Source organism: Vibrio sp. M60_M70, from assembly GCF_037162085.1.
Lineage (GTDB): Bacteria > Pseudomonadota > Gammaproteobacteria > Enterobacterales > Vibrionaceae > Vibrio > Vibrio diabolicus.
Map to the genome: position 1 here is coordinate 807,402 of NZ_JARLUL010000002.1, position 57,671 is coordinate 865,072.

A 57,671-nucleotide genomic window follows, 5' to 3' on the forward strand; every position below is an offset into this window, starting at 1 on the left:
CTGACTTGCACTTCGTGCAGCGCATGATGGCTGAACACGGTATGTGGTATTACTTTGACCATAGCGATTCAAATCATACGATGGTCATTGTCGACAGTAATGACGCGATTGCACCTTTGATAAGCTCACCACTAAATGCTTCATACATTGGGCCGATTGTTTATCATGCCGATGGTGGCGGTGTTGCCGATCGCGAACATATCTCTGCTCTCGAGTTAGTTAACCGCGTTAGAACGGGACAGGTTACGTACACAGATTACAACTACGAACACCCTAAAATTCCACAAGAGATGACACAGGCTGGTGAGCTAGACCAAGATCTCAAGCAGTTTGATTATCCTGGACGATACGTTGACCCACTGATGGGTCAGGTGAGAACCACGGAATGGATGTCGGAACACATTGTCGATAATCAACAAGTGGAAGCAACCAGTGACGTAATGCGCTTAGCATCTGGTTACAGCTTTAACGTCAGTGACCATCCGCGCTCCGAGATCAACCGCGATTACCTCATGTTGTCTGTAATGCACACAGGGCAAGATCCGCAAGTGCATGAAGATGAAGCGAGTGGTATGCCAACCACTTACTACAACCAGTTCTCATGTATTCCACGTGATGTGGTATTTAAAGCGCCTAAACTAGCGGCACCAGTAGTGGATGGCCCGCAAACGGCGGTTGTTGTAGGACCAGAAGGTGAAGAGATTTACACCGACAAGCTTGGTCGAGTGAAAGTACAGTTCCATTGGGATCGCTATGGCGATAACGATGAACACTCAAGTTGCTGGATCCGCGTAAGTCAATCCATGGCGGCGCCAACTTGGGGCGCTGTGTACTTGCCGCGTATTGGCCATGAAGTCGTAGTGACTTTCCTTGAGGGGGATCCAGATCGTCCGTTAGTTACGGGCGCAGTTTACAACGGTTTACATTTTCCTCCGTACTCTTTACCTGAAAACAAAACTCGCACCACGTTCCGCACGCAAACGCACAAAGGAACAGGTTACAACGAGTTGAGTTTTGAAGACGAAGCGAACCAAGAAGAAGTCTATATTCACGCTCAAAAAGACATGTCGACCAAGGTGCTCAACAACCGTTACCGTGATATCGGTCAAGATGAATTCTTGAAGGTTGCACGTCACCAAACGAATGAAGTTCATGGTGACCATAAAGAAACCATTCATGGGCATAAAACGACACAAGTAAACAGTACGTTTATCGAGACAGTCGAGCAAGACGTTACCGTCACATACAACGCGAATGAAGCTCAGTATGTGAAAAACAATTCTGACTTAGAAATTGGTGATAACCGTACGACTAAGATCGGTAAAAATGATGATTTAGATATTGGTGAAAACAGTAACCTTACTATCGGTGCATCTAAGAGTTCAGACATTGGTGCGGATGATAACCAGACGGTTGGTGGCAACTTAACGGTATCAGTGAAAGGTAACACCGCTTATAAAGCCGATGGTGCGACGCAAATTATCAGTGGCGACAAGATTGTATTGAAAACGGGTGGTTCCTCTTTAGTGATGAACAGTGATGGTTCAATAAAGTTATCAGGCTCGGCTATAACGATCGAAGGCAGTGACAAAGTCGTCGTGAAAGGTGGCAACGTAGTGGTTAACTAACAATGGAAAAACAACCTCTTACAACAGAAGTAATATCAGAGCAGCAAGCCGAATCAACGGCTTGCTTTTCGCGTTTTGGAATAATAGTGGCTATCAATGAGTCTACGGGCAGTGTGCGAGTTGATTTTGATGGTAACCCATTTAAGCAGCCACTCACTGCGAGACTAGGACGTGGCTTTCGTCGTTCTGAACTGCAAATGGCTATCGATAATCGATTAAGTTGTCGAATTGAGTTTTTGAACGACGACTTAAGCTTGCCTCTTGTGACGGACATTTTTTTCTCCATTCTGGATGACTCTGATGAGTTTGTATTGCGAGCGAAGAAGATGGTTATCGAGACAGAACAAGAGTTGGTAGTCAAAAGTGGTGAGACAGAAACTCGCTATAGCGGGCGCGATGGACGAATTACCACTAAAGCGAAGTACGTCACTTCTCAAGCAGAAAAAGCACAAAAAATTCAAGGCGGAACGATAGCAATTAACTAATTACCTCGCGTTAGCTAATTACTTTGTATTAACTAATTGCAATCGCGTTATGGCACGCTAATAACGGATAACTAGATGCGACAAAGAATTGGTGTCGAGCACCTAAAGGCACCCATAACCAATCAAGAAGTCGAAGGCGCGTTAGCAAAAGCTGAGCGTGCTGTGAACGACCTTTCCCAATTGCCAGTAACGTGGCTGGATTTCTGTAATGAAAAGCTGTCCATTGCTTCTGAAAGTATCGGGTTTTTAATCAGGCAGCGAGTTCAAATTCACAAAAGGGGTTATCCAAGCCGTGAGTTGGAGTATCTCAAACTGATTGAACGTCAAACTGAAGAGCTCAAGCAGGTGTACTTGTCGTTTTATCGATTAGCGCCGGGCTTACTCCATCAATTAAGAAGCAAAGAGCCAGAAATCTATATCTGGCTCATGTTACAAGGAGAGCTAGGTTCAGATATTGATAACCTTTTGTGTGGACTGAGTTTGCTAGAAGATATTGACGCTAAAACTGCAATGGTCGTTGCCGTGCAATCTCCGGTTGAATCTATGGATAGCACGCTTTCGGAGCTTATTGAGGGTAATGCGACATCCAGTGCGTTTTACTTTGAATGCTTACGTGTACGTCAAACACTAAGCGTCTCTCTCATCAAGCGCTGGAACAAAGCCAGCATCATTAGCTCTCATGTTGCTTTGCCACTACTCGCTTTACAAGACGTGAAAGAGGGGATTGATTGGCTTAATGACAATGCAGGCAGCGAACAATATCTATTTGAACGCTTGATTACCAAACGTGACAGAGGCACTTGGTTCCGTCAGAGCTTTGGCATCGAACCAAGTGGATTACCATCAGCGCAAGTGCTCACTTATGCCAAGTTGCTTGAGTTAAAAGAGTTTGAGGCGTTTGATATCTCTTCTCCATTAGCACCTGTTGATTTTGCTCTGAGTGGTGATTGGAAGTTGATGCCCCCAATCATCGAGCACTTGGAAAGCGTAGAGGAAGCGGAGGGTGAAATTTGGCTTCAAGCCTTGTATGTCGTCTACGGAAAACTTCTTCCTCTGACTCCGCAAGATGTTGGTGTCGAGTATGAATGGGAAGATATCGTCGATCTTCTCAATGAGTGGGTGGAAGATGAAAAATATATCCAAAATCTACCAAGCCGCTTGGGTTACGCATTGAGCTTCGAGTCTACGTTAGCTGCGATGCAAGATGCTAACGTTGATGTGCTGTTCCGCGATTGGCTATGGCGTCAACTCTGTATTCAATCCAGAGCCTACGTGCCTTGGGATATGGCAATGCCGATTCATCAACAAGACTGGAACTTTAACAATTTAAAGGCCGCACCTTCTGCGAGCGAACGATTCAACTTAAGGAATAGCAATGCAGTTATGGGATATTGAGGCGCACCCTGAGCTATCACTTAAAGGTCGTTTTCAACGTGACGAAAACGGCGATGAAGTCTGGGTTGTGGTCGCCAAACGCACATGGCAATTCGATGGTGTGGTTTGGCACGAATTAGGTGAAAGTGAAATCTTCGATGATCCCCAATATTTGGGCGAAGAAGGCTTCTCTGCGATGAAAGTTGACCATGAGTTCGCGTATACTAAAGACAACACAGATGTACTTGTTTACGGCAAAGCGCGCAGCTACGCGAAAAAGCCAGTGACATACCAAGAGTGTCGTGTGCTGATTGATGGTCATATCGATAAGAGTCTCGCTATTCACGGGGAACGCGTATGGGTTGAGCATGCTGGCAGTATCACGCTGAGTAACCCAGTCCCATTTATTGAAAAAGACATTGATTACACTTGCGCGATTGGTGGTGATTTACGCAACCGAATTGGCGGTGGTATTGCCGATTCCAACAAAGAGTTGCTTGAGCAGAAAGTGCCCTCGGTTTTTTATCCTCGAGAGGACTGGAGTGCCACCGCGAAAAAACTACGTGTTGCGGGTTTCGGGCCCGTGCCTCCTTTCTTTGAGTCGCGCCAGAAGCTGGCCGGCACGTTCGATGACGATTGGATTGAGAACCGCAAGCCAATGTTGCCACTCGATTTTGATAAGCGTTTCTTCCAAAGCGCGCCTATTGATCAACAGTGCAAAGGCTTCCTTCGTGGAGGAGAGCGTTTGATGATGAGTGGCTTTTGTCATGATGACACGCTTTCATTCCGCATTCCTAAAGAGAAATATCGAGCAACTGCCGTTTTTAATAACGATAGCTATCAAGTTGATATGGCGATGTACACCTTATTCGTTGATGCTGAAAAAGAAAACTATATCAATCAGTTACACCGCCGCGTTTCCTTGTCAGGGGAAAGAACACTTGCTGGTGTCTACATCTATCGCTAAGTTGGAAGAGGTAAGCGAGCATGCATAATTCAACAGGCCGTTACGTGCTAGGTATGGAAGTGATGACGCCAACCGGTATGAATTTAGATATTGCCAGTGCAGTTTCGTATGCTGATTTAGGAAGATTCGACCAATGTGTAGGGGATGATGGTATCGAGCGTTTTACTTACGCAAAAATCGAATACACCAAAGAAATTGAGCAGTTTGAGAAAACGTGTGAGTTAATAACCCACTTGCTTGATTCATTGTTAGCGCAGTTACCACGTTCATTGAGACCAATACCTTTGCTTATAGCGGTGCCTGCGTCTGTTTCACTAGTAAAGGTGCAAGAATGGCTTGGTGAAAGTCACTACGCTGACTTTCTCTCTGTGGTGAATGCAGTCCATGCCAGTGGGCCTAGTTTCGTTCTCCAGGCCATGAAATCATTGGATAAATATGATGCCATGATGTGTATCAGTGTCGATTCCTTGGTGAATTCGATGCAAACACTCATCGACGATGCGATGGTAATGAGTACGAATAATCCATGGGGCGTTATTCCGAGCGAGGGTGGGGCAGGTTTAATTCTTTGTCGCAGAAATACCATAGAGGCATTGAAACTTAAGCCTCAAGCGCAGCTTGGCTACATTGATACGGAATTAAACACTTCAGACCGAAGAGGCATGTTTCGACTTGTTCAACGTGCGAGTAAAAAGCTCGATTCATTTGGTGAAGTGTATTCCGATATGACGAACCTTCGCATGCACTCGGAAGATTACGGCTTTGCTCTGGGGGCTAAAGCAGAACGATTCACGAACCCAGAACAACCGCAGCTTATCAATGAGTTGTGGGGCACGATGGGCAGTTGCTCTTCTCTAGCCTTAATCGCCTTTGCGGTCAGAGATCACCATTTTAGGCAACCAACCACGTTGTTAATGTTTGACTTTCATGGTGACAAGGGGATTCTCCAGTTGCTGCAATGTTAGTAGGCACTCATCGAACAAATGGCAATGAAAATACACTCATATTATTAGGTTTACGTTTGTATCATGAAAAAGCGTATAACTGATGCAGTGAAAGCGTAAGTAAAAAACTCTAATAAGTTAGTAATAATAACTAAAATAATAGGCTTACTGTTTGTTTTAAATACTAGCCTTGATACAAGTATGTTCAAGAAAATATTATTCAACTCTAATAATATTTATTCTATGAAAGAGTACTAAGTGTCTAATAATCAGAGTACAGCCAAAGGATATATCGATCAGTTGGTTGTGAAAGCTATTGAGAAAAAGAAACTGAATGAGCAAAGGCTAGCAGAAAAAAATAAGCCAAAGCTTGAGTACGTGCTTTTTTCACAATTTGATGTATTAGACAAGCTTCCCTCTAAAAATGGTAAAACAACCGTTTATCATCTCGCAAAAAAAGGGCAGCCAGAAAAGCAGATCTGTTGCAAAGTTATCAATGATGACTCGCCAGAATTTGCGAGCAAAATGTTGGTTAACGAAGCGAGTCGATTAGAGCTTTCCCAACATCCGAGCGTGGCTAACTTCATAAAAATCGGCAACGAATTCGAACGCCCATATTTGATGTACGAGTGGATCCAAGGTGAATCACTCGCAGAAAAGATGGAGCGCCACTCTTCTAAAGGTTTCCGCCACGACCATATCGCTTGGTTGGTATATCAACTCGCTGGTGCCTTAGAGTTTATGCACACAAGAGGCATCTGCCATCTTGATATTAAGCCATCCAACGTACTATTGAGTGAAGGCGATTACGTTAAACTCATCGATTTCGGTGCTGCTCGTTATATTGGAGAAACGGAACCTTACGCAGAAGCAAGCTTGAACTACGCTTCACCTCTTTATATCGAAACTGGCATCGCGGAACCGCAAGATGATGTTTACTCCCTTGCTTTGCTCGCTGGACATTTATTTTTGGGTTCAATATTTGGTGATACTTGGAATAAACAATTAAAAGACCGAAAGCGTCCTGCATTGATCCCGGCTCATATTTGGAAGTTGTTGAAACAAGTCATCAATAAACCAAGAGGGCATGGCTATACCGCTATTTCTTTCGCCCAGCAGTTAGCACGAATCGATACTCAATCGATTAACTCAAATTCTAACGCACCAATTTTTAGTAGCTTGCGTAATGCGGATCTTCTGCTTACACACTGTAAGTCGAATGATAAAACAGCGTACGGACGCTTCAAACTATTGGAGGCGAGTTTAGTGTTGAGTGTGGTGGCAATGACAGGAAGTTATTTGTATCAGCAAAATTCGGATGCATTGGATGCTATTTTTGCCAAAGAAACGACACCTTTAAGTCACACAATCACGCCCACAGATACTGCTTCTTTTTTGGCTGAGCCGCCATGGGATATCAAAGAAGTATTAGCAAAAACTGAGCAGAGCGTTGATACGACTGAAGCCTACCGAGAAGCGTATCGAGTTCAGCAACTAAGCCTTTCGGGTTTATATAATGAAAAACAGACTCAGTTGAAGTCTTATCAAGCTTTAGCTGATGGACTACCACAGACATTAGTGGATTTACGCAAGGAGCTTGTCACGTTGCGAGAGGAACTCGTTCGTGATGGTGCATTGTTTCCCTATGCGGACGAAACACTGACTAAAGTGATGTCGGGTTTGAATGTCGCCTCTGTTGATTCCATGAAAGTATCTGCCATTGCTGGCAGTCGTGATAAGCAGATTGCTCACTTAATTTTAGATGGTGAAGCTAAGCTCGCAGAAGAAGAAATGAAAGAGGCGTGGTTATTAAACCAGTCACAGGCATATTTCTATAGCCAAATCTTACCAAAGAGAGTGATGGAAAATATTAATGATTCCATTGATAAACATGCAGAAGCGCACTTTTATACCAAAGCGATTGAAGAAGCTGAATTAGCCAAAGACTACTTTGGTAATACGCCAGAACTAGAAAAAAAATAACAGACTTAATCATCGCAAGAAGCGAATTTATTTTGTTTAGTACGGTGATGGAGCAATCCATTTTCGACAAACAGAAATTGCATGAGTCCCTTGCTGATTTAGAACGAAATGCGCCAAGAAAATTTACAGAAATCACAAAAATTCTAGATAGCATGGCGTCGGATGCGATTAATCAGAGTCATCAGTTTTCTAAGCCTGCAAATGGTGCCATTGCCGTAGCTCGTGCATTGAGAGACTACTTGACTGAAGGAGATGCGAATTTTGTCCAACATTGATACTGATCACCTTCTTAAACCGATTTCTGATGAATCTCCTGCGGGTAACGATGCTCGTTACGAGTTTTGCTATGAAATGATGGAAGCCGAGGTAAAAAAGTTCGGCTCTCTATTTGGCGAAACAGTCGACTGGAATGTAGTAAAAACCAATGCGATGGAAGTGCTCGAGCATCATAGTAAAGATTTAAAAGCACTTTGCTATTTAGTACGAGCGCTTGCCGAGGAATCTGGGCTCAAAGGTTTTGAGCAAGGTCTGAAACTGATTAATGAGGCGTTAGCTTGCTTCGGTAGTGATCTTTACCCGTCACGGAAACGCGGTAGAGACGGAGCGGTGGAGTGGTTGAATCATCAATTTAAATTGATGAGCACTAAGCTTGCGGACAGTGCGCAATCTTGGGAATTAGTTTCAGGCTGTATTTCGGCGATTGAAGAAGTGCAGCGTCAGTACGACGATGTTTACCAAGACTCCGAAGCTGACTTCTTTGAGATTCGCACGCAGCTCAATGTTTTATCTCAACAAGCAGCTGCCGATGACCAGAGCGATGACTCAGTCGCTACCATCGAACAAGCGGCACCAGCTACGCAGCCTGCCGCGGTAGAAACGCCAGCACAGAACGATGTTCAAACCGCTTCAGCGAAGACGGTTCCGCCGGCCCCTAAACCTGCGCCAGTTAAGAAAGCCGTAGCAAAAGAAGTCGATGTCGATACAGATTTCTCATCGCCTACGGCTTCAAAACGCACGTTAAAAAAAGTCGCGGAAGTCATGCTTCATGCGAATCCAAGTGATCCGCTGGCTTACCGAATTTATCGTCATCTGACTTGGGATGACATTGATGGTCTACCTGACCACCAAAACGATCAAACGCCATTGAGCTTGGCGGTATCGTCCGATCAACAAGCGGAATACCGCGACAAAGCCAATCAGGAAAGTGACATCGACACGATTAAACGTTTGGAGCGCACGCTAACTGACGCGCCATTTTGGCTCACAGGCCACCATTTCGTGTATTTGATGCTTACTAACTTAGGTTTTGATGACGCAGCACTTGCCGTGAAACAAGAAGTAAAGCGGTTTGTTGAGTCACTGGAGGGCATCGAACGCCTCTCTTTTAAGAATTCTATACCATTTGCAGATGAAGCAACATTGAGTTGGTTGTCTACTCAAGATGCTACTTCATCGGCAGCACAAAATGTCGTACAGACGGTTGTGATCGCTGAAGAAGATTCATTGCTGGTGGAGGATATCACTCTAGAAAATCTAGGGGAATATGCCGCAGAACTCGCCTGCAAACTTGAGCTGGATGGCTCAGGGCGTGGACAGTTCATGCTGTATTTACAATTGATAGCAGCTTACCAGTCTGTTGGATTATACCCGTTGTGTTTGCCGTATCTTGAGAAGGGGTGGGAAGTACAAAATGCGTTTAATCTCGCGAGCTGGGAACCCCACTTATCGTCGCAGTTAGAAGACCTGATTCGAAAAACACTCCATCAGTTATTCAGAAGTAAGGATCTTTTACCTGAGAAGTATGAAGAGTGGAAAGCAATTTATGACTAATTAAAGAGTTAGATAAGGAACGAATTATGTCACGTGACGGCTCGGTGGCTCCTAAAGAGCGAATTAATATCCGTTATGTTCCAGCAACTGGCGATACGCAAGAAGACGTAGAACTGCCGCTAAGCATGATGGTAGTTGGCGACTTTACTGCACGTGCAGATGAGACGCCAATTGAAGAACGCACTCCAATCAATATCGATAAAGACAACTTTAACGAAGTGCTAGAAGGCATGTCTCCAAACGTTAAAGTGAACGTTGAAAACCGTCTTTCTGATGAAGAAGGCGGCCAAATCGGTGTTGATCTAACGTTCCAAAACATGAAGGACTTCTCTCCAGAAGCGATCGCGAAAAGTGTACCTGAATTAAACAGCCTACTTGAGCTTCGCGAAGCCTTGGTGGCGCTGAAAGGCCCTCTAGGTAATGTTCCTGCGTTCCGCAAGAAGATCGCATCAGTACTTCAAGATGAAGACGCGAGAAAGAAACTGTTGGATGAACTAAGCATTGGTAACGACCAAGAAGCGAAAGAAGAGTAAGGGATATCATGTCTGCAGAAGCACAAGCGCCAGAACAAGAAGCAGCCTTAGTTGAATCAGGCTCACTTCTGGATAGCATTCTTAACGAAACTCGTTTAAAGCCAAGTGATGAAGGTTTTGATGTTGCAAAACGCGGCGTAGAAGCATTCATCAGCGAGCTACTAAGCAGCTCGAACACAGAGAAAGTGGATCAGTCTTTAGTTGATCTGATGATCTCAGAAATTGACCAAAAACTGTCTAAGCAAGTCGATGCAATTCTTCACAACGAAGAAGTTCAAGCGATTGAATCAACGTGGCGTGGCCTTAAGTACCTGGTTGACCACACTGACTTCCGTGAGAACATTCAAATTGAATTGATCTCTGCGAAGAAAGATGAAGTTCTTGATGACTTCGAAGACGCGCCAGAAGTGGTGAAGTCTGGTTTGTACAAACAAATCTATACGCGTGAATATGGCCAATTTGGTGGTAAACCTGTTGGCGCAGTCATTTGTGACTACGATATGTCGGCTTCGTCTCCAGACATCAAACTGATGGAGTACATGGCAAACGTGGGTGCAATGTCTCATGCTCCATTTATTACATCGGCGTCTGCGAAGTTCTTTGGTCTAGATAGCTATGAAGAGCTACCGAATCTAAAAGATCTTAAGTCAGTATTTGAAGGCCCACAATACACTAAATGGCGTAGTCTACGTGAACACGAAGATGCACGTTACCTAGGTCTATGTACGTCTCGCTTTATGCTACGTACACCTTACTCTGTAGAAGATAACCCAATTAAGGCGTTTGACTACGATGAGCAAGTAACAGACAGCCATGACAACTACCTATGGGGTAACTCTGCGTACGCGATGGCATCAAAAATTAGTGAGTCTTTCGCTAAGTACCGTTGGTGTCCAAACATCATTGGTCCTCAAAGCGGTGGTACTGTGCATGACTTACCGGTTTACAACTTTGAAGCCATGGGTCAAATCGAAACTAAGATCCCAACTGAGATTCTTGTTTCTGACCGTCGCGAGTACGAGCTAGCAGAAGAAGGCTTCATTGCGCTAACCATGCGTAAAGGTTCTGACAACGCGGCGTTCTTCTCTGCAAACTCTGTTCAAAAACCGAAAGTGTTTGCGAACACGCCAGAAGGCAAACAAGCAGAGATGAACTACAAGCTAGGTACTCAGCTTCCTTACATGTTCATTATCAACCGTCTAGCGCACTACATCAAAGTGCTACAGCGTGAGCAAATTGGTTCTTGGAAAGAGCGTTCAGACCTAGAAATTGAACTGAACAAGTGGATTCGTCAATACGTTTCTGACCAGGAAAACCCGCCAGCGGAAGTCCGTGGTCGTCGTCCACTACGTGCTGCTAAGGTTGAAGTGTCAGACGTAGAAGGCGACCCAGGTTGGTACAAAGTATCAATGTCTGTACGTCCTCACTTCAAGTACATGGGTGCGAGCTTCGACTTGTCTCTAGTTGGTAAGTTAGACCAATAACCCATTGCTGAAACCATAAAGCAGCCAGTAAAGACTGGCTGCTTTTTTCGTAGGAGTGAAGATGGAAAAAGGTTATCGCCTTTTAGAGCGGATTGAGCTTGGTGAACCCAAAAACTGTTACGAGAAAGTCGTTTCTCACAAGCATTTGATTGAATCTATTCATTCTCATCTCGCAGACTTGCTGAATACCCATTCTGGGAATGCAATGATCGACAATGAGTATGGTTTACCCGATTTTAATGACGTACTTTCTAACAACACGAACCTAGTTCGCCACATTCAAAAAAACATCACGTCAACCATAGAACGCTTTGAACCGCGACTGTTGAATGTCGAGGTTAATTACCGTGAAGATCACCATAACCCGCTACAACTCGGCTTTGGTATTCGCGGCGAAGTTTCCCATAACGGCGGTAAAGTCCCAATGTCGATAGACGTCTACATGGGAACCGACGGCCAATTTAACGTTTAGTAGGTGCCACTTGAGTAACAGTAAATACTTTCAAGATGAACTCACGTATTTGCGTGAGTCGGGTAGTGAGTTTGCCAAATATCATCCAAAGTTAACTCACTTTCTCTCTGAGGGAACCTTTGACCCAGATGTCGAACGACTGCTCGAAGGTTTTGCCTTTCTGACAGGTCGAATCCGCGAGAAGATTGATGATGAACTGCCTGAGCTGACGCAATCTCTGATGACTTTGCTGTGGCCACATTACATGCGTTCGATTCCGTCTTTGTGCATTAGCGAACTAAAACCGCATACCGGAAGTGTTACTGAGAAAACCGTGGTGAAACGTGGCGCAGAAATGGCGAGTGAACAGGTAGAGGGCACGCAATGTTTGTTCCGTACTTGTTACGACGTCAATCTATACCCAATTACGATCACTAACATCGAACAGACCAACAGCCGCACCAGTTCGATGATTGATGTGACTTTATCGACGGAGCATGGTCTTGAACTGTCTCGGATCGGTTTAGACACGCTGCGATTACACCTGCATGGCGAGATTCATATTACTCGAACTGTCTTTTTATGGCTGTTCCGTTACCTAGATTATGTCGAATTAGATGTTGGTGGTGGTTACAAACATCGCTTAGGGCCAGAATACGTTAAGCCAGTTGGGCATGAAGAGGACGAAGCGCTCCTGCCTTACAGCAAAAATTCATTTGCAGGCTATCGTTTGCTGCAAGAATTCTTCTCTTTGCCAGATAAGTTCATGTTCTTCGACATTAAAGGCTTAGAGTGGCTAAAAGGCATTCCACAACGTAGCACGGTCAAAATCAAATTCCACTTTAAGCGTGCATTACCGTCAGAAGTGGTGCTTAAAGATAAACACTTGAAGTTGCACTGTACGCCTGCCGTTAATTTATTTGAAAAAGATGGCGATCCAATTCGTTTAGAGCACCGACGTAACGAGTACAAGGTACGTCCGCAAAGCAACACTCAGGAGCATTACGAAGTCTATTCCATTGAGCAAGTGGAAAGCTGGAGTAAAGACGAGCGTCGTCGAAAGTCTCTGATTGAATTTGAATCATTTGAGCATCAAATTAACCAACGAGATAAGCGCGAGTTCTACAAATCTAAAGTCGCTGAGCGTGTAAGCGGTAGAGGCCTTGAACGCTACATATCATTTCATACTCATAATGGGGACATTGCGGAACTGGGAACAGAAACGGTACTCATGAAACTGCAATGTAGTAACGCAGATTTGGCGGAACGTTTGTCAGTGGGGGACATCACTTACGCGACTCATAAATCACCGACCTATGCGACGTTTAGGAATATTACCAAGCCCACTCAATCGGTCAGTCCGCAAGTGAATGGTGAGCTTCAGTGGCAGTTAATTGCGAATATGTCACTCAACTACTTATCGCTGGCAAATATTGATGTACTTAAAGTGCTTCTCTCTACCTATGATTTCCACTCTCGTGTTGACAGACAAGCGCACCGCGCATCCATTCATCGACTTGATGGGGTTATCTCTTCGGAAATGAAACCAATCGACCGTGTGTTTCGTGGCGTTTCGGTACGCGGCAATCAGTTTAAGTTGGTCACCAATTCCAAATTTTTTGTCAATGAAGGCGACATGTTCTTGATGGCGACGGTGCTTAACGAATTCATCCGTTTGTACTCGAGTGTGAACTCCTTTACCGAACTGGAAGTGTTTGATGAAGCGACAGGCGAGGTTTATAACTGGGCAAGTCTTATCGGACAGCAGACGATACTATGATTAATACACTTTCTGATAAGTCGAATGAGTTTAGTTTCTATCAAGCAGTCTTGCTGCTAGAGAAGCATTATCAACTAGAGCCGAACTCTAACTTTGTCGCCGTCGGTGAGAACAAGTACTTCCACCAAGAACGTATTGAGTTCAGCGTTTCGCCAAACTTATCTTTTCCAAAGAGCGATATGGACTTTATTGCTCATATGGAGAGAAATGGCCAGCAGTATTCTAGAGTCGAAACCAACTTTCTTGGCTTGCATGGTTCAAGCTCACCACTTCCTGCTTCTTATACTGAGAAACTGGCAGGGCGAGATCCTGAAGACAATCCGGTAAAAGATTTCTTTGATTTTTTCCATAATCGGTACACCAGTTTGTTGTATCGGGTTTGGAAGAAATACCGATATCACGTGCAGTACCAAAGCGGGGCAAGTGATGCCTTCTCTGGACGTATTCTGCACTTGGCGGGCCTATCTAGCGTAATGCAAGATAGTAAGGTCGCAGAGTTAGATCGAGCGAAAATACTGTCTTATGTAAACCAACTTTCTACGCGTACGCGTTCGCCGAAGCTGATTTCCGGTATTGTTTCGCATTACTTCTCGTTGCCTAGTGTGCGCATTGAAGAGTGGGTATATCGCCGCGTAGAAATCGCAGAAAGCCAACGGAATAAACTCAACCGTGCTAATTGCATATTAGGGCAAAATTTGCACTTAGGACAAAGCATTGCGGACTTAAACGGCAAATTTAATCTCTGCATCGACAGCATCGATTTTGAAACATTTAAGCAGTTTTCCTACGATGGTGAGTTACACAAAACACTGGTTGGCCTGATGCGTTTCATTTTGCGTGACCCGATGTCGTGGGACTTAAAGTTGACAGTTAACTTAGATAGTATTCCAGAGAATAAGCTAGGTAATGGGGAAGGGAACCACTTAGGACAAACATTCTGGTTAGGTAACCCAAGTGATAAAGATGCCAAAATCCGAGTTATCGGAAGCATATAAGAAAGCCGCTCTACGAGCGGCTTTTTATGTTGTCATCAAAAAGGTCAGAAAAGCTTAACGGCTGATCGGCTGGTGAAGTACGACGGTAGTATCAAGCCTTTGAATCCCGTTAAATGACTCAATTTCGTTACAAAGATGATGAATAGACTGCAGATCGGGCGCTTCAATTAGGGCAATAATATCAAAGTTGCCACCAACAACGCTTGTTAAGCGAACCTCAGGGATTTCTTTAAGCGCATTTGTTACATCATTTTTCTTACCCTTTTCACAAGATATCAATAGATAGCTTGCGGCTTTGCGCCCTTCGTTTTCTACACGAATTTGTGCGGTATAGCCTTTGATAATACCGGTCTTTTCTAAACGATTAATCCTTTCTGCTACTGCTGTACGAGACAAACCAATGTTTCGAGATAGATTCGCAATAGACTCACGCCCGTTTGACAATAGACTTGAAAGTATTTTTCGATCTAATTTATCTAAACCTTGTAAAGTCATGTTTGAAATCATGTGTTCTGCCTATTTTGTTTTTATATTGTTATTTAATCGACTCTGGAAGCGTAAAGTTATATAGCTCAGCAAGAGTGAATGGGTTTTTCTGCGTCAATGGAGTGATGCGTAAGCTTAAGTCCCTCCCTGACACTTTTATGTCACTGACAAAGCTGCCGTTATGAGTGTTTGTCAAGGTCGAGTCACCTAGCAATCTGTATATCGCCCATTGACCACTCTTATTTAAAACGTGCTGTCTACCTTCGTCTGTTACATCCTGGAGTGTGATACTAATATTGAAGTCACCATTTTGCGGTGGCCAGGCCATTTCACGAATTCGGCTTGGACCGTGGTAGTAACTCATATTGGTATCTGCAATTTTTAAACTGGCTCTAATTGCACTAGAGTCAAGGTCGAGTACTCTTGCACTAAACGGAATATGAACTCGGTTGGTGCTTTTATTAATTAATGTATCTCGAATGACATTATAGTTGCGTAGTTGCACTAGCAGAGCTGGAGAGATTGGCATCGTCTCACCATCTACCTGCTTTGGCGTCCACAAGTTCGTATCGTAGAACGGTGCAAAGTTTTTCTGAATAAATGTGTCTAACAAGCCACCTGAAGCAAATAGCAATTCGAAATCTTCAATTGAGATTTCCTCGGTCGCTGTTAGGTCAAATGGATATTTCCCCAATCCAATCTCTTTAAATTTGGTATAAATTTCACTGTACCACTGAGTTTGAATGCCTTTTGCAGACTCTGTAATCATTACTGACCAGCTTTGCTGAACCACATCTAGTAACCAGCTGCGAACGGGTTCTGGTGATTTTTGTGCAATCTGTTTAAGTTTGATTAATGGGTCCGCCTCAGTACTGTTCATTCGATGCTGTGCTGCTGCTAGCGCCGCCATTTGTGGATCTGGCGCGTCGGCGATGTCTTTCATGTAGGTGCGAACACGGCTCAAAGCTGCAACGGTCTCATCCCAAGGAGTAGGGGAGTTTGGTGTCTCACTCACTTGAAGCTGGTTTAATAGGTGAAAGGCTTGCTCAACACGTTGCATTAGCAAGTAATCAGGCTTTACCACTTCTTCTACGGCATCTGATGCAGAATCTGCTGCTGCCGCGAGTTTCGGGTCCAGTTTTGAAATTAGAGCGCTTTTTTCGCCAACGGGTGAAAATTGTGTGTTGGCATAGACCTGCTTCAATACCGTTGTCATTGGTGAAGAAGGCCCAGAGATTAAGTCTATCGCGTTGGTCAGGTCACCAACGTTGTCATAGTTTTGGACTTTGAGCTCACTCAGCGCATTACGCCAGTTATTGATGTAGTCATCAGTATATTTTTTTCGCACTTCTTCTTTAAAGGCTTCTTGCTCTTCGTTGGTAGGGATGACATGTTGCGATAGACCTAGAACCCAGTTGTCGCTGATTACTCGTTGTGACATTAAGTCCACGCGTGGTCGATAAAAGGTGCTGAAACCAGTGGAGGTATAGATCTTATCGACGATTAAGCGTTCGCTATCGATTGGCGTATTAAATACATTGCTAAACTCAAAACCGACGGCTCGTTGCAGATCTAATGTTCCTAAATCAATAGAGCTTGCTTCGTTTAAAATGCCTGCATACACGAGGTCGACATTCGAATTTGCAAGTAATGAGCGACGTGTTGCACGAACAAGATCCATGTTGATATCGATTGGAGCAAATTGTGTGCGAAAGTAGGCGTCTAAGTAGCGCATGGCCTGATCAACGACGTCACTTTGGTTACTCAAATCACTCATCATTTGGAGTGTTTGATGACGTAAAAAACGGATATCACGCTTAGATGGATCGTTAAGCATTAAATACCCCTTCAATAGAGGTAAAGCGCGCGTGAAAGCGTTTTGACTTTGTGCTAATTGTAGGCGGTAACCTTTCTCAATCAGAGGTATTAGCTGCTGAGCGACTTCCTTAAGTAACGCTTCGTAGGCAATGCGAGTGCTTTGATCCAAACGGCTAATATTGAGTGGTAATATTTCCTCATCTAAAGCCTTAGAACCTTTAAGCCATGCCCCATAAGACGGTTCTATCGCTTTGGTTGCATTTTCTAAAAGCTCACTAAATCTTGCATCGTGCTCTGCTTGTGATTTGTCATCAATACTTAGTAGTTGATTCATCACATGTAAGTTACTGTCTAACGTAGTTGCAAAAAAGTAACTACCGCCAGCAAGCAGAATAATGGAGCCGAGTATGGCTAAACGGCTTTGTCTCTGAATTAGACGAAGATACGTCTTGTTTTCTCCCGCAAAATCGCTTTCAGGCAATATTTGCGAATCAATCAGAAAGCGAGAAAAATACGGTGTTTCCGTCAACTGGGTATGCTCAGAGGCGATAATTGGTAAGTTGAAGTAGTTACTACAACTTTTTGCTAGTAAATTGTATTTACGACCGCCTTGTAAACTTGAGCTAAAGAAAATTTCACGGATATCTAGCGAATAAACACCGTTGTTAACATCACACAGACGCTCTAGAACATAGCTGACTTCAGACTGACATAGCTCAAACTGCTTAGGGAAAGCGAGAATTGCCTGTTTCTCGTCGATATCTGTTGAGTTAGCTGATGCATCTAGCGCGTTACTTTCAAGCACTTTAACTAGATTTCGGTAACTATCACGATAGTATTCTGAAAAAACACCTTTGGCCTCTTTCAGTGGGATAGAAAGGAACTCTACACGTGTCTTAAGAGAGCTAAAGTGCATGTATTCTTTAAATCCATCTAACTTGTCTAGCTTCGACATAATTAGATAAATTGGTAATGCTGACGACGTTTTAGAGTTGATAGTGCTCAAGCGCTCCAATAACGACGAAATAGTGTACTCTTTTTGTTCTGGCTCAGAGACGATCATGAACTCGAAGTCGATGAAGAATAAACAGCCAGAAAATGGTTTTCTAGGTCGGTGGCGAATCACTTCTTCGATGAATGTATTCCATAAAGAAGCATCACTGCTTGATATTTCTTGAAACACTAAGCGTTGGTCAGGTTTGATGTATACAGCGCTGTCAGATTCGTACCATTCAAAAAAATCATTCTTAGCGGTTCTCGTGCGATCCATTGGTTTAATTGCACTAGAATTAAATAAAAATTGACGTCGCCCTGACCCTTTATTACCAAGCATCAGATAAATTGGTTTCTTGCCTGAGTTAGCAAGAAGAGGTTGGATAACCATAGAAAGAGCTTCTTCCTCAGTTTCCAAATTTTGAGCTTTAGCGCTGTTCTTTTTTTCAACCATAGTGTGAATTGAAAAGTGACGTAGAAAATGGCGATAACACCAAGGCTCAGCCAAAGATACAGTTTATCTGCATCTTTTAGAAAAAGAAGATAAATAGCGGTAATGGTTATCGCCACTAAAAGCGTTAATATAGTAGAAATCACAACTGGATTTCTAAACAGTTTTTGTTTGAACATAAGCCTAAAACTTCTTTAATTGTATTGTTATTTATTGTCAGTTTTTTCAGCTTGTAGCTGACTCAATTTATATAGGTAGATGTTCAGTAAAAGGGTTGCGCGGTCAATTTCCTTTTGCTGTGAATACTTTTCAGCGTATTCAATACGACCTAGAAGCGGGAATAGTGAGTTACTATATTCGTACGCCGTTTTAGAGTTCTTATCTACATTCTGTCTAGCTACGTTGGCAAACACCGTTCTTGCGTCTGAGAATCGCTTATACACATCCATAAACTGGTCTTCTAAATGGGCGCTCTGTGTCAAAAAGTTTTGACGTAGCTGCTGGGCAGAAGATGAATCTGGATAGATTGCGATTAATTCATTGGTCAAGCTATCGAGCTCGCTGACGTTACTTACTTTGGCCGAGTCTAAAAACCAGTTATTCATCATAATATCTACGCGATTAATAGTTGGTGTTTTCAGTGACTGGGCATATTTTTTATTTTCGTAATCTAACGAGGCGACCAACTTTACAAGTTCATTAAGTGAAGCTTGACTAATTTTTTGCTCCAGCGTTCGATAGCGTTGTTGTTCGTAAACAAAATGTGAACATATCGCCGTAACAATCAAGCCAATGATGAAGTAGATCATAAATCGGCCGGACTTTGTTGGGGTCGTTTTTTCACTGTTATTGAGGGGGGATGGCGAGTCCGGGGCAGGAGAGGGAGATACATTCACTTTAATTTCAGGTGTTGCCTGTGCGGAAGCAGCGTTAGTATTTGCTTGTTTTTTCTCGCGTAACTCTATGGCATGTTGTTGTTCTTTTATCTGTTCAGCCCATTGATTTAAGATACGACGAATGCGACCAAATGAAGGCGCTTGAATACCGTAATGAAGGCGAAGCTCTTCCTCTATTCTTAAACACAACTGGTGCGCAGCTTCAATCAGTGGAAGTTCTTCCGGCAACGCACGGTGCTTATTAATACGTTTTTCAGTATGCTCCACCATCCATTCAATTGCGCTCATTCGTGCTTTTGACTTTGAATGTTCAGGGTATGCGGTGTTCCAATAGACGACACACACATCAAGCAATGAATTTAACCCTTCAACAAGGCCTCTTAGACCATCGTTATATGTTGATGCGACCGTGAAGTAGCAGCAACAACGTAAGTCTTTAGCGTGAGTGCTCAAGATTTTTTTGAGAGTGTTTGAACCGTTTTCCAAGAGACTCTTCCGGTAACTTTATTAAGATTATTTATTTGACGTTTTATTTCGTCAAAGTCTTCAGAGGCATTAGGGTTAGAGCCGCTTGGGTTATTTTCATCGATTGGTCTTCGAGCGAAGTCGCTAAAAAACATAAGGCAAATTCCAACTGATCATATAGAAGTATTAAGGTATATAGGACTCCACTGCTGTTATATTAAATTGTAAGCAGTGCATTACCGAAGTGATTCTATAGATAAAAGAAGTTGTTTAGATAATAAAAACACTTAAAAAATAAATTAAATTATCCTTAGTGTGATCTTTGTTCATAATATTAATGTCAATAGTTCGATTTGTTTTTAAGGAGAGCCTTATATATGACGAAGTCGATCTTTTGAGTTAATAAATGTGACTAAATTGTTAACTTTGTCTGTTTTTTGTTCGCTTGTGTTCTTTAAATTAGCCCTCTTAAATTGGTGGTAGAGCCTTCTTAATTTTTATTTAATTAAATAGGTTTACAGGCTCATTGCTTTAACTCAGTTCGGTCCATTAGTTTTTGTTTGTAGGTAAAATAACCAACCCTATAGTTGAAATGTATTAAGTTATAGGTGTTTTTTTAGGCGTATTGAAAAAGAGAATATAATTGATATCTTTCGCCTCTAAGTAGAATATCGGTTTTCCTAGAGGGACGAAATGCTAAAACCAAGTCAAATCGGGCTGATTTCAGCCATGTGTCTATTTTCTTCTTTTGCAGTCGCAAAGGGAGAGCGTTATGGACTCTCTGCCAGTATGTTGACTATCGATAGCATTAATTACGAAGAAGGTAACAGTGGTGAACAAGACAGTCTAAGGTTTGGCTTGGTTCATTCTCGCCCTATTGATGAAAATAATAACCGTTGGCGCTGGTGGTTAGGGCTTAACTACCTAGCAGAAGATATCGAAGCGCCAGCTAGCGGTCTATATCAAGAAGTAACTAACTATGAACTTCGTGTTGTACCGCAATATGCGCTGGCTTCTTGGAGCGTTTTCACACCGTACGTAGGTGCTGGTTTATCTGCAGGTTACTCACAATATTCAAACCGTTGGCAAGTTGACCCAGAAGGTTACCGCTATAAGAGTGTCGAGGACATCGATCAGTTCGAGCTGGGTGCAGTTATCGCCGTTGGTACAGTCATTAAGCTAGGTAGTAACCCAGATGCTCATATACAAATCATTCCTCAAGCCTCTTATATTCTCCCAGTTATCAATGATGGGATAGGTGGGCTTGAACTGTCTGTTTCTATGCTATTTTGAGGTATATAGATGCACTCAAATCAGCTAGTTCTATTTATTTCTAAATGCCCAGAGGAATACACAGGTGTCAAGCACATTGAAATGCCCGAGAGTGGTGGTTCAATAGGGCGTTCACCAAGTTGTAGTGTGTCTTTAACCGATCACAACCGCTTTATATCAGGCACTCATTGCCTGATCAGTGTGTATGGAGATACCTACTATATTAGTGACGTATCCACTAATGGCACTATGGTTAACGGAAACAAAATACTCAAAAATCAACCTGTTGCGATAGTCGATGGCGATATTATTTCTTTAGGACAATATGAAATTGGCGTTTCTCTGGAGCATGTTACCTCGACACAAGACATTGCCGCTGATATAGCCCCTGAGCGAGTATCCAATGATCCTTTGGTTAGCCTCGGTGACGCAGTTGTCGAAGAAGAAGAAAAAGTAGGCGCTTTAGAAGATTTGTTTATGGAGACTAAACAGGATGACATTGATTGTCATGATCCTGTTGCGCACCTTAACTTTTCAATGCAGCGAGATGATGATTATTTAATTCGTGACGATGAGCATCCAGAACCTGAACAGCCTAAAACGGTGGAAAGCACACGTCAGGTGGTCGATGACAGTTTCAGCATATACTCCGAGTTCGATCAGTCAAGCCTCATCCCTGAAGATTGGATGGCTACGGAGACCAAGAGTAACGCATCAATAAAGGGTTCGTTAGGGGTAGAGAACGGTACGCCATATAGAGAAGATATTGTCTCAGAAGAGACGGTTCAACCCCAAACGACGATTCTAGATAGGGCAGTTCAAAGACAGCATCATGCACCTAACTCCACCGAGACGATCGTCGAACATACTGCTAAAGGCTCAAAATGGGAAGAGATGACACAGTCATTTACTCCCTCTTCTCAAGCTAATCAGCAACTGCAAATGCCTGCGGTAGAACCTACGATAAACAGTACGACTAAAGAGCAAGCGGGAATCGAAGCAACCGCCTGTTCTCAAGATATAGCACAAGCGTTTTTTGATGGTTTGGGTATAAGAAATCCTGAGCTAATGACGAATGAAGCTCAGTTGTTCAAACAAATGGGCACTTGTTTGCGCTTATGTATCGATAACCTGCAGAAAGAATTACACGAAGTAGAGTCCTTGAAAGAAGAGCAGAGTACGAGTGAGTCTAACTCTAACATTGCGGAGCTGATGCTGACTCTCAATAGCCAACATCTACTGGCTCCAAATGAACTGGTAGAACAAATGCTTGATGAGTTGAATGACCACCAAGTCACGTTTAATAAAGCGCTGAATGAGCTCATTTTAGAACAATCAGAGACGAACGATCCCGTTGCATTTGCTAACAAAGTGGCGAGTCAATCTTTGTTCTCAACGAAGTCAAAACTGTGGGGCGAATATTTAGATTTCTACTCTAACAATCGTCGCCTGCTCAACGAAACATCCTTAAAAGGGCTGATTAAGAAAAACTATAACAAAGTGATTAAGGAAACCATGCGTAGTATCGCCGTATTACTCGGATTTGCCATGTTGTCCGGTTGTTCCATGTGGGATCAATTTAAAGAGTCCACGGGTATCACACCAGAAACTTCGTCCATTGAATTGGTTATTGAGGCGTCACCTGTACTCAATGTGAGAGATGGGGGCAGTCATCTCCGGTCATTCTCCGCCTTCACGAATTAAATTCGCCAGTTTTATTCCGAAGCTTAGATTTTTTTGCGCTGTTTGAAAACGATAAAGCGTCGTTGGGTGATGAGTACATCAAACGTTATGAATATCAAATACAGCCAGGTGGAAAAGTTCATGAAATGCTAACGCTAGACCCTGACACTCGTGCCGTCGGTTTTTCTGTGGCCTTTCGTGATATTGATGGTTCGTCATGGCGTAAAGTTGAAGTCATTGAAGAGAAGAGCGAGTACTACATCAAGCTCAAGTTAGAAGGCAGTGAGTTAATTTCTGATAATACTCGCGGCATTGAACAGGTTTACTTTTAAGGGATAGAAACATGTCTTTATACAATCCAGTTGTTTGGCAAGATGGAATGTTCATGAAGCCGCAGCATTTTCAACAACTCGATCGTTCGCAAAGTAAACTGTCGAGCATGTTGAGCAACAACGCATCTCCTTTACATTGGGGGATTAAGCGTTTGGAAATAAATTCACAACTGCTAGCCCTCGGTAAAATTGGTATTACGCGTGCAGAAGGCATCCTACAAGACCGCACGCCATTTGAGCTTCCACTGCTCGCTGAACTACCAGAAGTGAAAGATGTGGATCCTTCGATTGCCGATAAAGTGGTTTATTTGTGCTGTCCGTTACCATCGGAACGTTCTGAGTTATTTGGCACTAAAAAAGACGGTGCACGTTATACGATGGAATCTCAAGAAGCGGTTGATGCTTGTTATGATTCGGAAGACATGGCAAATATCGTCGTCGGTAAGCTTAACTTTTGCTTAATGTACGACCATGAAGATAAAAGTGCTTACACGTCTATTCCGATCCTCAAGATCTCGGAAGTGAAGCCAGATGGCAGCGTGATCTTAGATGATAGTTTCATTCCTACCTGTATTGATATTCACGCATCTACGGTACTTAATAAGTTCGCGACGGAGTTTGCTTCTATGCTCAAGCACCGCGCAGAATCCATAGTTCAGCGACTGGGAGTGGTGGATCAACAAGGCGTATCATCAGTTTCTGACTTTATGCTACTGCAAGCGCTCAATAGATACGAACCCTTGTTTTGGCATTTTGCAAACACAGAAGCTGTACACCCTGAGTCTTTGTATCGAATTCTTCTTCAGGCAGAGGGCGAGCTTTCGACGCTGTGCTCGACGACACGCCGACCTATTGAGTTTACTAAATACAATCATGGTGATCTTACTAGCTGTCTTTCTCGCGTTCTAGACAGTGCGAAAATGACATTGAGCGTGATGTCTGAACAAAGAGCAATTCCACTGACCTTAAAAGATCAGAACTATGGCATCAGAACGGCAGCGATCCCTGACAATAAGATCATTGATACGACGACCTTTATTCTTGCAGTTAAAGCCGACGTTACCTTGGATGTCCTGCATACGCAGTTTGTCAGCCAAACGAAGATCGGTTCAATCGATAACATTCGCGACTTGATTAACCTTCAACTGCCAGGGATTGAGATCAAACCAATGCCAGTTGTGCCACGCGCGCTGCCGTATCACGCTGGCTATACCTATTTCGAGCTCGATAAAACGAGTGAAGAGTGGATGGCATTGAAGAACACTGCTGCGATTGCGATTCACGTTGCGGGCGATTTCGCTAACTTATCATTGCAACTTTGGGCCGTTCGTCTATGAGTTACGCAGAAACAGACGTCACCGTAGTCTTATTCCAACCAGAGCCTGGCAAACCAATGGAGGTAATGCCAGCGCCTGACTTATCGAGAAACATCGCAGTACAAGATCTATCTATCGACAACATGGGTATTAACCCGCTGGTGGATCAATTCTCATGGTTGATCGCCAGTCTGTCTTGTATGTCTTCGATCCCTTGGCTTGATGACCCGATGCCATTTCGTGAACAAGTGGCACGTGAGATTCGAAAAGGTGAACGAAAACTTAATGAAATGGAGCTCGATCGTGCTTCGGTTCTTGTTATTCGTTACTGCTTGTGTGCGGCGATTGATGAATCTGTTTGTCGGCAAGAATGGGGGGCAAATAGTCACTGGAGCCAGAACAGCTTACTGTCTGAATTCCATAACGAAACATCTGGTGGTGACAAGTTTTTCGTTATTCTCGACCGCTTAAAAGCCGACCCTCGCAAATACCGTCACGTTATAGAGTTTCTCTATTTATTGCTTCAACTTGGTTTCCAAGGCAAGTACGGCCGTGAAGAGCGTGGTAACGAAAAGTTAGCGGAAATTGGCAGCACCATTTATCGATTAGTGCGAGATGACCGCCTAGCAGAACAAGAAAAAGTTTCTTTAATCAACCTTAAAGCTAAATACCTAAAGAAGCCGTTAAAAAGGGTAATTTCACCCAAGCTGATCTTGAGTCTTAGTGCGATTACGTTTGCGCTTATGTATGCGGCAACCTACATCGTCATAGACTTAAAATTCCAGCAACTGCTTGAAGTGTATAGATAACCAGAAATCTAAAAATGAGATCTTCTGCCAGTTTTAAGGTTTGCTGTGAATATCACTGGTCTTTTAGTGAAATTCACTAGTCATTTAGAGAGATTGCAATGTGCGATCTCTTTTATCATTCAATCAATAAAATTCAAATGGATTGGTTATGGGCGTAACAGTTGGTGCGAATGGACTTTCGATAGTTCATAAAGGCTCAGGTGGTGAAGCGAATGCAACGCTCCCAGATGTTTGTTTAACTAAGGTCGGCAAGCCAGTCGTTCCTATCCCTTATGGCAACAATGCTAAATCAGCAGACCTTGCTGGTGGGACTACGACGGTCTCTATGGATGGCGGTAACAGTGTTGCTATCAAGGGCAGTACGTTCTCAAAAAGTACCGGCGATGCGGGCGGTGACAGAAAAGGCGTTGCCTCAGGCACGATAGAAGCCGAAGCAAAATTCATTTCAGCTTCACCAACGGTTAAGTTTGAAGGTAAGGGCGTATGTCGCCTGTCCGATCAAATGACCATGAATAAAGCCAATACCATGTGTCTTGGCGGCGCACAAAACCCATCGGTTTCTGTTACGGAAGACCAGGAAGGGACGTATACGGTTGATTTGTATCTCTCATACTCAGATGGTGAACCCGTTCAAGGCGCAACATACACTCTCACAGATCAATCTGGCGCGGTGTTTGAAGGAACACTAGACAACAACGGTAAAGCATCGGTTGGTGGGGTTGCTCCGGGGGAGTTTGCTATAGAGTACGGCGAGGACAGCCGCGATTTTATGCCAAATGTCCCAACCAAGACCAATCCAAACTTTAATCCAAGTGCGAACGCGCAGCTAATTATTGAAGAAGCTAAGCGTGGAGAAGTCGGTTTCTGGGAGAATGCGTGGAAGAGAATGTCTGGTGCTGCAAGCTGGGTTTGGGGCGTCATTCTTGGGGACTTTAACGATGATGCCTCCGTAGAACAGATCATTGCCAATACGGCCCTGACCATGATTCCTGTTGTCGATCAAGCAGCAGATGTCCGCGATTTATCAGCGAACATTATGACGTTGTTGAATGAGGAAGAACGTGAAAAGTCGGAAAACTGGCTGGCTCTTTCATTAACGCTTATCGGTTGTGTCCCGACATTTGGTAGTGCAGTCAAAGGTACGTGTAAAGTAGCCCTTAAAGGCGGAAAAGGAACATCAAAAGATACTTTACTGGCTGTTTTAAGAGGCATGGGTAAAGGCGATCCAGAGAAGTTCTTGCGTACGTTAGATTGGATGGATTATGCGAAACAAACCAGCCAGATTGTTAGCGATGTTCTAAAACCTTGTATTGAAGTGGCAACTGAGCTGGCTTCATACGCAAACAGAATGGGTGCAGATGAGCTCGGTACGTATTTCTTGAAGTTAGCGGATGAGGTAAAAATCATCGATAAAATGGTTCCGGACAAGCTTAAAGAAGCGATGGGCGAGTTTGATGATCTTTTTGCTCGTATCTTAGGTAAGGGCGAGAAAACTTACCCAGCAAGAGTAAAACATAATACCGGTGAGTCTGCTCAGTCAGGAAAGAACTCCGCAAAGGCGAATGAGGACAAAGATAAAAAAGATTTTGTCTGTCCCGTTTGTAAGAAAAAACCAGAAAAATGTGATGCTTATTAGAGGTCAATACCATCATGGCTAAAAACTCAACTGCAAAAACACATTGTCTTATAAAAGGTTCAGGGCCTGCTTTAGCAAAAGCAATTAAATCTAAGCACTATAAGTCGGGCTTCAATGAACATTTATGGGCGGATGGACGTTTGAAGGGGGATGACGGACAGTTCGGACTTCAGGCTCACCACATCATAACAACTAAAAACTTAGATACTCCAGAGTGGAAAAAATACAGAGAAGCATATGAGTATGATATAAACACCTGGAAAAATGGGGTAATGTTCCCTTCCAAAACGGATATCGCTTGTCAAGTCAATACACACGTCCATAAGTCTGGCCATGGTGGAGGTTTGGACTTCAAGACCGAGCAAGAACAGTTTTGGGAAACAAGTTCAGATCTTGAAAGTGGTGAACTTACATCAATTCCGGTAACAAAGGTTCCTGACCCTGTAGTGTCTAAGTTGCGGCTGGATGATATAAAGTATATAAAGTCGGTTAATCGGGATATTAAAGGTGTAAAAGAAAGTGCAAAAAGAGGCTATTATTGCAAATCAGGGAATAAAAGGCACTTTCAGTCTGATTTAGACGACGTCTCTGAAGACATTTTAGTGTGTTTAGATAGCTTTTTATATACAATTTCGACTTTTGGTCATGATTACTCTCCGGCAAGTGATATAGGTTGTGCAGGCGAGAATAATATAGAAAGCAAGAGTAAATCAAGAAGCGCATGCCCAAGTAGATCTTCCAAGCTACCGGAAGAAAAACACAATATAAAGAATGTAAAAGGTAAGATTATGAAACCTAGAAAACTTGAGGTTGGAAAATGAGTGAATATTTTTTTGCAAGAGAGTGTGTCAATTCCCCAATTTACTGTTTTCCAGATGAATACATCGATTCAGTACCCTTAACGAGTTTTACTTACCCTAAAGCACCTGTTCCCTTGATAGTCGAATTTTTTCCACAAGATGATTATGAAATCCCAGATATACTTGAGATGCCAAATTTCTCTATTAAGAAAAATGAATTTTCGAAATTAAATTTTAATAACATTTTTGGGATTAATTGGATCGATATTAAACTTCATGATAAAGGCGAACATGATTTTCTTATGCTACAAGTTGTCAATGAGATCAAGCTAATTGATAGATCTAAAAGTAAGATCAAGAGGTACCGAAAGGATTCTAATGGTGATGAGATGATTAGTGGTATTCTTAATCTTATATTAGATGAAAAACTAATTCAGACTATACCAGTAGATAGAAGGCAGGTAGTTATAGATCCTGGTTGGTTGAAGTGTGTTTTTTTCCATAAAAGTTTAGTTGAAAAAATAAAAAATTCTAAGCTAGTCGGTGTGGAATTTATACCGGCAGACGGCTATTCAGACTTTAGATAGATGAAATTAAATTTGAATGATTTTTATGTAAATTACTATTCTTGAAGTAATATGTATATTAAGTTTATTAAAGAAAATTTAAGCAATATTCTACCAGAAAAAAGACCAGGTATGGTTTTTTCTAACCCTGACTTGTTTATTATTTTTGACAATAATATCCGATTCGTAATTTGGGAAGAAATTTTAGAAAAGTTAAATAAATTTTGGTTAGAAGGAAAAGATACTTGGGATAGTAATTTTGATTTTGGTAGTCATCCTGACGATTATGATAGACAGTTTGATGATTATAAAACAATTGAACTTTTACAATTTCCAACCCTGACAGATTTAGAAGTAGAAGAAAAATATGCTTTTGTTTTTAACGAGAATAATGAATTATATATTAGTGAGAACTTCGTTAAAGACTTGAAGTCAGCTGGATGTGTCGATGTATGGTATGATACCACAGCTCCATATGGCCGTTATTAGACTGCCAGCATTGAAAAGCGCCTCATGGCGCTTTTTCTTTAATATTATTATTGAAGCACCGTTGTTGCCTGTTGAATTAAAGAACAGGAGTAAAATAAGAACGTCAGAGATTGTAAATGAGCGATTATTACTTTGCTAGAGAAGTTGTTGAAACACCACTTTATGATTTTCCGGATGAATTCTCTGATTCGGTTCCATCTAGCGTATTTACATATCCTAATAAGCCAATTCCGCTTGTAAAAAGGTTTGCTCTTAAAGAAGATTATAAGATTACCGATGTGTTTTTAATTCCTTCACTAGTAATAAGGAGTGACGTTTTTGAGGGTATTTCTTTCAATCACTTATTTGGAGTGAACTGGGTTGACATAACTCTTGTCGATAATGGAAATTATGCTTATAAAATGTTACAGCTTTGCAATGAAATAAATGTAATTGACAGAGATAAAAGTGAGTTCGATTTTTACGATGAATTTGAAGGTGAAGAGTTTATCTCTGGAATGAATAAGTTGGTTGTAAATGATGATTTGATCGATAACATAGAAGTTGAAAAAAGACTTATATTTTGGGATTCTGGTTGGAAGGATAAAGTATTTTACCATAACTCCATTGTGAAAAAGTTTCTTGAGCAGAAAGTACAGGGGATAGAATTTTTCTCTGTTGATGATTATTCGGAGTTTGTATAAATTTAATATTAAAAGAGGTGGTTAAGGTTTTTTAGGAAAAGGAAATGATTTTTCAATCCTGATATCTATATTCATATGGTATTGGAAAGTAAGTGACGTAAAATATGAAATTCTCGATTATTAGTGAAAATTACCAAATTTCGCAAATGATTTATACATGTGTTGACAGTAGAGAGCCCTTGTATAGTAAAGCGAAATTTGAGCCTACAAGCTCTTTAGAGCCTATTGTTTGGGAATCTACGGATGGTTTTATTAAAGGTGTAGGTAATATTGCGGATAATGGTGATCTCTGTGTTAGTAAGGAGTTCGCTGAACTGGTGATGAGTTTTGACCCTTATGGGATCGAATGTTACCCCGCAGAACTTAGATTACCAGATGGCTCGTTATCAAATCGTTATTTGTTGGCACTAAATAATGTTTTAGATGTTATTGATGAATCTAAATCTAGAATGAGAAAGTCACCCAAGAGAAATAAGATGTTAGTTATGGAACTTTATTTATCTGAGGAGAAATTAAAAAAATCCCTCTTCAAAATAGAGTTTTGTTCCGCGTTAAAGGGGCAGAGACCGCAACAATTTTCTGTGAGGAAATTTTTGATCTTGTGAGTGGCACTGAATCATTTAGTGATTTAAGAGCTTTTAAATTGGATTGTGATAAGGAAGTACCAAAGTACTGAGGCTTAAAATGAAAGAACAATATCATTTACTAACTAAACAAGACCTAGGTAACTTCCCATTCCAGCAAAGCCCTAAGCCAATAGTGCCAGTAGAGCCTGATCTGCTTTTGGAAATGACCTTTTCTCCAAAGCTATTTATCATCAGTGATATTGCGTCAAAAGTAGAGAAACTGGTCGTACACGGAGTAGAGTGGTTAGACGCTCGAGTGGATTGTTCCCAAGCCAGCCATCTGATGATGAAATTAAAGTTTACGAAGATTATCGAATGCCTTATATCCATCAAACTTATAAATTGACGGACAAAGAAAAACAATACGGTATGTTGAACTGGTTAGATATCGAATCAACAAAGTTTGACTTCTCTAAATTAGAAAATATTCCTTTAGAAGAACGATTAATATTTAAACTAGAAGAAGATTTTGGCTTCGTTTTCATTCACCAAAGTGTGATTGACCTTCTTAAAAAAGACGTCAAAGACGTTTGGATAAGAGATGTATAATTAATAGCGCCGAAAGGCGCTTTTTCTTTTATTAAAAATAAAGTATGGTCTCCCTCCTTTTAAAATGGTAAGTGTTGAATAATTCTACAGTGGTTAGGTAAATGAATAAAATAACTAAACTCGCTTTGGCTTTGTCCGTATTGACATCTGTTGTTGGGTGTCAACTGGTGTCAAATACGCCGATGCAATCGACAGCAACGAAGGAAATAATTGAAAAAGCAAAGGCAGAGTTTGATGGACAACGCTTTTATAAGTTGAATGAATATGATGAAGAAATCAACGTTTCAGATGATGGGGTCATTACCTTCAAGTCTTACTTACCACGCAGCGGCGGCTATGAATGGGTACCAATTGTGATACGCGATACTAGTTTTCGTGTTTCTTGCGATTATTTCAGTGAATATGTTGAAGCTGGAATGGTTGTTCAGGTTCAGTTTGTAGGTAAACGCGGGCGCATTGAAAATTACGACAAGCAACGTTGTGAAGAGTTTGGCGAGCCAACATGGCAATAAGAGCTATAGATAATTAAAGCGCCGACAGGCGCTTTTTATTTACGCCTTAATTAACGTTAGAAGAGGTTTAGACCAATCTTCGGAAGATTAGGCAAGCAATGCGTAGTATCTGGTTAACGAAAAAATACGAAAGTTGCAACAATGTACGTGTCAGTAAAGTAGGAGCGATAAAGCCTCCGCGTACTGTACTCATCGTGTGTTACGTTAATTAGGAGTGTCTACCATGAAAAGCCAGAACGACAATCAAGCAAGTTACCAAGATGAACCTGATGAAGGTCGTCGCAATATGATGAAAATGACGGGTGCCAGCGTGGTTGCTATGGGAGTTGGAGCGCTCTCAACGAGTTCTGTTCAAGCTGAGACGCAAATAAATCTTGGTGACACCTGGGATAAAACATTTACGAAAAGTAACCAAGTTCAACATCGCAAAGTGAGTTTTAAAAACCGTTATGGCATCACGTTGGCAGCGGATCTTTATCAACCTAAAAACAAAAGTGGCAAGCTTGCGGCTATCGTCATTAGTGGTCCATTTGGCGCTGTGAAAGAGCAGTCTTCAGGGTTATATGCTCAAACATTAGCCGAGCGAGGCTTCATTACTTTAGCGTTTGATCCATCGTATACCGGAGAGAGTGGTGGTGAACCAAGAAACGTTGCATCACCTGATATCAATACAGAGGACTTTAGCGCAGCTGTGGACTTTATTGGCCTACAGAAAGACGTTGATCGTCAGAAAATTGGTGTGATAGGCATATGTGGTTGGGGCGGCATGGCGTTAAACGCAGTTGCTGCAGATAAACGCGTCAAAGCAGTCGCAACCAGTACGATGTATGATATGACCCGTGTAATGTCTAAAGGCTATAACGACAGTACGACGTTTGAACAGCGCACGCAAACGTTAGAGCAGCTAAGCCTGCAACGATGGGAAGATGCCGAAAATGGAACACCTACTTACGGGCCAGTATCGCTTGAGTTAGTTGGAGGTGAGCCCCAATTTGTTGTTGAGTATGCAGCCTATTACAAGTCTCCTGAACGAGGCTTTCATCCACGAGCGATTAACTCAAATGCAGCATGGACACTCACAACGCCGCTGTCGTTTATGAATATGCCAATTCTGACCTACATTGAAGAGATATCTCCACGCCCAGTGTTGTTCATTCATGGCGAAAAGGCGCACTCTCGCTATTTTAGTGAAACGGCTTATGAAGCGGCGGCAGAGCCTAAAGAATTGATGATCATTCCAAATGCGAATCATACGGATCTCTACGATCAACTGGATGTGATCCCATTTGATAAATTAGAGAGCTTCTTTAAGGTTAATTTAGTTTAGATCGCACTCTAGAAGACAACTGAGGAGTGGTTACTATTGTGCTCCTCAGTTCCTATTGATTGAAAAATTCTCTAGATTCTCGGTGAACCATTACGGAGAGTCTTTCATTATTATTGTCACAAGTCGGTATGAACTTGTTTTGTAGAAAACGCCAATAAAATCGCTAAACAGCTACATGTTAATAGGATGACACTTAAGTTTTGTGCTGTTCCAGCCATCGCTAATCCCGTCCCGATCATGATGTAGTACATGAGCCCAAATAAAGCGCCTGCGCTACCTACCTGTTGTTTATAATCAACGAGTGCGTCACTGAGTATATTGGGTATCGCAATCCCATACGACATGACGACTAACATCATTGGAGCAACAAACCAGATTGATTGGCTCAGAATCAACACACCGACTGATCCCAAACTAAGCAATACTGCGGAGAGCCAAAGTAGTTGGTTTTTTCGTACATTTTTAGACACTAGGGATTTGTTTAAATAACTCCCAAGCAGAGTGCCTAACCCCAGTACTATGCCACTGTATCCAAATTGTTCGGAGCTATACCCAAGTGCTGAGAAAGTAAATGCGCCAAGCTGGTAATAAGAAAATAGAGCAATGTTATACAAAGCAACCAGTAATCCTGAGCGCCAAATTCGCGCGTCTCTTACCATTTTCCAGCTAAGTTGACGCAACCGTACTGGTGTCTGTTCTTTCTGTGTTTCAGGAAGCTTAATAACGTTATAAGCGAGCAATACTAACGCGATTAAGAATAAAGCGAAAAATACATAACGATATCCACCAAGCCCTGTAAGCTGTCCGCCTAATAGCATGCCTACTACCGGGCTGATTGATATACCCATCCCCATTAAGCTGAAGACTTTACTCAGTTCTTGACCGTCAAACGCGTCACGAAGCATGGTCTGTGTGACAACGGAACCTACCGCGATACCAAATGCGCTCAGGGCTCGCGCAGCCATGACAACAGCAAAACTCTCGGTTTGAGTTGCGAGTAAAGACGCACAACTATAGATAAAGAGCCCAATAAGCATGGTAGGCTTTCTTCCCAGTTTATCTGCGAGCACTCCCCAAACTACAACGCCAATGGCAAACGCTAGGAAGTAAATCGACAGTGTTTGTGCTGCTTGTGCGTGGTTTACATCAAATGATAGAGCGATTGAGCTCAACGCTGGGCTATAGATGGTTTCTACAATTTGCGGAAACATCAACATAACCAGCATGAGCCATAAAGAGGGCTTAGTATTCATATTGTTACCCATTGTTAATGAAGTTGGCGGGCAGTATAAATGAGGCTATGATTGAGCCAATAACAACATAAAAACCAAATACATCAATATTCGGACAAAATGGCACTTATTGACGAAGAAACACAGTTTGACGCAGACAAAATTTCTAATTGTGTAGTGGGAATTGCTGCGGATATTGGCAAGCACGACTCGGGTATGCATCAGCACAAGAAAGGGCAATTGTTGTACGCACCTCAAGGTTGTATGAGTTTTGCTCTGGAAGACTCGATTTGTATTTTGCCACCGACAAAGGCGGTTTGGATCCCACCTAATACGCCGCATCGCGCACTAATGACGAATGTGGTGGCGTATCGATCTTTGTATTTTGATTGTGAGGAGTTTGCCTGTCCGAGTAAGATCACGATGATAGAAGTGAATAATTTACTCCAAGCTCTTATTGATAAAATGTCATTTTGGGAGTGGGATAAGCCTAGCAGCGAGATGGTAAATACGACGGCGCTTTTTTGGGAGGAGTTTTATGCTGCGAAACGTTATTCGTTTCAGTTGCCTTTGCCATCGCATCGGCGCTTAACAACGTTTCGTCGAGAGTTGGTTGAACCTTCATTTCTCGCTCCTTCGCTTACTACTCTTGCAAGCAAAGTTGGGGCAAGCACCAAGACGGTAACACGATTATTTAAGTCGGAAACGGGTATGAATTATCAAGATTGGCGTCAACAGTGGAGGCTCTTAAAAGCAGTTGAATTGTTATCTACGGGAATGCAAGTCAGCGCCGTTGCTGATTGGCTGGAGTTTTCGTCAGACAGTGCTTTTATTGCATTTTTCAAAAAGCAAACTGGGCAAACACCGCTAATGTTTATGAAAACTAGACCTTAAAACATCACGATGCTTACGTATTTCTTTAGTACAAATTTGGGCTTTATAGATTCCGTATATATTGGATCACATAGGGAAATGCTATCGAGCACGTTACTTGTGTTTACTCGGCAGCTGACGAAAATATTGAGTAGCAAAGTCAATAAAGGCTCGGATGCGTTTTGGTTGATGTCGGTCGTGATGGTAAAGGAGTGAAAACTCCACACTCGGAATGCTCCAGTCGGTAAACACTTCTTTTAGCTTGCCTGTCTGGAGTTCTTGTTGGCAATAAAGTGCTGGTACACGGATGATACCATTTCCCGCCAACGCTGCTTTTATCATTACTCTGCCACTCTTACATCGTAACTGTCCACGTATCTGGTGTTCCGTTGACTGCTTTGTATTTGTGTTCTCGAATGCCCAGCGTGTCACACTACCTGTCAAACAAATGTGTTTTTCTAAGTCTTTTGGATGCGAAGGATAGCCATGTGTTTCTAAATAACTTGGGCTTGCGTACGTCCCCATTTCCACATCAATCAGTTTGCGAGCGATAAAGTTGGAGTCGTCTAACTTTCCCATTCGAAAAGCGATGTCGAATTCATCCGCGATTAAATCGACACGATGGCTGCTAAAATCTAAGTTAATGTTCACTTGTGGGTGTTGGATTAGAAACTGAGCAACGATATCTGCGACAACGTCTTCCCCTAAATACCCCCCACGCAGTTGATACGAATTTCGCCTCTTAATTCTTCTACATCATCAACCACTGCCATAACAGCTTGATCAATATTATGAAGGGCGGTTTCACACTGTTTATACAGAACCTTGCCTGCTTCGGTGAGCTTCAGTGTTCGAGTGGTTCTTTGTAGCAAAGTGGCACCAATCTGTTGTTCCAGATTTGTTATTTGACGTGAAACGTGTGAGCGAGAAACGCCAAGTTGCTCTGCTGCTTTCGTGAAGTTTCCTAGTTGAGCGATTAGGACGAAAGAGCGGATATCCGCAAGGTTGATGTGTGTTTGCATGATGACTTCTGCGTAATTCAAAAAAGTATTGTTGCAGTATAACAACAGTGTTTCAACTAGGTCGGTATATATCAACAAACAAAGTTTTCTTAAACTTATTGCCATTGAGGTAAACCGTTCTATTAAGGATTCAAAATGAAAAAGTTAATTGTTATTACAGGCGCTAGTTCAGGCATTGGTGAAGCGATTGCACGTCATTTCAGCGAACAGGGCCATGCTCTTCTTTTGTTAGCAAGACGTGTAGAACGTTTAGAAGCATTAAACTTACCAAATACGCTTTGTGAAAAGGTAGATGTGACCGATAAAGCTTCTTTTGAAGCGGCAATTGAGAAAGCAGAAGCGTTGTATGGTCCGGTAGATGCACTTGTAAATAACGCAGGCGTTATGCTTCTAGGCCAGATAGATACTCAGGACGCATCGGAGTGGAAGCGCATGTTTGATGTGAACGTACTTGGCTTGCTAAATGGCATGCAGTCCGTTTTAGCACCGATGAAAGCGCGTAACAGTGGTACGATCATTAATATCAGCTCTATTGCGGGCAAGAAAACATTTCCTGATCATGCCGCTTACTGTGGTACCAAATTTGCGGTTCATGCGATTTCTGAAAACGTACGTGAAGAAGTCGCATCATCGAATGTTCGTGTTACGACTATTGCACCTGGCGCAGTGGAAACTGAATTACTTTCACATACTACGTCTCAAGATATTAAAGATGGCTATGATGCTTGGAAAGAGGATATGGGGGGCGTGTTGGCAGCCGACGATATTGCACGAGCAGTGCTGTTTGCTTATCAGCAACCGCAAGGTGTATGTGTTCGCGAAATTGCTTTGGCACCAACAAAACAGCAACCTTAACATTAATTTACAGCGACTTCTGGATCATTAGGGCTGTGAATATTTGCACACCGATTCGTGATTGATATGGCATCTTTCAACTAAGTCGTATGAAAATTTAGGTTACCCATTTAAGTTCGTAGCCTAAGTGTGTTATTGCTTATACCCAAGTTACTCAAGGTGAGAAAAAACTTTGAGTAATTTGGGTTTTTATTTGGTCTCAATTTTTAGTATGTAGCTCTATTGGGGTCAGCGGGCCACAGTCGTAAAGAAAAGGAGAAGGTGACGTAAAGCAAAATGAAGCAATATCCATAGCTTAATGAGAATTGATTTCATCAACGTCACAAGCCGTTACAATTATCCGTTAGGTATTATACTTTGTGGGTGGTTAATATTTAACCAAACAAGGAGGTGTGTATGAAACGATTCGCGAACATACTTTTTGCAACACAAGGATTGCCTGGTCATAGTGAGGCGCTCGAACAAGCGATGAGGATCGCATCCAGCAACAAAGTGCCTGTTTCAGGGCTAATTGCGTGCCCCGACTTCCCCGCGGATATGCTCCAGTATCAGCAAAGTTATGAGCAATCACTACAAGACTCCCTCAAACAAAGCATTCAGGAATACAGACAGAAGCTCGATCTTTCTGAAGATGATCTGGCATTTCCTCTTACTGTGAAAAGCAGTGAAAAACCCGCTGTCTGTATCATTAAAGAAGCATTAGCTGACAACAAAGATCTTATCATCAAAGAAGCTGAACCACTCGGTGAAGGCGCTGAAGGCTTCAAAGCCATTGATATGACACTGTTACGCAAATGTCCTTGTCCATTATGGTTACACCGACCGATTGATAAGCCGAGAGACAAACGCCGTGTGGCTGTTGCGATAGATCCGTTAACGGCGAGCGATGAACAGCACTCATTAGCGGTGCGTTTGCTTGAATTATCTCGTTCAATAGCCGACACCTGTGACAGTCGTTTACATGTGATTTCTTGCTGGGAATATTACTTAGAGAACTACCTACATGACAATGCTTGGATTCAAGTCGACGATGCTGAGTTGAAACATGAACTCGACAAAGCAAAAGCCGATCATAAACAAGCTCTACAACAACTGCTGGAAGAGTCGGGGATTACGGGTGAAATTGTGATTCATCATTTACACGGAAAGCCTGATGAAAAAATCCCGGATTACGTAGAAAGCATAGAAGTGGACGTTCTAGTCATGGGTACCTTAGCGAGAACTGGGATATCTGGCTACGTCATTGGTAATACGGCTGAAAACATTTTGCAATCTATAAACTGTAGTTTGGTCGCTCTTAAGCCCGATGGTTTTGTATCGCCGATTCAGTAATTGGTGTGTAACAAACCTGGGTTTAAGTGGTTGTTTTAGGTAAAGGAGGGAGACGGAGTTCTAGAACATGGAATTATCAGTGTATCAATAAGTTATCAGAGGAGAGTGACATGAAAAACCTATGCCCGAAATGCCACACAGAAATGATAGAACGTTCGAACGTTTATGTTTGTCCGAGAAATGATATCGGTGACTGCACCTACGATGCGTTCGAGTTAACTGATGACGATAATCCATACACATTCAGTCGAGAACACGTAAGTAGTGATCTACGTTCTTACACCGTAGCGGACAGTAAGTAGCTGTTTGTATTAACGTTCCTTTAAGTAGCATTCAGTGATTGCTGATTGCTACTTATCCCTTGGTTTTATGATCTTTTTTGAAATGCTTGGGCTAAAACAATCAAGTGGAGCTTTTTATCTTTGCGCCAAATAGGGCGAACTTTCTTATAAAAATGAATGGGCTGCGATGTTGAATAGCATAACGGGTAAAGAAAACCTGCCGAAAAATCCCGATAATCAGTTGGTCTTACTGATTTTCCCTGTGCTGCCAATTTTAATCTTCTCTTTTCTTTTTTACATCTACACACCCGCAGGCGTAAGCTGGAATGCGGAATGGATACCTGGCCTCGATATTAACTTCAGCTTTAGGTTAGATGGTCTGTCATTCCTTTTTGCTGGGCTGATCAGCGGGATTGGCGCACTGATCCAAATATACGCTTTGGCTTACTTACGAGAGAGTGATAGCCGATTTTCCTTTCATTTATACCTAACCCTATTCATGCTTGCCATGCTAGGGATTGTGATGAGCGATAACATCCTATTGTTGTTCGTTTTCTGGGAACTCACCACCATCACTTCTTACTTACTGATTGGTTTTAATCACGAAAACAAAACGTCACGAAAAAATGCACTGCAGTCGTTGATCGTTACAGGTGCTGGTGGATTAGCGTTGTTAGCTGGCCTTATCTTGTTGGGAGCGATGGCAGGGAGTTATGAGTTACATACGATCATCGCTCAGGCGGACACGATTGCGCAGCACGAATGGTTTATGCCATCTCTAGTGCTCATACTACTTGGTGCATTTACTAAATCTGCGCAGTTCCCGTTTCATTTTTGGCTACCTAACGCGATGGCAGCGCCCACTCCAGTCAGTGCGTATTTACACTCGGCAACAATGGTAAAGGCGGGCATTTACTTGTTAGCGCGTTTATCGCCAGTTTATGCTCAGAGCGAGGTTTGGTTTTATGCATTAGTGATCACAGGGAGTATCACCGCCGTTTGGTGCACGTTTGTCGCATTAAAACAAACTGACTTGAAGCTGATGCTAGCCTACAGCACGAATGTTGCTTTGGGTAAATTAACATTATTACTAGGTATGGGCACAGATTTGGCCGTTAGTGCAGTATTGATGTTTATCCTTGCCCATTCTTTCTACAAAGCTGCACTGTTTATGGTGGTGGGGAATATCGATAAAGCGACAGGAACGCGAGATATTGATCAACTGTACGGCTTGAAGTCAGTGCTCGTCATCAGCATGGTTGCGGGGAGTCTGGCAGCATTGTCGAAAGCTGGGTTTCCGCCGTTGTTAGGCTTTTTGAGCAAAGAGTACATGTACAAAGCCGCCGTAGAGCTCAATAACTGGATCGCCTTTGTACTTTTAATGGTCAATATATTGATGGTTGCGCTAACCATTATGCTTATTGCGAGACCATTCTTTGCTCGCCGTGATCTCGTGCCAATTGAAACGAAGCCAGTTGAGACAAAAAAAGCCATGTGGATCTCGCCTTTGCTCTTGGCACTTGGCAGTCTCATCGTTCCATTAGTCGGTTTAAATTGGTTAGATCACCACATCATCTTTCCTGGCTCTGCTGACATTCTGCCTGCAGCCGATATTAAAGCGACATCATTATGGCATGGTGTGAATGTACCGCTGGTCCTAAGCGTTATCACGCTAGTATTTGGGTATGTGGTGTACCGTGTTTATCCTACTGTGTCTGCATTTTTTCAGCGGTTACATCTATTCGTCCCCAAAGCGGAGAATGTTTTTGAACGACTATTAGATGGTATGATGACACTGGCGAAGTGGCAAACGGCGCTGTTGCAGCAAAAGAAGTTGAGTCGTTATGTTTTGCTATTTTTCACGGTACTCGCCGTCGCTTTGCTTGGTCAGGTAGCATTTATTCCTCTGCCTTTGTTTGAACAGCTTTCAAACGTGGCTTTCTATGAGATTGGCATTGCCTTATTGCTGATTGGTGCAGCGATCGTATGTACGTTGTCTCACTCAAGGCTTCTTGCGATTTCTGCGCTAGGTATGATTGGTTTTATGACCACGCTTGTTTTTATGATCTACAGTGCTCCGGACGTCGCGAAGACTTTACTGTTAGTGGAAACATTAATGGTGGTCTTTTTAGCATTGTTAATGCGTCATATGCCGCGTTTAACCACCGTACCCAAGCATTCAATAAAACGCAAAGTGGCGAATGTTTGTATAGCGGGCGTGATAGGTGTTTCGATTACTTTCCTCTTGTTAGGAATCACGTCCCAGCCGATGGATTCATCGGTGTCGGAATTCTTTGCGGAAAATAGTGTCCCAGGCGGGCATGGGCGCAATATTGTCAACGTCATTCTCGTCGACTTTCGTGCGTTTGATACATTGGGAGAGGTTGTCGTCGTTGTCATTGCTGGGATTGCAGCAGTGAGCTTGCTTAAGACAAGAGCGAAAAAGCAAAACCGTATTCAATCATTAATTTTTGCAACCACGGCACATATCGTCGCGGCGCTCATGCTCGTGTTCTCTGTGTATCTGTTATTACGTGGTCATAACGAACCGGGTGGTGGCTTCATTGGTGCATTGATTGCTGTTATTGGCTTATCGCTTCTCATGTTCGCGGAATCACCGAAATACGTTCGTTCTAGATTGTATTTCAAGCCGTTTTTCATTGCGTTATCTGGCATCGCATTGAGCTTAATATCTGGTGCTTTAAGCTTTGCGTTTGATAAACCGTTTTTAACCGGGTTGTGGTGGAAAGATGTTATACCACTAGGTACGCCGTTGGTTTTTGATGTTGGTGTTTATCTTGCCGTTATAGGTGGCGTGATGGGGATGCTGCTTCGTATTAATGAGGAGCTAGAGTGATGGAAATAGTCTGGAGTGTTGTCGTTGGAGTATTTGTCGCTGCAGGCATTTACTTAATGCTAGAAAAACATATCTTGCGTCTTTTGTTCGGTATCATGTTACTCAGCAGTGCGGTTAACCTTGCTATTTTTACAGCGGGAAGGCTGACTCCTGGAGAGCCGCCACTGATTGGCGATAATGCTCTTTTGCCACCAGATGGCGCAGCAAACCCATTACCTCAAGCGCTAATTTTAACTGCGATAGTCATCGGTTTTGGGCTACTTATTTTTGCTTTAATGTTGTTCTATCGAGCTTATAAAGATTCTGGAACCGCAGACGTCGATGAAATGCAACGTTCTGAGGAGGGTCAATGAGTTCGATTTTGCTGACGTTACCTGTTGTTCTTTCATTGAGTACGGCGCTGACCATTTTCTTTGTACGTCGCTCAACAAAAAGTGCTGAGTGGTTAAGTGGCGCGAGTGCGATTTTGAACCTTGTCGTCGCAGGCCTTCTCACAGAAAACATCATAAGTAATGGTATTCAAGCCGTTGCTTTTGGCCAGTGGCAAGCACCGTTTGGTATCGTTTTTGTCGCAGATTACTTCAGCGTTGCCATGGTGATGATTACGGCAGTGATTGGTACGATATGTGTTTTCTATGCCATGGCGGACCTTCACCGAAAACCTTCCTATAGCAATTACCATGCGTTGACGCACGTGTTGCTTGCTGGTGTTTATGGCGCGTTCCTCACCGGAGATATTTTTAATCTGTATGTTTGGTTCGAGGTCATGCTCATCGCGTCATTTGGTTTAATGGTATTAGATGCAACGAAAACTCAAATTGATGGGGCAGTGAAGTATGTGATGTTGAACCTGATTTCGACGCTAGTGTTCTTACTTGCCATCGGTTTGTTGTATGGCGCAACTGGCACCTTGAACTTGGCCGATCTCTATACCAAAGCGGGAGAGAGCGAACTGAGCATCAACATGATGTTGTCCGCCTTGTTTTTGTTTGCCTTTTCTATCAAAGCGGCACTATTTCCTTTATTTGCTTGGTTGCCAGCTTCTTATCACACCTTACCAAGTGGTGTGGTTGCGCTGTTTGCTGCGTTGCTTACTAAAGTCGGCGTATACGCGTTAATACGAGTCTTCACATTAGTATTTCCGCTCGCCGAGAGTGGTTGGCAGCCGACGTTGATTTGGATTGCTGGCCTCACCATGTCAACGGGCGTTTTGGGGGCGGCAAGTCAATTCGACATTAAGAAAATTCTTTCTTTTCACATCATTAGCCAAATAGGTTACATGATAATGGGATTAGCGATTTACACTCCTTTAGCTTTGGCTGGCGCTATTTTCTACATTGTTCATCACATCATTGTAAAAGCGAATTTGTTCTTAATCGGTGGCTTTATTGAGCGCAAATATGGCTCTAGTCAACTTGAACATTTGGGCGGGGTATATAAAGCAATGCCTTGGTTAGCGTTCTTGTTTCTTGTCCCTGCGTTTTCTCTGGCAGGATTTCCGCCGCTCTCTGGTTTCTGGGGCAAATTTTTGGTGATCAAATCGAGTTTACAGGCTGAATATTACTGGTTAGCCGGTACCGCGCTGTTGGTGGGGCTGCTTACCGTCTACTCGATGACGAAAATTTGGAGTGAGGCATTCTGGAAAAAGCCGGTTAGGGAGAAAACAGAACAGACTCTGCAAGTCAAAGTACATTGGTTGTATTGCGTTCCAATTGCCGTATTGACCATGTTCACGTTGGTCATAGGCTTTGTGGCGGAGCCTTTTTATCAGTTTTCTGTTCAAGCCGCTGAACAACTGTTAAATCCGAATGATTACATTCGAGCGGTATTGGGAGGAAATCCATGATCTATCTATTCCTCAATCTTTTCTTAGCATTAGCATGGATGATGTTAAACGGCAGCTATTCGAGTTTGAATTTTATTGTCGGATTTACGGTCGGTTTTTTGCCTTACGGTTGAGCCAACCATTTGGATTAAAAACCAGCTACTTTCGACGTTTTGCGTCGGCATTAAAGTTACTGGTGTACTTCGCTTATGAAATGATCATATCGGTTGCAAGAGTCGTGTGGGATGTCGTGACGCCAACGCATTTGAGCCAGCCAGATATCGTCTACGTCCCTTTGGACGTCGATTCAGACCTTGAAATCACCTTACTTGCGAATATGGTTTCTTTAACACCAGGCACACTCAGTTTGGATGTTACGCCTGATAAAAAGCATCTTATCGTTCATGCCATGTTTGCACCTGAGCATGAAGAAGTTATTCGTGGAATTAAAAACGGATTAGAGCATCGAATTTTGGAGGTGACGCGTGGATAGTTGGCTGCAAATAAGTGTCACTTTTGCCTATGCAGGGCTATTACTCAGTTTTGTTATGGCTTTCTTCCGTTTAATTTTAGGACCAACGCTGGCTGACCGAGTTGTGGCGTTAGATTTGATTTCATTTATCACCATCGGTTTTATTACGGTTTACACCTTAGACAGTGGTGAGGATGCCTTGTTAGATATCGCCATTACATTAGGCTTGGTCGCATTTCTTGGCACAATCGCATTTGCGCGTTTGATCGTTAAAAGGAAGGAGAAAGAATAATGGATGTGTTGATTGGGCTGTTTTTATGTTTAGGGACGTTATTGATCCTAAGCGCTAGTTTAGGTGTGTTGCGGTTGCCAGATCTATATACCCGAATGCATGCCGCAACCAAAGCCGGTACCGTTGGAGTTAGTTGCTTACTACTAGCGGTTGCCTTCTCACTCCCTGAAGTTACTGTGATCTCTCGGGTTATCGGTACGATGTTGTTTATCGTTCTCACGGCACCAGTCGCCTCCCACCTGCTCGGAAGAGCAATGCGAGAGGTCGGCTACAAAATTTGGCGTAATGATTAAGTTTTTTCTTGTTTAACCAATTGTCACTATTGATTCAGCTGGCTAATTTCTTCCAGAACTTCTGGGTTAGCAATAGCACCAATATTTTTTACAGCTTGCCCGTTCACCAGTTGTTTCACGGCTAGTTCAACCAGTTTTCCTGATCGCGTTTTAGGAATATCACTGATAGCAAAAATTTGGCGTGGCACATGGCGTGGTGAACATTTTGATTTTAGTGTTTGGCGAATTGAATCGGTGAGTTGTTGGGTTAACTCGACCTCGTGAGCGAGTTTTACTAGTAACCAGATTTCTTCAGACTGCTGGTTTAACTTGCCGACGGCGATGGAGTCCTCGACCTCGGGTAACGCGTTCACTTGCTGGTAGATCTCAGCGGTGCCGATTCGTACGCCGCCTGGATTCAATGTCGCATCGCTACGGCCATAAAAAATAAAGCCGCCATGTTCGGTTTGCATCACATCGTCGCCGTGGTGCCAGATATCGGTAAACTTGCTCCAATAAGCGTTGTGATAGCGTTCGCCGTTGTCGTGCCAAAACCCAATAGGGAAGTTAGGTAGTGAGTTATTGCAAGTCAGTTCGCCGCGTTGCTGTGTAATGGTTTTTCCCTCGTCGTCCAAAACACGCACGTCGATTCCCAGCCCTGCGCCTTGGCATTCACCTTTGTAAACTGGTGAGATAGGGTTTCCAAGTACAAAGCACCCGCAAATATCCGTGCCGCCAGCGATAGAAGCGAGATGCAAGTCCTGCTTGATGTGCTGATAGACATAATTAAATTGTTCTGGGTAAAGCACCGAACCAGTCGAACACAGGGTTGTGAGTGATTTCAGGTCATGTTCTGACTTGGGAGAATAGCTCGCATGTTCCAGTGCTTCTAAGTATTTCGCTGACGTACCAAACAGTGACACGCTATGTTCTTCCGCTAATCGCCATAAGACGGAGTGATCAGGGTAAACCGGACTACCATCGTAAATCACTAAGGTAGCACCACTCGCAAGTGCTGAAACATGCCAGTTCCACATCATCCAGCCACATGTTGTGTAGTAGAAAACCTTGTCTTGTGGTTTGATATCGCAATGTAGTTGATGTTCTTTGAGGTGATTGAGCAAGGTACCGCCCACGGAATGGACAATACACTTAGGTTGCCCCGTTGTGCCAGAAGAATACAAAATGAATAACGGGTCATTAAACAGTGTTGATTGATATTGAACTGGTTTTGGAGAAAAGTGGTGAGTAATATCGGACCAAGAAACAAACTCAAAAGTGCTAGCACTCTCGCCGTTTTGTAAATATTCGATTTGGCATATGCTAATGGTAGCCTCTTCGGATGTACTGCTTAACTTGCTACTAAGAGTGGTGTTTTTGTCCGTTATATCGAAAGCTTTGCCTCCGAACTGGTAGCCATCACAGCAAAAAAGAACTTTCGGTTTAACCTGACCAAAACGCTCTACGACGCTATCGATACCAAAATCAGGAGAGGTTGAAGTCCAAATAGCGCCAAGGCTTGTAGTAGCCAACATGGCTATAACGGTTTCTGGAAGGTAGGGCAAATAACCCGCAACGACATCGCCTTTGCCAACACCACAAGTGATTAGCCATTGCTGAACGACAGACACTTGTTCGAGCAACTGTGTACCAGTGAGCTGCTTGTGTTCACCGCGTTCATTAGTAAAAACGATAAACTCACGCTCAGGTGTTTGTTCGGCCTGAGAGAGGAGGTTCTCTGCGTAGTTCAGTGTGGCGTCAGCAAACCATACGGTGTCCCTATTTACATGGCTCTGAGTAAAATCTGTCTGTGTCCACTTGGGAGCACCAAGGCTTTTGACTTGCGAGCCAATATTTCCAATGACGTTACAGAAATGCCAGGTATGTCGCCAAAATTCGTCATTGTGGTCAATGGACCACTGGTGTAAAGACGTGTAATTATTGATTGAGATATCTTTAGTTTGGTGCGCATTAACCGTCTCGATAAATCGTAGCAAGTTGCTATTGCTGATGCGCTCAGCAGATGGTGACCAAATAGGTGCAGAATTTGGCATAGGTCCCTCCTAACTTCAATCCGTTTGAATATGGCTAAAAACAAAATAAAAGGGCGAACATCGTAATGCTCGCCCCTCGTTTCGATTGCTTAAAGTTGCTCGGCAAGCTGAGGTAATACCTCAAACAAATCACCAACCAATCCATAGTCGGCAACTTCGAAGATAGGAGATTCAGGATCTTTGTTGATCGCGACAATCACTTTGGACTCTTTCATTCCTGCAAGGTGTTGGATTGCACCGGAGATCCCGACCGCAATATAAAGCTTAGGCGCAACGATTTTTCCGGTTTGACCCACTTGTAAATCGTTGGCAACAAACCCTGCATCAACCGCCGCGCGAGAAGCGCCAATGGCAGCACCTAGTTTATCGGCAACTTGTTCGATCAACGCGAAGTTCTCTTTGCTACCGACCCCGCGTCCACCTGACACAACCACCTCTGCCGCGCTTAATTCAGGACGCTCTGACACGGTTTTATCGACAGAAACCAATTCAACCATTGGCTCTGAGATAGTGACCTGCTGATGCTTGCTATCAGCTTGATTGTGACAAGTAACCGGCTCAAACGCAGACGCGCGCACTGTGACAACGCGAACCTTGTCGCTGGTGGTCACTTTTGCAAATGCGTTTCCTGCGTAAATAGGGCGGATAAAAGTGTTTTCATCGATAACTTGGACAATATCGGAGATTTGCCCAACGCCGAACTTCGCTGCTATTCGCGGTGCAAGATCCTTCCCTTTTGATGATGAGCTAGCCCAGATTGCGTCAAAGCCTTCAGCAATACTCACTACAATAGGTGCGATACTCTCGGCAAATTGATGCTTAAGTTGCTCATCATCGACACAAATTACATTTGATATACCATCAACCCGACTGGCTTGCTGAGCGACTTCTTCACACTGGTGGCCCACTACGATCAAAACATTGTCTTGGCTGACTTGTTTTGCTGCATTAACCACTTTGAGTGTGTCTGCATGTAATTGGTTATTGTCATGTTCCGCTATGATTAAGTTCTTCATGAAATCACCTTCGCTTCGTTACGCAGCTTATCGAGAAGCTCTGAGACAGATTCAACCTTGATGCCACCTTTTCTCTGCGCTGGTGGTGTGACTTCTTGAATGGTTTGGCTAAATACCACTTCAACACCCAGACTGTCAGGTGTGATTGTATCTAACGGCTTGCGCTTAGCTTTCATAATATTAGGCAAAGAGGCAAAACGCGGTTCATTCAGGCGTAAGTCAGTACTGATCACAGCAGGTAAGTTCATCGCGACCGTCATCAAGCCGCCATCCACTTCTCTCACGACCTGAACTTTTTGATCTTCTATCTTCACGTCTGAAGCGAAAGTTGCTTGAGGCCAGTCAAGTAGGGCGGCCAGCATCTGGGCCACTTGGTTGTTGTCCGTATCAATGGATTGTTTACCCGTAATCACAAGCTGTGCTTGTTCTTGCTCGACCAGAGCTTTGAGCAGCTTAGCGACGACTAATGGCTCTATTTTGTCTTCAGTATCGACATGAATAGCGCGATCGGCACCTAACGCAAGCGCAGTACGTAGTTGCTCCTGACATTGGCTTCCGCCAGCACTGACAACGATGACTTCATCTGCAATACCTTGCTCTTTTAGTCGTACGGCTTCTTCAACGGCTATTTCGCAAAATGGATTAATCGTCATCTTGACGTTATTGGTTTCGACATCGCTATGGTCCGCTTTCACACGAACTTTAACGTAGGGATCAATGACCCTTTTGATTGGCACTAGTATTTTCACGTTAGATTCCTTTTTACAGTGAAGACTATGTGTTGACAGTGAAGACGATGTGATGACGTCTTTAAAATGATGTTAATTTACCTTTACGTTTGCGTCAACTTTAAATATATTGTTGCTTAACAAGTTGGCAACATGCAAAGAAAAAGGAATGCAATCATGGAAAGAGACTGCATGGAATTTGATGTTCTGATTGTAGGCGCTGGTCCCGCAGGTTTGTCTGCGGCATGCCGAATCAAACAATTAGCAGCAGAAAAAGAACAAGACCTCTCTGTTTGCGTGGTAGAAAAAGGCTCTGAAGTTGGAGCGCATATTTTATCGGGTGCAGTGTTTGAAACGCGAAGTTTGGATGAACTGTTTCCTGATTGGCAGGAAAAAGGCGCACCGCTCAATACCAAAGTAAACCAAGATAAAACCTACTATCTAGGCAATGAAATCAATGGTCATGAACTGCCTTCTTGGGCTGTGCCTAATACGTTACATAACGACAGTAATTACATTATCAGCTTGGGCAATCTATGCCGATGGATGGCGTTGCAGGCCGAGAACTTAGGGGTGGAGATCTACCCAGGTTTTACTGCCAGCCAAGCGATCATCGATGAAGACAACCGCGTTTGTGGCGTGATCACGGGCGATATGGGGTTAGACAAAAATGGTGAACAAAAAGGAAATTACGAACCTGGTATTGAACTGCGAGCGAAGTTTACTTTATTTGCTGAAGGCGCACGGGGGCATATTGGTAAGCAATTGATTAACCGATTTAATCTTGCTGAAGAGAAAACGCCTCAGCATTATGCTATCGGTTTTAAAGAGCTGTGGGAAATACCACCAGAGCAGCATCAGCAAGGCTTAGTAGTGCACGGATTAGGTTGGCCGTTATCAAACGAAGCTGCAGGTGGCAGTTACCTCTACCATTTAGAGGGAAACCAAGTTGCCGTCGGGTTGATTGTTGACTTGAACTATAAGAATCCGCACTTGAGTCCATTCGATGAATTTCAGCGTTTTAAACATCACCCGTTGATTGAGCAATACCTCAAAAATGGTAAACGCATTAGTTATGGCGCAAGAGCGATCACCAAGGGCGGTTTCCATTCGCTTCCCACGCAACAGTTTGCTGGTGGCTTGTTGATTGGCTGTGATGCAGGAACGCTTAACGGCGCTAAAGTCAAAGGCACGCACACCGCAATGAAATCTGGCATGCTTGCCGCCGAAGCAGTATGTGAAGCCCTTGAGAGTCAGTCAGTTACTGCTGATTATCAAAAGCATTTCAAACAGTCTTGGCTGTATGAAGAGCTTTATCAAGCACGTAACTTCTCAAGTGGCATTCACCGCTTTGGATCGTGGCTGGGCGGTGCTTTAGCGCTGCTGGAACATAACGTATTAAAAGGTAAAGCTAAGTGGCATATCCGCTGTGACAAGCCCGATCACCAGTCTCTGTTATTGGCGGAAAACAGCAATGAAATTGTCTATCCGAAGCCTGATGGCGTGTTAAGTTTCGATCGCCTCTCTTCTGTTTATCTATCCAATATCTTCCATGAGGAAGATCAACCATGCCACTTACGACTGGCGAACCAACGGATTCCTATTGAGCAGAACCTTGAATTATATGCAGAGCCAGCACAGCGCTATTGTCCGGCTGGCGTGTATGAAATCGTACAGGGGGAGGAGCAGCCAGAGCTGCAAATAAATGCGGCGAACTGTATCCACTGTAAGACCTGCGACATCAAAGATCCAAGTCAAAATATTACCTGGACACCGCCGGAAGGTGGTGGTGGCCCTAACTATCCGAATATGTAGTCGTCTGAGAATAATTTTTATTAACAATTTATTTACTTAAAGTTTGCGTTAGTTCAAATCTTTCTCGATGAACTCGATTGCAACTTAATCTTTCAAGCACTATTCTGATTTTAAATTGACGTTTACGTAAACTGAATACAAAGTTGATGCATAGGTGTAAAAGCGGTTACCAGTATCAAAGTTAGGTTTGATCAAATAGTGCTCAATGGAACGCACTTAAATAACGAAAGGGAGATCAACTATGGTATCGGAATCGCCTCTGTTGCAGGTAAACGATATTTCATTGGCTTTTGGTGGGGTGAAAGCTTTAACTGACGTGAGCTTCCATGTGAATGAAAAGGAAATCTTTTCAATCATTGGTCCAAACGGTGCAGGTAAAACCTCAATGCTCAATTGCATCTCTGGTCGATACACACCAAACAAAGGCTCTGTAATCTTCGCTGGAGATGATGTAACCAAACGAACACCTAGCCAACGAGCTGAGTTAGGGTTGGGAAGAACCTTCCAAAACTTAGCGCTCTTTTCTCATATGTCAGTACTGGACAACATTATGGTTGGCCGACATCACCTACTAAAAAACAACTTCGTCACGGGGCCACTGTATTGGTTCTCTAACGCACAGAAAGAAGAGATGGCGCACCGCAAGTACGTGGAAGACGTGATCGATTTTCTAGAAATCCAGCACATTCGCAAAGCCACCGCTGGCACACTTTCTTACGGTTTACGTAAACGTGTAGAACTTGCTCGTGCCATTGCCTTAAAACCTAAGTTGTTGCTGCTTGATGAACCGATGGCAGGCATGAACTTGGAAGAAAAGGAAGACATGGCGCGTTACATCATGGATTTAAACGAAGAGTTAGACATCACCATCATCATGATCGAGCACGATATGGGCGTGGTGATGGATATCTCTAACCGCGTATTGGTGTTGGATTTTGGTAAACACATTGCTATGGGCGAGCCAGAAGGAGTGATGGCCAACCCGCATGTGAAACAAGCGTACTTAGGCGAAGAGCTACCGACATTAGAGGAGAGTGCATAATGGCACAGCAACATAATGATTGGGCAGATATAACCCGCTTAGATACCTTTCCAAAAGTATTGCAGCACAACGCCAAGCACTGGCCCGAGCAAGTCGCAATGCGTGAAAAGGAGTTTGGTATTTGGCGAGAGTTCACTTGGCAAGATTATGAAAACCGAGTGAAGTGGATGGCGCTCGCACTCAAAGACTTAGGTGTTGGTGAGCAAGACGTTGTTGGTTTGCTGGGTGATAACCGCCCGGAATGGGTATGGGGCGAGTTGGCTGCCCATGCGATTAAAGGCTTCTCGCTGGGCATCTATCAAGATTCCATGCACGAAGAAGTGGCGTACCTCATCAATTATGCCAAAGCAAAAGTCGTGGTTGCGGAAGATGAGGAGCAATGCGATAAGCTACTTGAGCTCGGTGATGAGATCCCAAGCGTAGAATTCATTATCTATTGTGACCCGCGTGGAATGCGCAAGTACGACGACCCACGACTGATTGATGTTGAGCAGGTCTATAAAAAAGGTCAACTGATCGACAAAGCGGATCCCGATAAATATCTCAATATGGTTGCGGCAACCAAAGGCAGCGATCTTTCGATTCTTTGTACCACGTCGGGTACGACTTCCAAACCAAAATTAGCTCAGCTACACAGCGGCACGTTCTTGGATCACTGTGCGGCTTATCTGCGTGCAGACCCGCGCTCCCCAGGCGACAACTACGTTTCTGTTCTGCCTTTGCCTTGGATTATGGAGCAGGTGTATGTGGTTGGTCAGGCGTTGATTTCTCGTCAAATCGTTAACTTCGTGGAAGAACAAGAAACCATGATGTCTGATTTGCGCGAAATTGGCCCGAACTTCGTCCTACTTGCACCGCGTGTATGGGAAAACATTGTGGCAGACGTGTCTGCGCGAATGATGGATTCCACACCGTTTAAGCAGAAGATGTACAAGCTGGGCATGAGCTTAGCCAACAAAGCGCTGGAGCAGGGTAAACGCTCTAAGTTGGCTGAATGGATTCTTCTGCGTGCTCTGCGTGACCGTTTAGGGTTTTCGAACCTGACATCTGCGGCAACCGGCGGTGCGGCGATGGGACCGGATACTTTCCGTTACTTGCAAGCGATCGGTGTACCACTCAAGCAGCTTTACGGTCAAACCGAAATGTGTGGTGCGTACACCGTCCACCAAGCCGATGACGTGGACTATGATTCGGTCGGCGTTGCGTTTGATAATGCAGAAGTGAAAGTCATCAACCCAGACAGCAATGGCGTGGGTGAGATCATCGCGAAAAGTACCGGCATGTTTACTGGCTACCTGAACAACCAGGAAGCGTATGACGAAGACGTACAAGATGGCTGGATGCATACTGGCGACGCGGGCTACTTTAAAGATTCTGGTCACTTAGTGGTGATTGACCGTCTGAAAGATATGTCTGAAACCAGCCACGGCGACCGTTACTCTCCGCAGTTTATTGAAAACAAACTCAAGTTCTCACCATTTATCGCAGAAGCGGTTGTGGTGGGTAAAGACAGACCTTGGCTATCGGCCATCATCTGTATTCGCTACGCGATTGTTGCGAAGTGGGCAGAGCAGCGAGGCTTAGCATTCACTAACTACACCAACTTATCTGCTCAACCAGAAGTGTATCAAGCTATTCGTGAAGAAGTGCTGAAAGTGAACGAATCCCTACCCGATGCACAGAAGATCAGCAAATTCATTCTACTTTACAAAGAGCTAGATGCCGACGATGGCGAGCTAACTCGCACACGTAAAGTACGCCGTGGTGTGGTTGCAGAGAAATACGGAGACATCATCGAAACCATCTACAGTGACGATCCAAAAGTCGATGTGGATACGGTGATCACTTATCAGGATGGCACCAAAACACGCATTCAAACGTCGCTAGTGATTGAAACGCTTATTGAACATGAGCCAACACTGGTGGATAGCGAACAACGGAGGATCGCATAGTGAATACGGATTTATTACTGCAACTCGTCATTAATGGCGTGATCGTTGGCATGTTGTATGGCGTGGTCGCCATGTGCTTTGTACTGATATACAAATCGACTCAGGTGGTCAACTTCGCTCAGGGTGAGTTCTTGTTGATTGGCGCATGGGTATGCTGGGCGGCGCTTGTTCATCTGCAACTGCCATTTTTTATCGGCTTTTTACTCACGCTCGCGTTCATGATGGTGTTCGGTATTGCGGTGCAAACCATTGTGCTCAGGCCGTTAATTGGTGAACCGATTATCTCTGTGATCATGGTGACCATCGGTCTGTCCATGTTCTTCCAAGCGCTGATGAAATGGATATTTGGTGTCTCGGCTGTGTCTTATCCGCAGGTGTTCGAAACAAACGTGGTGAATATCGGTGGTTTGAATGTTGAGTTTGCTTACATTCTAAGTTTGATCTTCTCAATGTTCATCATGGGCGCGTTCTACTGGTTCTTTAAATTCAGCAAAATGGGTTTGGCGATGCGCGCAACGGCATTTAACCAGCAAGTCGCCCAGAGTCTTGGCATTTCCATCAAGAAAGTGTTCGCCATCAGTTGGGCTATTTCGGCAATGGTATCCGCGACAGCAGGGATTGTTATCGGGATCGTAAACGGCGTATCTGACGCGCTATCCATCATCGGTATCAAAGTTTTCCCAGCCGTTATTTTAGGTGGCTTAGATTCTGTAGTCGGCGCAATTGTCGGTGGCATCACCATCGGGGTGCTAGAGAACTTAGCTGAGTTTTTTGATAGCCAATACCTGCAAGTGGGTAACCTGTACAACATCGCACCATTCTATGTGCTGTTAATCATTCTTGCCTTCAAGCCATACGGCCTGTTTGGTACCAAAGATATCGAGCGTATTTAAGGAGAAATAACATGGCTCAACTTAGCATGCGCCCATGTGGGGATTTTCGAACCACATACAAAAGTGATACGCCAATTTTTGAAACCAAAACCATCAGAAGCCTTGCGATTGCAGGTGTCATCGCCATGCTGGCAGCACCGCTGGTCTTGGATATTTACTTCCTAAACCTGTTTATTCAGATTGCATACCTCGGTATCGCGGCATTGGGCTTAAACATTCTGGTTGGTTTTACCGGACAAATCTCGCTAGGTCACGGTGCGTTCTTTGGCTTTGGCGCCTTTGCATCGGCTTGGCTAAATAACCAGTTTAACATTCCAGTCGTGTTTGCGATTCCGCTCGCGGGTTACTTAACCATGATTGTAGGGATGCTGTTTGGTCTGCCAGCGGCTCGAATTAAAGGTTTATATCTAGCTATCGCAACGTTGGCGGCGCAGTTTATTTTAGAGGACTTCTTTGCTCGTGCAGACTGGTTCAGTGGCGGCTCATATGGTGCTGGTGCAAACCCTATCAATCTGTTTGGCTTTGAATTTACGACCGACGAAAGTTTCTTCTACATCGCTCTATTTGCGCTGATCTTCATGTATATGTGGGCATCGAACTTGATCCGTTCTCGTGATGGTCGCGCGTTTGTATCGGTACGAGATCACTATCTGTCGGCAGAAATCATGGGCATCAACCTAACTAAGTATCGTCTGCTCTCATTTGGTGTATGCGCATTCTATGCGGGCATCGGGGGCGCACTCTACGGACATTATCTAGGTTTTGTATCAGCAGAAGGTTTCACCATCATGATGTCTATCCAGTTTTTGGCAATGATCATCATTGGTGGCTTGGGTTCAGTCAAAGGCACATTGATGGGTACGATATTTATCGTATTGCTGCCTGAAGTTTTGGAGTTTGGCGTGACGGGGTTGGCTGAGTTTAGCAATAACACTTCGTTCATTGATGGCCTGGCTTACTTCAAAGAAATGGCGATTGGTTTAGTCATCATGCTGTTCCTCATTTTCGAACCTCAAGGGTTATCGCATCGCTGGCAACAGATTCGAGCATATTGGAAACACTATCCGTTCTCATATTAACGTGGAATTAAGTGGAATATACCTCAATAACAAGGACAACGAGTTATGAACAAAGGACATTTAGCGACAACGTTGGTGCTATCTTCGGCACTGTTTACTACCGCCACTTGGGCAAAAGACTCTGTATTTGTCGGGCAATTAGTCGACTTTTCTGGACCAACAGCCTATGTGAGCAAGCCCTATGGTTCTGGCGTACGAGACGCATTACGCTGGATTAACCAAAACGGTGGCATTAACGGTACTGAGCTTGAATTTGAAACAGTAGACATGGCGTACAAAGTACCAGTGGCGATTTCTAACTATAAACGTTGGGTGGCGCGTAAAGACATGGTTGCGCTACAAGGTTGGGGCACGGCAGATACCGAAGCACTCATCTCGTTTGTGACCAAAGACAAAGTGCCAGTGTTCTCTGCCTCTTATTCAGGTCACTTAACGGACCCAACCGGCAAGAACCCAAAAACCGCGAAACCAGCGCCTTATAACTTCTTCTATGGTGCGTCGTACTCAGATGCGTGTCGTGCACTAGTGAAGTGGGCGAAAGAAGATTGGGAATCAAAGGGCAACCAAGGTGCGCCGAAATTTACCCATATTGGTGATAACCACCCATTCCCGAATGCGCCAAAAGAAGCGTGTGCAGAATATGCTGAAGAGCTTGGTTTTGAGGTGCAAAACCCAGTCGTTGTGTCACTAAAACCAGGGGACTTCAAAGCACAATGTCTGTCACTCAAAGAGTCTGGCACCAACTACGGTTACATTGCCAATATCGGTAGCTCGGTAATCTCACTCGTGAAGTCTTGTAACACGGTTGGTACAGAGTTCCAGTACATGGCGAACATTTGGGGCGGTGACAAACCAGTACTTGAAGCGGCGGGCGATGGCCTTAAAGATTACGTTTTCCCAGGTATGACGGCGTTTTGGGGAGACGATAACGAAGGCATGAAACTGGTTCGTGAGATTTCTAAGCAGTCTGAATCAGAGCCTGGCGAGTTTAGAACTCACCACTACATTCGCGGCATTTGTTCTGCGTTCTACATGAAAGAAGCGATGGAGTGGGCGAAAGACAACGGTGGCATCACGGGTGAAAACATCAAGAAGGGCATGTATGTCCATGACAACTGGGTCCCACAAGGCTTAGAAGGTGTTTGTGTACCTGCGAACTGGAAACCGGAAGATCACCGTGGCACAACAACCGTGAACGTGTTTATGGGTAACAACAACGGCGGCGCAGTTGATATTAAGAAAGTATCTCAGGTGACATTGTCACGTCGTGACGATTGGCTAGGTTACTAATCGACGACTTATTAATAACAAAGCTTACTGAAAATAAGGATGGGTGAGAGGACACTCTCACCCTAGCAAGGAGTAGCTTGATGGCTGAATTAGCAACGAATATCGAACCGGCAGAAATACTGCTTTCAGTGAACAACATTGAAGTCGTCTACGACGAAGTAATACTAGTACTTCGCGGTGTGAGCTTAGAAGTTCCAAAAGGGCAGATAGTGACCTTACTGGGTGCCAACGGTGCGGGTAAATCAACGACGTTGAAAGCCATTTCTGGTTTGTTGAAAACCGAAGATGGTGAAGTGACGCGCGGCGAAATCAACTTCATGGGCGAGCGCATAGACAACAAAAGCCCGGAAGAGATCGTCCGTTCGGGCATCTTCCAAGTTATGGAAGGGCGCCGAATTGTTGAAGATATGACGGTAATAGAAAATCTTCGCTTAGGCGCTTATACACGCACTGACAACGAAGTTGAACAAGACATCGAAATGGTGTTTGATTATTTCCCTCGTCTTAAAGAGCGCACTGGTCTAGCGGGTTATTTGTCAGGTGGTGAGCAGCAAATGCTAGCGATTGGTCGTGCACTGATGGCTCGTCCAAAAATGATCTTGTTGGATGAACCTTCGATGGGGCTTTCGCCGCTATTGGTGAAGGAGGTGTTCAGCATTATTAACAAGATTAATAAAGAACAAGGCATTACCATGCTTTTGGTTGAGCAGAATGCCAACTTTGCCCTTCAAGCGGCCGATTACGGTTACATCATGGAATCAGGTAAAATCGTTCTGGATGGTAGCAAGCACGAACTGCTAAACAATGAAGATGTGAAAGAGTTCTACCTTGGCGGTGGCGATGAAGATCGCAAGAGCTTTAAGAACCTGAAATCTTACAAACGTCGTAAGCGTTGGTTGTAAGGAGCGATGATGAACGAACTATTTGATGCGAAAGAGTCTTTGTCTCCGCAGGCGCGAGAAGAATCGCTGTTTCAACGTCTGCCGACACTGATTGAAAATGCAAAAGCCAACAGCGAACATTATGCGGCGCATTTTGCTGAGTTAGAGCCTACGTTGGCAAATAATCGTGAAGGGCTTACCCAGTTTCCAATTACGCGCAAATTCAATATGCCAAACCAGCAGCAACTTAAACCGCCGTTTGGTGGTTTAAATAGTGTTGCGATTGGTCAGATGGCGCGTGTATTCCAATCTCCGGGGCCGTTGTATGAGGCACAAACGGATGAGGCGGATTTCTGGCGTATGGGGCGCGCGTTCCATGCGGCTGGATTTTGTGCGGGCGACTTAGTGCATAACACGCTCTCTTACCATTTCTCGCCGGGTGGCTTTATTATGGACGGTGGTGCAAGAGCTTGTGGTTGCGCGGTATTTCCGGCCGGTGTCGGGAATACCGAGGCACAAATTGAAGCGATTAAACAGCTTCAGCCAACGGGTTATACGGGCACGCCTTCTTACTTGCTGACGTTGTTACAAAAGTACCAAGAACAATACGGTGAGTCGCCGAGTTTTACCAAAGCGCTGGTCTCTGGTGAAGCGGTCACCGCAGACATGCAACAGATGTTTGAGGACAAAGGCATTGCAGTCTCTCAAGCCTACGCAAGTGCTGAGCTTGGTTTGATTGCTTATCAAGTGTCTGGTGAGCAAGGCTTGGTGATTGCCGAAGATATTATCGTTGAAATCGTTAATCCTGATGGCATTCCTGTACAACCGGGAGAAGTCGGCGAAGTGGTCGTGACATCGCTCGATGAGAAGTTTCCGCTGATTCGCTACGCAACGGGAGATTTATCGGCATACCTAGAAACGGGCTCGGATTCGCCACGCACGAATGCGCGAATTAAAGGCTGGATGGGGCGTGCGGACTCAGCGGTGAAAGTGAAAGGCCTGTTTGTTTATCCGCATCAGATCCAAGAAGTCTGTCGTCGCCACGATATTAAAGGCTCCTTGAAAATTGAGCGTGATGGCTTCAACGATACCATTACTTTCTGCTGTCATGATGCTCACGTATCGGCAGAGGACATTCAAGCGACACTCCAGTCTGTCACCAAACTGAAAGGCAATGTCCAGTTCGTACCGAACCAGGCTGAGCAGCCGTTAATTAATGACCTGCGCAGTTAACCCATCATTGTAAACCGCATTTATAAAAAGCTAACAACGTAAAAATCAAAGGCTAGGAGAGGGGATACCACATTGTGCTGCGTATCCCTTTCTTTTTGTGCTAGCAGGCTCAGGGAGCGATAAATGAAACAGGCACCAACTATCAATCAACAATTCTGGGATGATTTGTTTATCCAAGGCACCATGCCGTGGGATGCGAGCACCACACCTCA

At 43.7% G+C, this 57,671-nt stretch carries 44 protein-coding genes and 9 pseudogenes (2 of these 53 cut by a window edge); 45 read left to right on the forward strand and 8 right to left on the reverse strand.

The genetic code is table 11. The features are described from left to right. The 12 genes and pseudogenes from tssI to tssG all read left to right on the forward strand — a co-directional run. A protein-coding gene (tssI, locus tag P4S59_RS19305; RefSeq protein ID WP_337168886.1) for a type VI secretion system Vgr family protein crosses the window boundary here: on the forward strand, nucleotides 1–1,628 show its 3' portion. 451 nt of this gene lie to the left of the window's left edge; the window shows 1,628 of its 2,079 coding nt (coding positions 452–2,079); its start codon lies beyond the left edge, outside the window; it ends in the stop codon at nucleotides 1,626–1,628. A gap of 2 nt (nucleotides 1,629–1,630) precedes the next feature. Next, nucleotides 1,631–2,113 carry a hypothetical protein gene (locus P4S59_RS19310; protein ID WP_005392644.1) on the forward strand — a complete coding sequence of 161 codons (483 nt, stop codon included), beginning with the start codon at nucleotides 1,631–1,633 and terminating at the stop codon, nucleotides 2,111–2,113. A 75-nt stretch (nucleotides 2,114–2,188) separates the two neighbouring features. Next, nucleotides 2,189–3,508 carry a hypothetical protein gene (locus tag P4S59_RS19315; protein ID WP_301610110.1) on the forward strand — a complete coding sequence of 440 codons (1,320 nt, stop codon included), beginning with the start codon at nucleotides 2,189–2,191 and terminating at the stop codon, nucleotides 3,506–3,508. After that, nucleotides 3,489–4,482: pseudogene (locus P4S59_RS19320) on the forward strand (DUF2169 family type VI secretion system accessory protein). Before P4S59_RS19315 ends, P4S59_RS19320 begins: the two are co-directional and overlap by 20 nt. Next, nucleotides 4,475–5,419: a hypothetical protein gene (locus P4S59_RS19325; protein ID WP_337168887.1), complete on the forward strand. Its 945-nt coding sequence runs from the start codon at nucleotides 4,475–4,477 to the stop codon at nucleotides 5,417–5,419. Before P4S59_RS19320 ends, P4S59_RS19325 begins: the two are co-directional and overlap by 8 nt. 237 nt (nucleotides 5,420–5,656) lie before the next feature. Beyond that, nucleotides 5,657–7,656 (forward strand): annotated as a pseudogene (locus tag P4S59_RS19330) (serine/threonine protein kinase). Then, complete coding sequence (gene tssA / locus P4S59_RS19335) at nucleotides 7,643–9,211, forward strand: type VI secretion system protein TssA (RefSeq protein ID WP_337168888.1); 1,569 nt, start codon at nucleotides 7,643–7,645, stop codon at nucleotides 9,209–9,211. Before P4S59_RS19330 ends, tssA begins: the two are co-directional and overlap by 14 nt. A 26-nt stretch (nucleotides 9,212–9,237) precedes the next feature. Next, entirely contained in the window at nucleotides 9,238–9,744 is a 507-nt protein-coding gene (gene tssB / locus P4S59_RS19340) for a type VI secretion system contractile sheath small subunit (RefSeq protein WP_006741091.1), read from the forward strand. Nucleotides 9,745–9,752: 8 nt separating this feature from the next. Further along, entirely contained in the window at nucleotides 9,753–11,228 is a 1,476-nt protein-coding gene (gene tssC / locus P4S59_RS19345; protein WP_005392635.1) for a type VI secretion system contractile sheath large subunit, read from the forward strand. 61 nt (nucleotides 11,229–11,289) lie between these two features. Further along, the gene (gene tssE / locus P4S59_RS19350; protein WP_005392634.1) at nucleotides 11,290–11,700 is read left to right on the forward strand and encodes a type VI secretion system baseplate subunit TssE; all 411 of its coding nucleotides are present in this window, start codon (nucleotides 11,290–11,292) and stop codon (nucleotides 11,698–11,700) included. Between the two features lie 10 nt (nucleotides 11,701–11,710). Further along, the gene (gene tssF, locus P4S59_RS19355; protein WP_006741090.1) at nucleotides 11,711–13,459 is read left to right on the forward strand and encodes a type VI secretion system baseplate subunit TssF; all 1,749 of its coding nucleotides are present in this window, start codon (nucleotides 11,711–11,713) and stop codon (nucleotides 13,457–13,459) included. Next, nucleotides 13,456–14,454: a type VI secretion system baseplate subunit TssG gene (gene tssG, locus P4S59_RS19360; protein ID WP_006741089.1), complete on the forward strand. Its 999-nt coding sequence runs from the start codon at nucleotides 13,456–13,458 to the stop codon at nucleotides 14,452–14,454. Before tssF ends, tssG begins: the two co-directional genes overlap by 4 nt. 54 nt (nucleotides 14,455–14,508) lie before the next feature. On the opposite strand, the gene P4S59_RS19365 is transcribed toward tssG, so the two are convergent. The 3 genes and pseudogenes from P4S59_RS19365 to P4S59_RS19375 all read right to left on the reverse strand — a co-directional run bounded on the left by P4S59_RS19365 (nucleotide 14,509) and on the right by P4S59_RS19375 (nucleotide 19,718). After that, nucleotides 14,509–14,961 (reverse strand): Lrp/AsnC family transcriptional regulator, encoded by a 453-nt coding sequence (locus P4S59_RS19365; protein WP_005373369.1) that lies wholly within the window; start codon nucleotides 14,959–14,961, stop codon nucleotides 14,509–14,511. Nucleotides 14,962–14,989: 28 nt separating this feature from the next. Continuing rightward, nucleotides 14,990–18,381, reverse strand: a pseudogene (gene tssM / locus P4S59_RS19370) (type VI secretion system membrane subunit TssM). Between the two features lie 27 nt (nucleotides 18,382–18,408). Further along, nucleotides 18,409–19,718, reverse strand: a pseudogene (locus P4S59_RS19375) (type VI secretion system ImpA family N-terminal domain-containing protein). 538 nt (nucleotides 19,719–20,256) lie between these two features. On the opposite strand from P4S59_RS19375, the gene P4S59_RS19380 reads away from it, so the two are divergent. The 14 genes and pseudogenes from P4S59_RS19380 (at nucleotide 20,257) to P4S59_RS19445 (ending at nucleotide 32,163) form a co-directional block, all read left to right on the forward strand. Continuing rightward, nucleotides 20,257–20,856 carry a hypothetical protein gene (locus tag P4S59_RS19380; protein WP_337168889.1) on the forward strand — a complete coding sequence of 200 codons (600 nt, stop codon included), beginning with the start codon at nucleotides 20,257–20,259 and terminating at the stop codon, nucleotides 20,854–20,856. A 9-nt stretch (nucleotides 20,857–20,865) separates the two neighbouring features. Next, a pseudogene (tagH, locus tag P4S59_RS19385) lies at nucleotides 20,866–22,344 on the forward strand (type VI secretion system-associated FHA domain protein TagH); the annotation flags it as partial. A 6-nt stretch (nucleotides 22,345–22,350) separates the two neighbouring features. Beyond that, a pseudogene (gene tssJ, locus P4S59_RS19390) lies at nucleotides 22,351–22,850 on the forward strand (type VI secretion system lipoprotein TssJ). Between the two features lie 11 nt (nucleotides 22,851–22,861). Next, nucleotides 22,862–24,187 (forward strand): type VI secretion system baseplate subunit TssK, encoded by a 1,326-nt coding sequence (gene tssK, locus P4S59_RS19395; protein WP_337168891.1) that lies wholly within the window; start codon nucleotides 22,862–22,864, stop codon nucleotides 24,185–24,187. Beyond that, on the forward strand, nucleotides 24,184–24,975 hold the full coding sequence (gene icmH / locus P4S59_RS19400; protein WP_006741083.1) for a type IVB secretion system protein IcmH/DotU: 792 nt from the start codon (nucleotides 24,184–24,186) through the stop codon (nucleotides 24,973–24,975). The genes tssK and icmH overlap by 4 nt, the downstream gene beginning before the upstream one ends. 148 nt (nucleotides 24,976–25,123) lie before the next feature. Beyond that, nucleotides 25,124–26,611: a PAAR-like domain-containing protein gene (locus P4S59_RS19405; protein WP_258642032.1), complete on the forward strand. Its 1,488-nt coding sequence runs from the start codon at nucleotides 25,124–25,126 to the stop codon at nucleotides 26,609–26,611. A 14-nt stretch (nucleotides 26,612–26,625) separates the two neighbouring features. Beyond that, nucleotides 26,626–27,432, forward strand: coding sequence for an AHH domain-containing protein (locus tag P4S59_RS19410; RefSeq protein ID WP_085343942.1), 807 nt, complete (start codon nucleotides 26,626–26,628; stop codon nucleotides 27,430–27,432). After that, a complete protein-coding gene (locus P4S59_RS19415; RefSeq protein WP_085343941.1) occupies nucleotides 27,429–27,998 on the forward strand; it encodes a hypothetical protein in 570 nt (189 codons plus the stop codon). Before P4S59_RS19410 ends, P4S59_RS19415 begins: the two co-directional genes overlap by 4 nt. A gap of 51 nt (nucleotides 27,999–28,049) precedes the next feature. Beyond that, nucleotides 28,050–28,466 carry a hypothetical protein gene (locus tag P4S59_RS19420; RefSeq protein ID WP_085343940.1) on the forward strand — a complete coding sequence of 139 codons (417 nt, stop codon included), beginning with the start codon at nucleotides 28,050–28,052 and terminating at the stop codon, nucleotides 28,464–28,466. 116 nt (nucleotides 28,467–28,582) lie between these two features. Next, nucleotides 28,583–29,149 (forward strand): hypothetical protein, encoded by a 567-nt coding sequence (locus P4S59_RS19425; RefSeq protein ID WP_085343939.1) that lies wholly within the window; start codon nucleotides 28,583–28,585, stop codon nucleotides 29,147–29,149. Nucleotides 29,150–29,253: 104 nt separating this feature from the next. Then, complete coding sequence (locus tag P4S59_RS19430) at nucleotides 29,254–29,754, forward strand: imm11 family protein (protein WP_337168892.1); 501 nt, start codon at nucleotides 29,254–29,256, stop codon at nucleotides 29,752–29,754. A gap of 79 nt (nucleotides 29,755–29,833) precedes the next feature. Further along, nucleotides 29,834–30,324 (forward strand): annotated as a pseudogene (locus P4S59_RS19435) (hypothetical protein). A gap of 101 nt (nucleotides 30,325–30,425) precedes the next feature. Beyond that, complete coding sequence (locus P4S59_RS19440; protein WP_006741077.1) at nucleotides 30,426–30,836, forward strand: hypothetical protein; 411 nt, start codon at nucleotides 30,426–30,428, stop codon at nucleotides 30,834–30,836. 223 nt (nucleotides 30,837–31,059) lie between these two features. Then, the gene (locus tag P4S59_RS19445; RefSeq protein WP_182032895.1) at nucleotides 31,060–32,163 is read left to right on the forward strand and encodes an alpha/beta hydrolase; all 1,104 of its coding nucleotides are present in this window, start codon (nucleotides 31,060–31,062) and stop codon (nucleotides 32,161–32,163) included. 116 nt (nucleotides 32,164–32,279) lie between these two features. Here the strand turns inward: P4S59_RS19445 and P4S59_RS19450 are convergent, their stop codons facing one another. After that, entirely contained in the window at nucleotides 32,280–33,416 is a 1,137-nt protein-coding gene (locus P4S59_RS19450; RefSeq protein WP_337168893.1) for a multidrug effflux MFS transporter, read from the reverse strand. Between the two features lie 99 nt (nucleotides 33,417–33,515). On the opposite strand from P4S59_RS19450, the gene P4S59_RS19455 reads away from it, so the two are divergent. Continuing rightward, nucleotides 33,516–34,289: an AraC family transcriptional regulator gene (locus P4S59_RS19455; protein WP_074190524.1), complete on the forward strand. Its 774-nt coding sequence runs from the start codon at nucleotides 33,516–33,518 to the stop codon at nucleotides 34,287–34,289. A gap of 93 nt (nucleotides 34,290–34,382) precedes the next feature. Here P4S59_RS19455 and P4S59_RS19460 read toward each other — a convergent pair. Beyond that, nucleotides 34,383–35,290, reverse strand: a pseudogene (locus tag P4S59_RS19460) (LysR family transcriptional regulator). Nucleotides 35,291–35,425: 135 nt separating this feature from the next. On the opposite strand from P4S59_RS19460, the gene P4S59_RS19465 reads away from it, so the two are divergent. From P4S59_RS19465 to mnhG, 9 genes and pseudogenes are all read left to right on the forward strand, one after another. After that, entirely contained in the window at nucleotides 35,426–36,145 is a 720-nt protein-coding gene (locus tag P4S59_RS19465) for an SDR family oxidoreductase (protein WP_046875926.1), read from the forward strand. A gap of 396 nt (nucleotides 36,146–36,541) precedes the next feature. Next, on the forward strand, nucleotides 36,542–37,477 hold the full coding sequence (locus P4S59_RS19470) for a universal stress protein (RefSeq protein ID WP_046875927.1): 936 nt from the start codon (nucleotides 36,542–36,544) through the stop codon (nucleotides 37,475–37,477). 110 nt (nucleotides 37,478–37,587) lie between these two features. Beyond that, entirely contained in the window at nucleotides 37,588–37,779 is a 192-nt protein-coding gene (locus P4S59_RS19475; protein WP_005392611.1) for a hypothetical protein, read from the forward strand. Between the two features lie 166 nt (nucleotides 37,780–37,945). Further along, on the forward strand, nucleotides 37,946–40,615 hold the full coding sequence (gene mbhE / locus P4S59_RS19480) for a hydrogen gas-evolving membrane-bound hydrogenase subunit E (RefSeq protein ID WP_337168894.1): 2,670 nt from the start codon (nucleotides 37,946–37,948) through the stop codon (nucleotides 40,613–40,615). Continuing rightward, on the forward strand, nucleotides 40,615–40,968 hold the full coding sequence (locus P4S59_RS19485) for a Na+/H+ antiporter subunit C (RefSeq protein ID WP_109169825.1): 354 nt from the start codon (nucleotides 40,615–40,617) through the stop codon (nucleotides 40,966–40,968). The genes mbhE and P4S59_RS19485 overlap by 1 nt, the downstream gene beginning before the upstream one ends. Then, on the forward strand, nucleotides 40,965–42,461 hold the full coding sequence (locus P4S59_RS19490; protein WP_337168895.1) for a Na+/H+ antiporter subunit D: 1,497 nt from the start codon (nucleotides 40,965–40,967) through the stop codon (nucleotides 42,459–42,461). Before P4S59_RS19485 ends, P4S59_RS19490 begins: the two co-directional genes overlap by 4 nt. Continuing rightward, nucleotides 42,458–42,933, forward strand: a pseudogene (locus P4S59_RS19495) (Na+/H+ antiporter subunit E). The gene P4S59_RS19490 and the pseudogene P4S59_RS19495 overlap by 4 nt, the downstream one beginning before the upstream one ends. Beyond that, nucleotides 42,926–43,204: a cation:proton antiporter gene (locus tag P4S59_RS19500; RefSeq protein WP_005392606.1), complete on the forward strand. Its 279-nt coding sequence runs from the start codon at nucleotides 42,926–42,928 to the stop codon at nucleotides 43,202–43,204. The pseudogene P4S59_RS19495 and the gene P4S59_RS19500 overlap by 8 nt, the downstream one beginning before the upstream one ends. Continuing rightward, complete coding sequence (mnhG, locus tag P4S59_RS19505) at nucleotides 43,204–43,497, forward strand: monovalent cation/H(+) antiporter subunit G (RefSeq protein ID WP_005392605.1); 294 nt, start codon at nucleotides 43,204–43,206, stop codon at nucleotides 43,495–43,497. The genes P4S59_RS19500 and mnhG overlap by 1 nt, the downstream gene beginning before the upstream one ends. Before the next feature lie 26 nt (nucleotides 43,498–43,523). Here mnhG and P4S59_RS19510 read toward each other — a convergent pair whose 3' ends face one another. From P4S59_RS19510 to P4S59_RS19520, 3 genes are all read right to left on the reverse strand, one after another. Further along, nucleotides 43,524–45,530 carry an acetoacetate--CoA ligase gene (locus P4S59_RS19510; RefSeq protein WP_337168896.1) on the reverse strand — a complete coding sequence of 669 codons (2,007 nt, stop codon included), beginning with the start codon at nucleotides 45,528–45,530 and terminating at the stop codon, nucleotides 43,524–43,526. Between the two features lie 89 nt (nucleotides 45,531–45,619). Further along, nucleotides 45,620–46,546, reverse strand: coding sequence for an electron transfer flavoprotein subunit alpha/FixB family protein (locus P4S59_RS19515; protein ID WP_317397218.1), 927 nt, complete (start codon nucleotides 46,544–46,546; stop codon nucleotides 45,620–45,622). Continuing rightward, on the reverse strand, nucleotides 46,543–47,295 hold the full coding sequence (locus tag P4S59_RS19520; RefSeq protein WP_005386149.1) for an electron transfer flavoprotein subunit beta/FixA family protein: 753 nt from the start codon (nucleotides 47,293–47,295) through the stop codon (nucleotides 46,543–46,545). The genes P4S59_RS19515 and P4S59_RS19520 overlap by 4 nt, the downstream gene beginning before the upstream one ends. Nucleotides 47,296–47,451: 156 nt before the next feature. Between P4S59_RS19520 and P4S59_RS19525 the strand changes: the two genes are divergently transcribed. The 9 genes from P4S59_RS19525 to P4S59_RS19565 form a co-directional block, all read left to right on the forward strand. Further along, a complete protein-coding gene (locus tag P4S59_RS19525) occupies nucleotides 47,452–49,089 on the forward strand; it encodes an electron transfer flavoprotein-ubiquinone oxidoreductase (protein ID WP_337168897.1) in 1,638 nt (545 codons plus the stop codon). A 241-nt stretch (nucleotides 49,090–49,330) separates the two neighbouring features. Beyond that, nucleotides 49,331–50,131 (forward strand): ABC transporter ATP-binding protein, encoded by an 801-nt coding sequence (locus tag P4S59_RS19530; RefSeq protein ID WP_337168898.1) that lies wholly within the window; start codon nucleotides 49,331–49,333, stop codon nucleotides 50,129–50,131. Further along, nucleotides 50,131–52,083, forward strand: coding sequence for a long-chain fatty acid--CoA ligase (locus P4S59_RS19535; RefSeq protein ID WP_301949941.1), 1,953 nt, complete (start codon nucleotides 50,131–50,133; stop codon nucleotides 52,081–52,083). Before P4S59_RS19530 ends, P4S59_RS19535 begins: the two co-directional genes overlap by 1 nt. Beyond that, entirely contained in the window at nucleotides 52,083–52,976 is an 894-nt protein-coding gene (locus P4S59_RS19540) for a branched-chain amino acid ABC transporter permease (RefSeq protein WP_006741061.1), read from the forward strand. The genes P4S59_RS19535 and P4S59_RS19540 overlap by 1 nt, the downstream gene beginning before the upstream one ends. A gap of 11 nt (nucleotides 52,977–52,987) precedes the next feature. Then, nucleotides 52,988–54,055, forward strand: a complete 1,068-nt coding sequence (locus P4S59_RS19545) for a branched-chain amino acid ABC transporter permease (protein ID WP_104973556.1) — start codon at nucleotides 52,988–52,990, stop codon at nucleotides 54,053–54,055. Between the two features lie 45 nt (nucleotides 54,056–54,100). Beyond that, nucleotides 54,101–55,345, forward strand: a complete 1,245-nt coding sequence (locus P4S59_RS19550; protein ID WP_006741059.1) for an ABC transporter substrate-binding protein — start codon at nucleotides 54,101–54,103, stop codon at nucleotides 55,343–55,345. An 80-nt stretch (nucleotides 55,346–55,425) separates the two neighbouring features. Beyond that, nucleotides 55,426–56,247: an ABC transporter ATP-binding protein gene (locus P4S59_RS19555; RefSeq protein WP_005373283.1), complete on the forward strand. Its 822-nt coding sequence runs from the start codon at nucleotides 55,426–55,428 to the stop codon at nucleotides 56,245–56,247. A gap of 9 nt (nucleotides 56,248–56,256) precedes the next feature. Continuing rightward, a complete protein-coding gene (locus tag P4S59_RS19560) occupies nucleotides 56,257–57,459 on the forward strand; it encodes a phenylacetate--CoA ligase family protein (RefSeq protein WP_337168899.1) in 1,203 nt (400 codons plus the stop codon). 123 nt (nucleotides 57,460–57,582) lie between these two features. Then, nucleotides 57,583–57,671: the 5' end (the start) of a methyltransferase domain-containing protein gene (locus P4S59_RS19565; protein ID WP_337168900.1), read on the forward strand. It continues 508 nt past the right edge of the window; 89 of the gene's 597 nt are visible here — the first part of the coding sequence; the start codon lies at nucleotides 57,583–57,585; the stop codon falls past the right edge of the window.

Coding starts and splice junctions, on each gene's coding strand:
- P4S59_RS19310 (WP_005392644.1), top strand. CDS start 1,631: ATGGAAAAACAACCTCTTACAACAGAAGTAATATCAGAGCAGCAAGCC.
- P4S59_RS19315 (WP_301610110.1), top strand. CDS start 2,189: ATGCGACAAAGAATTGGTGTCGAGCACCTAAAGGCACCCATAACCAAT.
- P4S59_RS19325 (WP_337168887.1), top strand. CDS start 4,475: ATGCATAATTCAACAGGCCGTTACGTGCTAGGTATGGAAGTGATGACG.
- tssB (WP_006741091.1), top strand. CDS start 9,238: ATGTCACGTGACGGCTCGGTGGCTCCTAAAGAGCGAATTAATATCCGT.
- tssC (WP_005392635.1), top strand. CDS start 9,753: ATGTCTGCAGAAGCACAAGCGCCAGAACAAGAAGCAGCCTTAGTTGAA.
- tssE (WP_005392634.1), top strand. CDS start 11,290: ATGGAAAAAGGTTATCGCCTTTTAGAGCGGATTGAGCTTGGTGAACCC.
- tssG (WP_006741089.1), top strand. CDS start 13,456: ATGATTAATACACTTTCTGATAAGTCGAATGAGTTTAGTTTCTATCAA.
- P4S59_RS19365 (WP_005373369.1), bottom strand. CDS start 14,961: ATGATTTCAAACATGACTTTACAAGGTTTAGATAAATTAGATCGAAAA.
- P4S59_RS19380 (WP_337168889.1), top strand. CDS start 20,257: ATGCTAAAACCAAGTCAAATCGGGCTGATTTCAGCCATGTGTCTATTT.
- tssK (WP_337168891.1), top strand. CDS start 22,862: ATGTCTTTATACAATCCAGTTGTTTGGCAAGATGGAATGTTCATGAAG.
- icmH (WP_006741083.1), top strand. CDS start 24,184: ATGAGTTACGCAGAAACAGACGTCACCGTAGTCTTATTCCAACCAGAG.
- P4S59_RS19405 (WP_258642032.1), top strand. CDS start 25,124: ATGGGCGTAACAGTTGGTGCGAATGGACTTTCGATAGTTCATAAAGGC.
- P4S59_RS19410 (WP_085343942.1), top strand. CDS start 26,626: ATGGCTAAAAACTCAACTGCAAAAACACATTGTCTTATAAAAGGTTCA.
- P4S59_RS19415 (WP_085343941.1), top strand. CDS start 27,429: ATGAGTGAATATTTTTTTGCAAGAGAGTGTGTCAATTCCCCAATTTAC.
- P4S59_RS19420 (WP_085343940.1), top strand. CDS start 28,050: ATGTATATTAAGTTTATTAAAGAAAATTTAAGCAATATTCTACCAGAA.
- P4S59_RS19425 (WP_085343939.1), top strand. CDS start 28,583: ATGAGCGATTATTACTTTGCTAGAGAAGTTGTTGAAACACCACTTTAT.
- P4S59_RS19430 (WP_337168892.1), top strand. CDS start 29,254: ATGAAATTCTCGATTATTAGTGAAAATTACCAAATTTCGCAAATGATT.
- P4S59_RS19440 (WP_006741077.1), top strand. CDS start 30,426: ATGAATAAAATAACTAAACTCGCTTTGGCTTTGTCCGTATTGACATCT.
- P4S59_RS19445 (WP_182032895.1), top strand. CDS start 31,060: ATGAAAAGCCAGAACGACAATCAAGCAAGTTACCAAGATGAACCTGAT.
- P4S59_RS19450 (WP_337168893.1), bottom strand. CDS start 33,416: ATGAATACTAAGCCCTCTTTATGGCTCATGCTGGTTATGTTGATGTTT.
- P4S59_RS19455 (WP_074190524.1), top strand. CDS start 33,516: ATGGCACTTATTGACGAAGAAACACAGTTTGACGCAGACAAAATTTCT.
- P4S59_RS19465 (WP_046875926.1), top strand. CDS start 35,426: ATGAAAAAGTTAATTGTTATTACAGGCGCTAGTTCAGGCATTGGTGAA.
- P4S59_RS19470 (WP_046875927.1), top strand. CDS start 36,542: ATGAAACGATTCGCGAACATACTTTTTGCAACACAAGGATTGCCTGGT.
- P4S59_RS19475 (WP_005392611.1), top strand. CDS start 37,588: ATGAAAAACCTATGCCCGAAATGCCACACAGAAATGATAGAACGTTCG.
- mbhE (WP_337168894.1), top strand. CDS start 37,946: ATGTTGAATAGCATAACGGGTAAAGAAAACCTGCCGAAAAATCCCGAT.
- P4S59_RS19485 (WP_109169825.1), top strand. CDS start 40,615: ATGGAAATAGTCTGGAGTGTTGTCGTTGGAGTATTTGTCGCTGCAGGC.
- P4S59_RS19490 (WP_337168895.1), top strand. CDS start 40,965: ATGAGTTCGATTTTGCTGACGTTACCTGTTGTTCTTTCATTGAGTACG.
- mnhG (WP_005392605.1), top strand. CDS start 43,204: ATGGATGTGTTGATTGGGCTGTTTTTATGTTTAGGGACGTTATTGATC.
- P4S59_RS19510 (WP_337168896.1), bottom strand. CDS start 45,530: ATGCCAAATTCTGCACCTATTTGGTCACCATCTGCTGAGCGCATCAGC.
- P4S59_RS19515 (WP_317397218.1), bottom strand. CDS start 46,546: ATGAAGAACTTAATCATAGCGGAACATGACAATAACCAATTACATGCA.
- P4S59_RS19525 (WP_337168897.1), top strand. CDS start 47,452: ATGGAAAGAGACTGCATGGAATTTGATGTTCTGATTGTAGGCGCTGGT.
- P4S59_RS19530 (WP_337168898.1), top strand. CDS start 49,331: ATGGTATCGGAATCGCCTCTGTTGCAGGTAAACGATATTTCATTGGCT.
- P4S59_RS19535 (WP_301949941.1), top strand. CDS start 50,131: ATGGCACAGCAACATAATGATTGGGCAGATATAACCCGCTTAGATACC.
- P4S59_RS19545 (WP_104973556.1), top strand. CDS start 52,988: ATGGCTCAACTTAGCATGCGCCCATGTGGGGATTTTCGAACCACATAC.
- P4S59_RS19550 (WP_006741059.1), top strand. CDS start 54,101: ATGAACAAAGGACATTTAGCGACAACGTTGGTGCTATCTTCGGCACTG.
- P4S59_RS19555 (WP_005373283.1), top strand. CDS start 55,426: ATGGCTGAATTAGCAACGAATATCGAACCGGCAGAAATACTGCTTTCA.
- P4S59_RS19560 (WP_337168899.1), top strand. CDS start 56,257: ATGAACGAACTATTTGATGCGAAAGAGTCTTTGTCTCCGCAGGCGCGA.